Here is a 53,413-nt window from a genome sequence, read left to right as displayed (position 1 = left end):
GGGGGGCGATGGCGGTGGAGATGACGTGGGTGTCACCCGGCCGCCAGGCATCCATCCAGGCCCGCGCCTGGGGGGACAGCACGAACGGGTCGACGCTCTCCTGCCCCGGGTCGCGTGGCCCGCCCGGGGCGGTGAAGGAGGCCTCGTCCCAGAACCCGAGCTCGGCGCCCGGCTCGTGCTCCCGCCCGCTGGTGGTGACCGGCGGCTTCGGTGACCCCGTGGCCGCCGCCAGGGCGCGCAGGGTCTGGATGTCGGTGGTGACGGTGACGTGGGGCCGGATGCGGGCACCCTTGCCCTGCTCCCCAGCATCGAGAGACTGGCGCGCCAGCGACGTCAGCGCGGCGGCCCGCCGCTGGGCCGGGGTCCGTTCATCGCCTGTGGCCTTGCGGCCCATGTGCGCCCGCAGGGCGGTGTCCACGGTCTGCCCGGACAGCTCGTCCAGCCACCCGGCGAGGTGGTAGCCGTCCATCGTGCGCGAGAGCGTCAGCTGCTCCTTGGCCCCCTCCTCCCGCCAGCCCCGGTCGGCGGCCTCCGGGTCGGCCATGATCGCCCAGGTGTCCACGACCTTGGCGAAGGACCCCGCATCCATCCGCTGAGCCTGCTCCACGAGGAACGCCTCACCGAGCTCCTCGTCGGACAGCTGCGCCCGCTGCCGGTTGGTGGTGATCGCCCCACGGACCAGCACACCGACGTGCTCCTCGCTCAGGCGCCCCTCCTGCAGGGCCGTGCGCGTCAGCGGCAGCAGGTCCCGCAGCGCTCGCGCCTGGCGCACCTGCCGGGAAGCACCCTGCACGGTGCCATCGGTCTGGGTGCGTAACCAGGCGGCAAAGGTCCGCTGCCCGTCCAGCGCCCACAGCCCGTTCGCCTCGATCACGGCCAGGACCTGCGCCTGTGCTCCGGTCAGGACCCGCTCCAGCTGGACCAGCACGCCCAGGGCCTCGTGGAGGCGGTAGCCCTCGACCTCGTGCCAGCTCCTCCCCGCGAGCCCGCTCGCCGCAGCGAGCAAGGCCCTCAGCGTCTCGACCGGGTCGCGCCCGGGGGCGGACGCTGCGCCGTCGACCACCTCCACGGCCACGGTCCCCACCCCCTCGAGCCTCCGATGTGCTGCTGGTCACATCGTCTCAGCGACCACTGACATCCGACGCGGCCCCGACCACACCGGAGGTCGGCGGTCATTGCGACATGCGTTCCCGGACGGGACTGTGGCACGAGACGAACCGTCGCATGCTCAGGCTGCTCGACGACCTCGACCCGTACGGGCTGGAGCCGAGCCGGCAGGACAGCGCACCCCACGACGAGTACCACCTCGAGGCCGCACCCATCGCACGGCACCTGCTGACCACGCAGCGAGCGCGCCGGGGCCAGCACGTGGGCGCCGCCGTCCTAGATGAGCCCCTCCCGCAGCGCGTAAGCGACGGCATGGGAGCGGTTACGCAGCTGCAGCCGGCTCGTCACGTCGTGGAGCACGTTCTTCACGGTCCGCTCGGAGTAGGAGAGCTGCCGGGCGACCTCCCCGGTGTCGTAGCCGTCCGCGATGAGACGCAGCACCTCGATCTCGCGGGCAGCCAGCCCGGTGAAGGTGAGGCCACGGGGGCCGAGGACCTGGCGCTGCAGCTTGCCCACCTGGTCCATGAGGCGGCCCAGGAGGTCGGGCGGGACGGTCCCGTCCCCCGTCGCGGCGGCGCGGATGACGGCGACGAGCCTGTCCGACGTCGCCTCCGCGCGTCGCACCAGCCCCACGACACCTGCCTCGATCGCGGTGACGAGGTCGCTGTCCTCGAGCTGCCCCACGACGAGCACGGTGCGGGTGAAGCCCCTGCGCTGGACGGCACGGAGCATCCGCAAGGTGTCGCCGTCGAGACTGTCGCTGATGACGACGGCGACGAGCGCGTCGTCGTCCTCGTCGCGTCCCACGATCCGCACCTCCGGGCGCGGCCGTAACTGGCTCACCACGCCGGCCTCCGAGATCGGGTCCCGGGCACTGACCCAGACCGGCACTCGTTCCATCATCATGTCCTCCTTCGCCCCGACAGGGCCGCGCCACCCTGTGCCCGACACTGTCCCGCCGAGGACTCTTCGTGCACTCAACGGGGACTCAACGGGCAGAACCGCTGCCCCGCGAGCCGCCGATTCGCCCTCGGTGCGGACATCCCCCGGCCGTAACGTCTGGCCATGACCACGACTGCGCGCCTGGAGCGCCCGTCTGTCCGGCTGGCGGCCGGTGCCGTGGAGCAGGTGCCTCTCCAGATCCGCAACGACGGCGAGATCGTCGAGGGGTACCGGATCGAGGTGCTCGGCGTGCCGGGGGCGTGGACATCCGTCGACCCCGCGGAGATCACCGGCTTGTTCCCCGGCGCGGAGACGACGGCGACGATCTCCTTCGCCCCGCCGCGCTCCGCGTCCGTCCCGGCGGGTCAGTTGAGCTTCGGCGTGCGGGTGGTGCCGACCGAGCACCCCGAGCAGGCGGTCGTCCCCGAGGGCATGGTCGAGGTCCTGCCCTTCCTCGAGACCACCGCAGAGCTGGTCCCCCGCACCTCCCGTGGCAGGCGGGGCGCCACCCACCACGTGGCGGTGGACAACCGCGGCAACGTCCCGGTCACCGTCCGCCTGGCCGCCCCTGACCAGGACGCCCTCCGGGTCGACGCGCGACCCGCCGCGCTCACCGTCCCGCCCGGTGAGGCGGCCTTCGCCGACCTGCGCGTGACCCCGCGCAGCCGCATCTGGCGAGGAGCCTCGGTCACGCACCCCTTCACGCTCACGGTCCACACCGAGGAGACGACGCCGGTCACGCTGGAGGGCACCCACCTCCAGGAGGCACTCCTCCCGCCGTGGTTCCTCAAGGCCCTGCTCGCGCTCGTGGCCCTGCTGCTCCTTCTCGCCGCGCTGTGGTTCCTCGTGCTGCGCCCCACGATCGTGTCGACGGCGCAGCGGGCCGTCGAGGAGGACGTCGCCCAGGCGAACGAGGCCGCGCGTGAGGCCGCGGTCGCGGCGCAGCAGGCCGGTGAGGAGGCGGGGCAGGCGTCCAACGCCGCGCGTGCGGCACAGGCCGCGTCCACCGAGGCCAGCTCCGCCGCAGTCGAGGCGAACGACCTCGTCGGATCGCCCACGCTCGACGACCTCGTCGTCCCGGTCGCCGACCGGTTCCAGGTGGACACGGCGCCGGGGGCGACCCAGTCCCCAGAACCGTTCGTCGTCCCCGCCGAGGGCACGGTCCGGCTCACCGACTTCGTGGTGAGCAACCCGCAGGGTGACTTCGGGCGGGTCGAGCTCACGCTGGACGGGCGCACGCTCCTCGACCTCGCGCTGGAGAACTTCCGCAGCGTCGACTACCACTTCCAGGAGCCCATCGTCGCCGGGGAGGGCGCCGAGCTGGCGATGACCGTGCGGTGCGACGAGGTCGGGGTGCCACCGGCGCAGGACCCGCCACCCACCACCTGCGACACGTCGGTCCTCTACGGCGGCACCCTCCTCCAGCCCGCGGAGGACTGAGCGGTGCCCGTGGGCCCGGCGCTGCGGGCGGGCGACTCGGCGCTCTGCCCGCTGTTCGACGGTCCCAAGCCGCACGTGGGCGGCCCCGTGACGCCGGCAGCGGCGGTACCGACGGTGCTCATCGGGGGGATGCCCGCGGCCGTCGCCAACTCCATGCCCGGCGGCATCGTCTGCGTCTCCCCCGCCCCCAACGGGATCGCGATGGGCAGCATGACCGTCCTCATCGGCAGCTTCCCCGCCGCGCGTCTCGGCGACATGTCCCTCCACGGCACGCCGATCGCCCCCGGCCCCGGGTGCCCCACCGTCATCATCGGCGGCTGAGCCCCCCGGCGCCGCGCCCCAGCCCCCCAGCCCCTCAGCCCCCCACCCCCAAAGCCCCCCAGCCCTCGTCCCAACTGGTCGGTCGTCCGACGCCGACGCCGCCCGGACCGTCGTCCACACGACCCATTGCGAGGTTGTGGGACGGGGCGGGCGGGGTGGTCAGGGAAGGGGGGCGGGTTCCTGGGCGGCGACGGCGGCGGCGACGGCGGCGGCCACGCGGCGGTCCTCGGCCTGCCGGCGGCGCCGCGCGCGGAGCCGGCTGAGCACGACGGCCGCGACGACGACGGCCAGGCCGGCGAGCACCGACCACGGCACTGTCCACAGCGCGAAGGCCTCCCGTGCGAGCGGCCGCTCGTCCTCCTCACCGACCGGTGCGCCGTCGACGGCCACCGTGCCGGTCGTCCGGAGCAGCGGCCACACGCCCTCGAGCTCGACGGTGCGCTCGAAGCTGCTGCCGGGCAGCATCTCCTCGACGTCGACGCTCACCGCGCTGCGCCCGCCCAGCCCGAGCAGACCGGCGAAGCCCACCGTCTGGGTGCCGGTGAGGCGGACGTTGCCCGTGTTCTCCAGGGTGAAGGTGACGGTGGCGTTCCCGGGCTGCCACGGCAGCCACGACCCGCGGTGGTCGACCTCGACGTCGCTCACCGTCAGCGAAGGGCTGAGGTCGCCGCCCACGCGCAGGAGGAGGCGCGAGCCGAGACGGCGGTCCACCTGCACGCCCTCACCGGTGTCGGCGGGGCCGAGGGAGGTGACGATGCCCCCGGCGTAGTCCCCGGGCGTCGCGTTCGGCGGGACGGTGAGCCGGAAGTCGATGGACACGGCCTCACCGGCACCGACCGTCACCTCGTCGGCGGCCAGGGTCACCCACTGGCCCACGTGCTCGGACTGCTCCCCGGCGGGCAGGAGGTCGAGCTGCGCGACCTCGTTGAGGAAGCCGTCGGCGGCGTAGACGGCGAAGGTCAGGGCCCGGTCGGAGTAGTTGGTCACGACGATCGCGTCGTCCAGGGTCTGCCCCGGCACGAGCTCGTACTGGTAGTTCGGGCGGCTCTGGCCGTTGGCGTTGTCGGCCGTCTGGACGCTCCACGTCACCTCGTCGGGCTCCGTGGCGGCGGTGGCCGGCAGCGTCCACCCCACGAGGGTGGCGCCGGCGAGGGCGAGCACCGCCAGCAGGGCGGCTGCGGCGCGGCGGGCGGGAGTGTCCATGGTGGTGTCCTTCGGTGGGTGGTGCCGCCCGCCCCGCGGGCGGTCGGGACGGGCGGCACCGGTCTGGGTCAGCTGAGCGCGGTCAGCGTCAGCGTCGCGTTGTACGTGCCCGACTCGACGGACACCGGGAGCTTGAGCTCGAGGTCGGCGCCCAGCAGGGCCGACCCGCGCTCGTGCCCGGCGTCCGCACTGCCGAGCGTGCGGGAGACGGACAGGCCCTCTCCCTCGTCGAAGCCGGAGGCGACGTGCGGGCCGGCGACGGCGCCGCCCTCGTTCTCCAGCACCTGCGGCGTCCAGCCGAGGTACTTGCCCGACACCGTCTCGTCACCCGCGCGGAAGTCGGAGACCTGGCCCGAGACCGACCACTGCGGGGCGTCGATCCGGGTGTCGGTCACGCGCACGGGGTTGAGCGTGCCGTCGGCCGCGAAGTGGTCGCCGTTCTCCACCGCGACCCCGAGGTCGACGAGGTTGCTCGTCGAGTCGATCGTCCAGATGAACTCGCCGGCGTCCGGCTCGGGCACGACCACGACCACGGCCTGGTCGCCGTCCGCGGGACCGGCGGCGGGCGCCTCACCGGTGTAGTCGCCGTCGACGGAGCCCGCGGTGTTGCCGGGACCGAAGCTGGCGGCCGGGTCGTTGCCGTCGAGGACGACGGCGCCGAGCACGGTGGTGCCCGCGACCCGGAGGTTGGCGGTGTTGCCGGACAGGGTGAGGTCCCCGCCCACCGTGTTGCCCCACCGGTCCGCACCGCCGTCGGCGGTCGCCCCGATGAGGACGTCACGGGAGCTCCCGCTCACGGTGACGCTGCCGGTGACGACGGCGCCGGCGAGGGACACCCCCCAGTCACTGCCGTCCACCGAGAGGTCGCCGCGCACGCTCGTGCGCAGGACGTCGACGTAGGTGGCGGCGAGCGTCGAGACGGAGCCGTCGACCGAGCTGTCGCTGATCTCGACGTCGATGCCGCCGGCCTCGACGTTCCCGCCGATCGCGAGATCGCGCAGGTAGAGGAACCCGCCGCGCAGGCCCTCGGAGTAGGACACGACGTCGCCGCCGACGGAGGTGCCGTCGAGGGAGATGCCGTAGGTGTCGATGCCGATGACGTCGCCGTCGACGGTGACCGAGGTGGCGTCGAGCCACCCGTCGGCGCCGACGGTGATGCTCCCGGCGACCGTCGCGCCGCCGAGGACGCAGGTGGCGCCGTCGGGAACGACGAGGTCACCGGTGATGGCGGCGTCGCCGAGGTCGTCGGTGCAGTCGGTGGTGGCCGCGCTCGCCGCGGGGGCGGCGATCGCGACGAGCGCCGCGGCCGCGAGCGCGGCGGTCGGCGTCTTCCAGTGCTTCAGGATCATGTCTGGTCTCTCCTCGGGTCAGCCGCGCAGCGCGGCGATGGCGTCGTAGCTGCGGGCAGCGTTGCCCAGCGAGTTGGCGGGGTTCGGAGGAACGGCCGCGGTGGCGGCGTTGTCCTGCTCCCACAGCCCGTACCGCTGGCCGCGGTCCCGGGTGGCGGAGAGGAACTCCTGGAAGTTGATGTCACCGGCGCCGAACTCGATGATGTCGTAGCCGTTGCCGCTGTTCGGGTTGATCTTCCCGTCCTTGAGGTGGAGCAGCGGGAAGCGGCGGGGGTCCTCGCGGACGTAGTCGATCGGCTCGAAGCCGGGGGCCTGGTGCTTGCCGACGAAGGCCCAGTAGACGTCGAGCTGGAGGAACACCCACTCCGGGTTGGTGTTCGCCAGGAAGTAGTCGTAGCGACGGGTGTCGGGCTTGTCGGTGAGGTAGTGGAACTCCCCGGCGTGGTTGTGCGAGTAGAGCTTGATGCCGCGGGCTCGGGCCTTCTCGCCCATGAGGTTCCAGTTCTCGGCGGCCTGCGCCCAGCCGGCCTCGGTGTGGTTGTTCGTCACCGCGCCGCCCTGGCCGAGGAACGGCGTGCCGAGGATCTCGGCGATGTCGAGCTCGGCGTCGATGTTGGCGGGGGTGAGGGTGCGGTGGCTGCCGACGGCCTGCAGGCCGTTGTCGTCGAGCAGCTGGCGGATCTCCTGCGGGGTGATCGCGCCGGCCCCGCCCTGGGTGTACCCGGCGAACTCGATCTGCGAGTAGCCGATGTCCGAGAGCTCCTCGAAGAGGCGGCGGAAGCCGATGCTGTTCGCGCCGCTGAGCTTGTCGCGGACGCTGTAGAGCTGGATGCCGATCCGGTTGACGGGGACGAGCCGGTTGCGGCCGCCGGAGGGCGCGGCACCGGGGATGGAGCCGACGGCGGCACCGGCGGTGGTGCCGATCGCGGCTCCGAGACCGACGGCGACGGACGACGCCGCGAGCGCCTTGAGCATGCTGCGGCGGCTCATCGGTCGGTTGGGGATCGTGGGGTGGGCGTGCTGGTGGTGATCCATGACTCTCCTTCGAGTGTGGGGGTGCGGGGCCGGCCGGCACGCGGCCGGCCCCGCACGGAGGGGGACTACTTGACGACGAGGCTCGTGATGACCGAGCTCGCCGTGGTGTTCGCGGTCGCCTTGTGCACGACGGTCAGCGAGTAGGTGCCGGCCGCGAGCTTGGGCAGGGTGACGACGGCGTCACCGTTCTCGTCGAGCGTGGCGCTGAGCATCGCCACGGTCGACACACCGCGCTTGACCTGGATGGTGACCTCACCGTCGCCGGCGAGGTCGGTCTCCGTCTCGGCGTGGACGTTGACCTTCGCCGCGACGGCTGGCTTGACCGACGCGACGCTGGCGGTGACGGTGGTCGCCGCCTTGGTGACGATCAGGCGCGCGGTGGTCTGCGACGTCTTGAAGGTCTCGTCGGCCTGGTAGGCCACCTGCAGGGTGTGGGTGCCCACCGCCAGGGTCGGGTCCAGCTCGACGGTCGCAGCACCCTCGCTCAGGGTGGCGCGCCCGACCTCACGGTCGCCGCTCGTGACGACGACCTCGCCGGACGGCGTGCCGCCCTCACCGGACACGGTGACGGTGACCTCGCCCGGGGCGCCGTAGACGGCCCGCAGCGAGGACAGCGACGCGCGCGTCACGGAGTCGACCGTGGGCTCGTTCGGAGCGTTCAGGTCGATGGTGAAGGACACGCTGCCGGTCTCGGAGACGTTGCCCGCGGTGTCGGTGGCCCGGTAGAGCACCGTGTACTCACCGTTGTTGCCAAAGTTCACGCCGTACTGCTGGTTGGCACTGAGGTTCGACCACGAGGTCCCGCCGTTGACGGAGTACTGCACCGACTGCAGCGCACCGTTGTCCTGCGGCTGCACCGAGAACCGGACCGGCACGTTGTAGACGCCGCCGACACCCGTCGGGGCCGCCGGGGCCAGCGTGTGCGCGACCGTCGGGGCCTGGACGTCGGCGACGCCGGCGCCCACCATCGTGAGGCTGTCGACGGCGAGCTCGTCGCCCGAGGTGACGAACAGCTGCCCGGTGCCCTGCGGGGCGCCGGTGAGCGCCACCGGGACGTCCTTCCAGCCCGATCCGCCGGGGATGCGGGCGACGGCGAAGGGCGCGGCGTCGGCCGCTCCCCACCGCAGCTGGACCTCGCCACCACCGGTGGCACGGACGACCACGCTGTCGATCCCGGAGAAGTTCACCGGGTCGTAGCGCAGGAAGTCACCGCCGCCGAGTCCGCGCACGGCGCTGCCGCCGCTGGCGTCCTCGTCGGCGTAGACGACGACACCCTGACGGCCGAGGGCGTGCTCGGCCTGCTGGAGCTTCGGGTTGAGCCGGACGGTGGCCTCGCCGGTCGCCGCCGGGACGCCGTTGGCGCCGGCGTCGCGGTAGGTGACGACGATCGCGCCGTAGAGCAGCGCGCCCGCCCCGTGCTCCGGGGAGTTGGGGTCGGTGCGGATGCCGGCCTGGCAGCCGGTGCCCGAGAGCTCGGGGTGGGCGTGCTCGTCGTGGCCCAGACCGTAGGTCCAGCTCACGCGCGAGCACACGGTCTCGTTGCCGTCCTCGGCGTCCTGGGTGGTCACCTGGAGCGGGACGACGTTGCCCCAGTCGAAGAACCCACCGTTGAGGGGGTGGTTGACCGTGATCTCCGGGGCCTGGTTGCCCACGGAGATCTGCCGGGAGGTGAGGCCGAACTTGCCCTGCGGGTCCGTCACCCGCAGACGGGGGAAGTACAGGCCGAGCTCGTCGTAGGTGTGGGTCGCCGCGACGCCGGTGGCGTCGAAGGTGCCGTCACCGTCGAAGTCCCACTCGTAGGTGAGCGCACCACCCTCGGGGTCCATCGACGCCGAGGCGTCGAACCGGACCTCGAGCGGGGCCGCGGACGAGGAGATCGGGGTGGCCGCGAAGGCCGGGCGCGGAGCCTTGTTGCCCTCGGCGTAGGAGATCCGGTGAAGCCCGGAGTCCGGGTTCGCGCGGAAGAAGCCGTCGCCGTAGTCGAGCACGTAGAGCGAGCCGTCGGGCCCGAACTCCATGTCCATCGGGTTGTCGATCGGCGGGACGGCGTCGAAGGTCATCAGCCGGTTGGGCATGAAGTCCTCGATGTGGGTGACCTCGAAGGCCTCCCAGTCCACCGTGAAGGCGGCGATGTAGTCCTGGGAGAACTCGCCGAAGAAGTTCTTCCTGTCCCAGTACTCGGGGAACTTCGCCGTGGAGGGGTTGTCCGCGTCGTAGTGGTAGACGGGGCCGCCCATCGGGCCCTGGCCGGACCCGGCGCCGAAGTTGACGAGCTCGTCCCACGGCTGGTCGCCGGGGTTGTCGCCGTAGTAGAGCGTCGCAGGGAAGGCGGGCGGCAGCTCGACGAGGCCGGTGTTCCACCGCGAGTTGTTGCGCAGGTTCTCCGGGTCGAAGAACTCACGCGGGCTCGCCGTGGCGTAGTCCCACTCGTTGTACGGGAAGTTGTCGCCGTGCACGTAGGGCCACCCGGCGTTGACCGGGGTGTCCAGCGAGACGACGTTCCACTCGACGTAGCCCATCGGGCCGCGGTCGGGGTTCGCCGCGGCGACCGCGCGGGACGCGTCCGGACCGTAGTCGCCCCACGAGAGAGAGTTGGTCCCGGGGTCGACCTCGATGCGGAAGGGGTTGCGCGCGCCCATGACGAAGATCTCGTCGCGGACCTTGTCGCGGACGTCGTCGTACTCCTCGCCGGTGAAGAGGTTCCCCTCGGGGATGGTGTACGTCGCGCCCGGTCCGGGCTCGACACCGGGCTCGATCTCGTCGAGCACGTTGATGCGCAGGATCTTGCCGCGCAGGTCGTTCGTGCTCCCGGCTCCGCGGCGGGCGTCGAAGCCAGGGTTCATCCCGGGCGCGTCGTTGTTCGGCGCGAAGCCGTTGGCGCCCGGCGTGCTTGCCGGGGTGTTGTCCCCGGTGCTGAGGTAGAGGTTGCCGTCACCGTCGAAGTCGATGTCGGCACCGACGTGGCAGCACTGTCCGCGCTGGGCCTCGAACTTGAGCAGCTCCTGCTCGGAGGCGAGGTCGAGGGTGTTGGTCTCCGCGTCCCACTGGAAGCGCGCGAGGAGGTTGTAGCCCAGCCACTGGTCCCAGTAGGTGACGTCCTGGCCGGCGGGCAGGGAGTTCGGGGCGTTGCCGCTGGGGGTCGTCGCCGGGTAGGGACGTCCGGTCGACGGTGAGACGCCGGAGAGCTCGACCGGCGCGTAGACGAGGTAGACCCAGTTGTTCTCCTCGAAGTCCGGGTCGATCGCGATGCCCTGGAGACCGTCCTCGGAGTTGGCGTAGACGGGGATCCTGTTGGTGATCCGGGTGACGCCGGTGTTCGGGTCGGTGAGGCGGACGTCGCCGTTGCGGGCGGTGTGGAGCACCCTGCCGTCGGGCAGGATCGCCATGTCGATGGGCTCCCCGACGTCCTTCGTCAGGGTGACCTTCTCGTAGTTCGACCAGTCGAGCGCCGCCTCGGCGCCCGGTTCGGCGTCGTGGTCGACGCCGTCGTGTGCCGTGGCCGGCACGCCCGCGGCGACGAGGCCGCTGACGGCGAGGAACCCGGTGACCGCTGCGGCGACGCCGCGGCGCAGTCGTGCCCGGGAGTTGTTAGGCTTCATCTGTGGTGCAACTCCTTCACAGGTGTTGTTCACGGGGACCGGGCCCTTACGTCCGTGCAAAGAGGTGGGGGCCCGGTCTGTCTTGTCTGGTGACCGGCGCGGCCGGTCGGGGTCGGACCTCCTTCTGGTTCGAGCACGCCGCGACGGTGCGGCAGTGGTGCTGGGTCTAGCGGACCGCGGGTGCGGTGTGACGGGGGGCTTCGGGAAGAAGCGCCCCCGGACGATGGGTGTCGGCGGGTGCCGACCGGTCTGCGTTGACCATGGCGCTGAACCTAGGGACAGTTAAGGTTCACTGTCAACCAAAAGTTCACCTGTCAAGACAAGTGCTTTGGTCAATCGAGTGGATGAACTGGTCGAAGGGACGGCCCGGCTCCTCCGGTAGTCGGACCGCGGGGCTCCTCGACCTGCACGACGGTCGGCCGCGGGCGACGATCGAGGCCCGCCCACCGCTGAAGGAGCACCATGGCCCCGAGCATCGCCGAGCACCTTGTCCGCCAGCTGGCCGCCGCCGGCGTGGCGCGCGTCTACGGCATCGTCGGGGACTCGCTCAACCCCGTGGTCGACGCCGTGCGCCGCACCGAGGGCATCGAGTGGGTCCACGTCCGCCACGAGGAGGCCGCGGCCTTCGCAGCGGCCGGCGAGGCGGAGGTGACCGGCCGGCTGGCCGTCTGCGCCGGGTCCGCCGGCCCGGGCAACCTTCACCTCATCAACGGGCTCTACGACGCCAACCGCTCGCGCCTGCCCGTGCTCGCCATCGCCTCGCACATCCAGAGCAGTGAGATCGGCACGCAGTTCTTCCAGGAGACCCACCCCGACCGCCTCTTCACGGAGGCCTCGGTCTTCTCCGAGCTCATCACCAGCCCCGCCCAGCTGCCCCGCGTCACGCGCACCGCGATCCAGCACGCCGTCGGCACCCCCGGGGTCGCCGTCCTCACGCTGCCCGGTGACGTCGCCGACGCCGAGGTCGACGCCGAGGGCCAGCACCTCGTCCCCGCCACCGGCGCGGCCACCGTCGTGCCGGCCGAGTCCGACGTCGTCGCCCTCGCCGAGGCGGTCAACGCGGCCCGGAAGGTCACCCTCTTCGTCGGGGCCGGGGCACGGAACGCACGGGCGGAGGTCCTCGCCCTGGCCGAGCAGGTGGGCGCTCCGGTCGGCCACTCGCTGCGCGGCAAGGAGGTCATCCAGTACGACAACCCCTACGACGTGGGGATGTCGGGCCTGCTGGGCTACGGCGCCTGCCAGGACGCGATGGAGGCCGCCGACCTCCTCGTCCTCGTCGGCACCGACTTCCCCTACACCGACTTCCTGCCGGCCGACGTGCGCACCGCCCAGATCGACGTCGACGTCACCCACCTCGGGCGGCGCACCCGCCTGGACGTGCCCGTCCACGGCGACGTCGGCGCCACCCTGCGCATGCTGCTGCCGCTGGTGCGGCGCAAGAAGTCGCGTGCCTTCCTCAAGGACATGCGCAAGCGCCACGAGAAGGTCATGACGAGGGTCGTCGGCGCGTACACGCGGAACGTCGAGAAGCACCGCCCGATCCACCCCGAGTACGCGGCGGTGCAGCTGGACGAGGCAGCCGGTCCGGACACCGTCTTCACGGTGGACACGGGGATGAACAACGTGTGGGCCGCGCGCTACCTCACCCCCAACGGCCGGCGGCGGGTCATCGGCTCCTTCATCCACGGGTCGATGGCCAACGCGCTGCCGCACGCGATCGGGGCCGCCTTCGCCGCCCCCGAGCGGCAGGTCGTCGCGCTGGCCGGGGACGGTGGGCTGTCGATGCTCATGGGTGAGCTCATCACGCTGCGGCAGTACGACCTGCCGGTGACCGTCGTCGTGCTCAACAACGCCTCCCTCGGGATGGTCAAGCTCGAGATGCTCGTCGAGGGCCTGCCCCACCACGCGACCGACTCCCCCGCCGTCGACTACAGCCGGGTGGCGCAGGCGCTGGACATCCCGGCGCTGCGGGTGGAGGACCCCCGCGAGCTGTCCGCCACCTTCCGCGACGCCTTCGCGCGCCGGGGGCCGGTGCTCGTCGAGGTCATGACCGACCCGAACGCGCTGTCGATCCCCCCGAGCATCTCCGCGGGCCAGGTGCGCGGTTTCGCGACATCGATGACGAAGCAGATCTTCGGCGGCGGCTCCGGGGAGGTCATGGCCATGGCGCGCTCCAACCTTCGCAACCTCCCGCGCCCGTAACTCGTTTGCGCGCCTGCGGGTAGCTGTGTCAACCCTTGACGTGCGCGCCCGCCCTCGTCACAGTGGGGGTGCCGGCGACGACGCCGGGACCTACGGGAGGGGTTGTGTCATGCGCAGGTTGATTGCTGTCGGTGCGACGGTCGGCGTCGCGCTCATCGGGACGGTGCTCCCCGCGAGCGGGGCGCCCGACGACCGGGTCGGCTGGGACCGGACGGCGGCTCCGCAGCGGGTGCTGCGGGACGGCAGCGCGGAGGAGGTGGGGCTCGTCGCCCGTGAGCTCGACGCGATCGAGCCTGCGCTCCGCGAGGGCCTCACGCGCGAGCCGACCCCCTTCTACCCCGGAGCGGTGGCGCTCGTCGCGGCCGAGGGCGTCGTCGTCGAGCGGACGGCGGTCGGGCACGCGGTGCGCTGGGCCGACCCCGACACCGAGCTGCCGCCCGAGCAGCAGGTCGAGATGCGGACCGACACGATGTTCGACCTCGCCTCGCTCTCCAAGCTCTTCACCGCCGTCTCCGTCCTGCAGCTCGTCGAGAGCGGCGAGATCGACCTCGACGAGCCGGCGGCCACCTACGTCCCCGCCTTCGCCGCGAACGGCAAGGGCGACATCACCGTCGAGCAGCTCCTCACGCACACCGGCGGGCTGCCCGCGTGGATCAACCTGTGGAGCGCACCGGACGAGGAGGCGGCGCTCCAGCGGGTCTGGGACGTCGCGCTGACGAGCGAGCCGGGCACCGCCTACACCTACAGCGACCTCGGCCTCATCACGCTCGGGGAGATCGTCGAGCGGATCTCGGGGCAGGGGCTGGACACCTACGTCGCCGAGCACATCACCGGGCCGCTCGGGATGGGCGACACGATGTACAACCCGCCCGCCGAGCTGCTCCCCCGCATCGCGGCCACCGAGTACCAGGCCGTGCCCGACCGCGGCCTCGTCCACGGCGTCGTGCACGACGAGGCCGCGTGGCGGCTGAACGGGGTCGCCGGGCACGCCGGGGTCTTCTCCACCGCCGACGACGTCGCGGTCTTCGGGCAGATGCTCCTCAACGGGGGCAGCTACGACGGGGCGCAGGTCCTCCAGCCGCGGACCGTCGAGACGATGATGCGCGACTACACCGGGCAGGTCTCCTCCGCACACCGCGGCCTCGGCCCCGAGCTGGAGGCGTGGTTCTACCACGACGTCCTCACGAGCGCGGAGTCCGCCGGGCACACCGGCTTCACCGGCACGTCCCTGGTCATCGACCCGCACACCGAGACCATCGCGATCCTCATGACCAACCGGGTCCACCCGAGCCGCGACTGGGGCAACATCAACCCCGTGCGCCGCGCCGTCGCGCGGGCCGCGGGACTGGCGCGCCCGATGAGCGGCTTCACCCGCGGCACGGCCTGGTACTCGGGCATCGGCGACCTCCTCGACCGCACCCTCACCGTGCCGGCCACGCTCGCCGGCGACGGTGAGCTCCTCGTCGACCTGTGGTTCCACACCGAGCCGACCGACGTCCTCCACGTCGAGGCGTCCGCCGACGACGGCGCCACGTGGCACCCCCTGGACGGCACGCTCACCGCCGGGGGCACCGTCCGCGACGCGGCCGGCGGCGTCTCCGGTGACGGCGAGGGCCGCTGGTGGCAGGGCCGCTACGACGTGGGCCTCACCGGCGACGTCGTCCTCCGGCTGCGCTACGTCACCGACGCCGTCTACTCCGGCCGCGGCGTCTACGTCGAGCACGTGCGGGTGCAGGACGACGGCGTCACGGTCGTCGACGACTGGGACCCCACAGACCGGGCCACGGTCGTCGCGGACGGCTGGACCCGCGTCACCGCCGACGGGTCCACCGCCCCCACCGACCCGCGGGACGCCCTCGCCGGCCTGGACGCCGCGCTCGAACGGCACGTCGCCTCCGGCGCGGTCGCCGGACCGGTCGCCCACCAGCTCGCCACCGCCCTGCGGCAGGCGCGGGACCGGCTCGACGGCGGCCGCGAGGACGCCGCCGCGCGATCCCTGGAGCGGGTGCTCAGGCATCTGGACAACCCCCGCCGACCCGACACCCTGCGGACGGACGCACGGTCCGAGCTGCGGGGACAGACCGTCCTCACCCTCGACCTCCTCGCGCCCGTCCCCGTAGCCATTGCGGGCGCCGTGTGACAGGGGCCACACTTAGCGGGTGCCGAGAGTGTGAGGTGACGTCGTGGACGCCGACATCGAGATCCTGCCCATGCTGTCGCGGGGAAAGCACCGCAGTCCGCGCAGGGGCGCCTGTTTCATGGAGCTGGCCTCCTACCTGGCCGGTGAGCGGTGGAGCGACAAGCCCGCCTGCACCCATCCGCTGCTCGCCCACCTGGCGCGCCTCGTCAACGACCTCACCGAGGACGCCGAACGGCCCCGGCTCGCGACGCTCATCCCGGCGGTCATCGGGCTGCGCAGCGAGGACCCGAGGTGGGACGACGAGCTGACGCTCCTCGCCGCCTCCCGGGCGCTGCCGGTGGTGAGCGAGCACCACCAGCGGGCGCTCGCGGTGGGCATCCTCAGCTGCGAGCGCCGGCGCGCCGAGCGGACGGGCGAGACGGGCCTGCACCCCGCGAGCCGCCGCGCCCTCGACGCGGTGCCGCTGGCGGAGCGGTGGGCCCGCGCCTTCGTCGAGCAGGTCGGCGGCGTGGGGGCGCACCACCCGGGCTCCGCCGTCGTCGAGATCGCGTCCGTGGGCCTGGCCACCGCGTGCGTCCCCGACCCCTCGGGGATGCTCCGCGAGCTCCTCGCCGACGCGATCACGCTGTGCGAGCACCTCGCCGGCCGCGAGCAGCGGCGCGAGGTGCTGGTGCCGCAGCAGTGGCGCGAGGTCGTCACCCCCGCGCCCGCACACTAGGCCGGCAGGCTCGGCGCCGCGGCCTCCAGCGCGCGCCGCTTGCGGTGCAGCGCCACGCGCAGGACGAGGGACAGGAGGAGCGCCACGGTGCCGGCGAGGACCGTCACCCGGTAGGCGCCGGTGTAGCCCGCGACGTCGGCGAGCCGCCCGGCGGTGCTCGAGCCGAGCGCGTAGCCCAGCGACGTGGCGGCGGCGAGGACCATCATCGCCGCGCCGAGCCGCGAGGGGTCCACGACCCGCTCGCACGCGGAGTACAGCGTGATCATGTAGGGCGCCACGGCCAGGCCGAGGACGGCGAGGACGGGGGCGAGCGCCCCCAGCGAGCCGACGACGAGCAGCGGCAGGGTGAGCACCGCCAGGCCCGCCGCGAAGACGGGCAGGCGGTCGGCGAGCCGGAAGCGCACGGGCAGGACGACGATCGCGAGCCCCGCGACGACGCTGCCGATGCCGAGGACGGCGTGGAGCAGCCCCGCGAGACCGGGCTCCCCCGCCTCCGTGGCCATCGCCGTCGTCCCGGCCTGGACGGAGCCGAAGATGGTCCCGACGATGAGCTGCCCGGCGCCGAGGCCGACGAGGAGCGGGCTCACCCGCGGGCCGGTGGACCCGCCCTCACCGCGGTGGCCGCGCACGAGCTCGACGGTGGGGTGGACGGCGAACCACGTGGCGAAGACGGCGAGGCCGCCGGCGGCGACGAGCAGGGCGCCGGCCGGGGACACGAGCGCCGCCATGGTGCCGACGAGGGCCGGGCCGAGGACGAAGCCGGCCTCGTCGGCCGCACCCTCGTAGGAGAAGGCGGTGGACAGCAGCGTGAAGCGCTCCCTGCCGCGGGTGCGGGTGAGCTCGCGCCAGCGCACCCGGGCCATCGTCCCGATCTGGGGCACGAACATGCCCGCGACGCCGCTGACGACGGCGAGGAGCTGCCAGGGCACGTCCTGCCCGGAGAGGACGACGAGGGCGACGAGCGCGAGCGAGCCGCCCGCCGACTGGACGAGGAGCACCGGCCGCTGGCCGATCCGGTCGGTGAGGGCGCCCGCGACGGGCGAGGCGACCGCGTTGACGATGGCGAAGGCACCGGCGGCGGCGCCACCGCCGCCGTAGCTGCCGCTCACCTCGGCGACGAGGAGGAGCGTGCCCATCTGCGCCATGGCGAGGGGCAGCCGCGCGACGAGCGCGACGACGACGTAGAGCGGACCGGTCAGCGAGAAGAGGCTGCGGTAGGAGGACAGGGCGGACAATCGGTCTCCACGGAGGGTCGGACTGCGCTCCTCCCACCCCGGAAGCGCTGCGAACCCTGTCAGGGCCTCAGTGTATCCGAGCGCGGGCCCGCTCCACCTGCGAGACAGGCCACTGCAGGCGGGCGGCGAGCTCCGCCGTCGTCGCGTCCGGACCCAGGGTCCGCTCGGCGCGGGCGACGAGGCGGCGACGCAGCACGGTCCGGCGCCGGCGGCGCTGCACCGCGGCGCCCACGAGCCCGTGGCGGGGAGCGGCGAGAAGCGCGAGGAGGAAGAGGACGCCGACGACGCTCGCGACCATCCCGGCGATCGACAGGTCCCACAGGACGGCCAGCCCGTACCCGCCGAGCACGGCGACGGCCCCGACCGAGAGCGCCGTCGCGAGCATGAGGCCGAGCCGGTCGGTGAGGAGGTAGGCGGTGGCGGCCGGGCCGGCGAGGAGGGCGACGACGAGGATGGCACCGACGGAGTCGAACGCGCCGACGACGGTGACCGACACCAGCGCCATGAGGACGTGGTGGACGAGAACCGGGGAGAGCCCGACGACGGCGGCGAGCGCAGGGTCGAAGGTCGTCACCTTGAGCTCCTTGTGGAGCAGGACGACGACGGTGACGGCGACGACCGCGACGGTCCCGGTGGTCCACCAGGAGCGGGGCCCGAGCTCCGTCCCACCCACGGTGAGGAGGTGGAGGGGCGCGAAGGCGATCTCACCGAAGAGCACGTGCTCGAGGTCGAGGTGGACGTCCCCGCCGTAGCGGGCCACGAGCAGCACGCCGAGCGCGAAGAGCCCGGTGAAGACGATGCCGACGGCGGCGTCACCGCGGACCTTCCCGCTGCGCTCGAGAACGTCGACGAGGACGACGGTGAGGAGGCCGAAGGCGGCGGCCCCGGCGACGGCGGCGAGAGGGCCGAGGGACCCGGTGAGGAAGAAGGCGAGGACGATGCCCGGCAGGGCGGCGTGGGAGATCGCGTCCCCGACCATGACGCTGCGGCGGAGCAGGAGGAAGCAGCCGAGCAGCGCGCACGGGGCGACGACGAGCAGGGCCGTGACGATGATGACGACGTCGACGCTCATGCCCGCTCCCCCACGGCTGCCCGCCGGGTGCCCAGCCGGGCGCGCACCCGGCGCGCGGGCAGGGACAGGACGAGCACCGCGGTCGCGACGAGGACGACGAGCGGGCCGGTGGGCAGGTCCGTCGCGGTCGCGCTCAGCGCCGCCCCCGTCACTCCGCTGAGGGCGCCGATGAGCGCGGCGAGGACGATCATGGCCGCGAGCCGGTCGGTCCACTGCCGCGCGGCCGCCGCGGGGGTGATGAGGAGCGCGGCGACGAGCACGACCCCCACCGTCTGGATCCCGACGACGATCGCGACGACGAGCAGCGTGGTGAGCAGCGCCTCGACCCGCCGCACGGGGTAGCCCACGGCCCGGGCGAAGGCGGGGTCGAAGGCGACGAGCTTGAGCTCCTTGTAGGAGAGGGCGACGACGGCGAGCGCCACCGCCGTCGCCACCGCCATGGCGCGCACGTCGGCGGTGACGAGGCTGGCGGCGTGCCCGAGGACGAAGCGGTCCAGGCCCGACTGCCCCGACGCGCCGGTCCCCGCGACGTAGGTGAGCAGGACCGTGCCGGCGCCGAAGAAGACCGACAGGACGAGGGCGAGCGCGGCGTCCTGCTTCACCCTGGTGCGCTGGACGACGACGAGGACGAGCCCGGCGGCGAGGGCCGCCGTCGCCGCGGCGCCGAGGAGCAGCCCGGATCCGGCGGTGGTGCCGGTGAGGAGGAAGCCGACGACGACGCCGGGCAGGGTCGCGTGCGCGAGCGCGTCGCTGAGCAGGCTCTGGCGGCGCAGCACCGCGAAGGTGCCGAGGGTGCCGCCGAGCAGCCCGAGGACGGCGACACCGAGCGCGACGGTCCGCAGCGTGTAGTCGCCCAGGAGCGCGGTGAGCTCACCCATCTCGGCCGGGCTCCAGCTCCCGGTGGGCCGCCCCGCCGTAGGTGCGGGCGATGTTCTCGGGGGTGAAGACCTCCGCCGTCGGGCCGGCGGCGACGAGCTCGCGGTTGAGGAGGACGACGGTGTCGAAGTAGTCGGCGACGGTCGAGAGGTCGTGGTGGACGACGACGACGGTGCGGCCTTCGTCGCGCAGCTCCCGCAGGAGGTCGACGACGACGCGCTCGGTGAGGTAGTCGACGCCGACAAAGGGCTCGTCGGCCAGGTAGAGGCGGGCGTCCTGGGCCAGCGCCCGCGCGAGGAAGACCCGCTGCTGCTGGCCACCGGACAGCTCCCCGATCTGGCGCCCGGCGAGGTCGAGCATCCCGACGCGCTCGAGGCAGCGCTCGGCGGTGCGGCGCTCGGCGGCACCGGGGCGGCGCAGCCAGCCCAGCCGCCCGTAGGTACCCATCTCGACGACGTCGCGCGCGTCGGTGGGGAAGTCCCAGTCCACGCTCCCCCGCTGGGGGACGTAACCGACCGCCCGGCGCACCCGCTCGAGGGGCCGCCCGAAGATCTCCACGGCCCCGGCGACGGGCCGCACGAGACCCATCGCGACCTTGAGCAGCGTCGTCTTGCCCGCACCGTTGGGGCCGACGACACCGACGAGGCGGCCCTCGGGCACGGTGAACGACACGTCCCACAGCACGGGCTCCTCGCGGTAGGCGGCGGTGAGCCCGCGGACGGACAGCGGCGCGGTCATGGTCCTCCCAGGGCGGCGGCGATGGTCTCGGCGTTGGCGAGGAGCACCCCGGCGTAGCTCCCGGTGGGCGTGCCGGGCGCGCCCAGGGCGTCGGAGTACAGACCCTGCTCGGGGACCCGCACCGGCCAGCCGCGGTCGGCGGCGGCCTCCTGCACGGCCTCGATGCTCGCCGGGGAGACACTCGACTCGGTGAAGAGGGCGGGCACCTGCCGCTCGACGAGAAGGTCGACGAGGCGTCGGACGTCGGCGACACCGGCCTCGTCCTCGGTCGAGAGGCCCTGGACGCCGCGGACCTCCAGCCCGTAGGCACGGCCGAGGTAGCCGAAGGCGTCGTGGGAGGTGACGAGCACGCGGCGCTGCGCGGGGACGGCGGCGAGCAGCTCGGCGGCCCGGGCGTGGGCGGCGAGCGCCTCCTCGACGTACTCGCGGCCACCGGTGGCGAAGTCCGCGGCGTGCTCGGGGGCGATCGCGCTGAGCTCGGCGACGACGGGGTCGACCACCCGGACCCACAGCTCGGGGTCGAACCACACGTGGGGGTCGTGCTGGCCGGGGTGGTCGGTGGAGGCGAGGAGCGCGTCGGTGGGCAGGGCGTCGGTCAGCGCGAGGACGCGGTCCAGCGCGCCGGCCTCGAGCACCTCCTCCATGCGCCCCTCGAGGAAGAGCCCGTGGTAGACGACGAGGTCGGCCGCGACGAGCGCGCGCACGTCACCCTGGCTCGCCCGGTACAGGTGGGGGTCGACGCCGGGCCCCATGAGGGCGGTGACCTCGACGTGCGCACCGCCGACGGCGCGAAGAAGGTCTGCCGCGTGGGTCGTCGTCACGGTGACGTCGACCCGCTCGTCGTGCGCGCCGCCGGCGGGTCCCGCGCACGCTGCGAGCAGCACGAGACCCGCCGTGACCAGCACGCGGTTTCGGGCACCCGAACTCATGGTGGAAGGATAGCCGAACTCCTTGCCGACACACGTGCCACGTTCGCGGGGCGTCAGGCCGGCGTGAGCACCTCCGCCTCGAGACGGGCGTAGCTCGTCTCCATCCCGTCGACCATGCCCGTGCCGAGCACGGCGTCGCGCGTCTCGGCGTCGGGGTAGGTGATGACGAGGGTGAGCAGCGTGCCGCCGGCGACGGGCGTGAGCGTGAGCTCGTTGACCGCTCCGGGGCCCTCGACACCGATCATCCGCTCGGTCGTCACCTCGTGGTGCGGCGGTGAGGACTCGAGGAGCTCGCCGGTGAAGCCGAAGCGGCCACCACCGCCCTCCTGCTCCCACTCGTTGCGGAAGGAGTCCCCGACGTTCGTCGCGACCTCGCACACCGGCATGCTCCAGCCGTCGGGCCCGAGCATCCAGCGGCGCAGCAGCGCAGGGTCGTGGTGGGCGTCCCACACCGTCCGGACCGGGCCGCGGATCACGCGGCTCACCCGGACCCGGGTGTCGTCGAGGACCTGCGCCGCGGCGGGCAGGTCCGCGGCGAAGGAGGCGAGGTCGGCGAGAACCGCGTCGACCTGGCCCATGGCGGCGGTCAGGCCCTCCTCCATGCCCATCGAGAGCAGCTGCTCGAGCTCACCCAGCGAGGGGAAGAACGTGCGCGTCGTCAGCCGCGACCCGGAGCCGGTCGGCTCGAAGGTGTAGACCATCCGCATGGACGGCAGCTCGGCGTCGGGGGCGCCGTCGGGCCGGGTGAAGCCGTCGCGGACCTCGAAGGAGTGCCCGGGATCGACGGCGAGGAACTCCCAGTAGCCGCCGGAGCGCTCGCCCTCCGGGCCGGTCATGTAGTACTCCGAGCGCCCGCCGACGCTGACGTCGTGGCGGGTGAAGGTCGCAGGCCAGCCGGGCGGGCCCCAGAACCTCTCGATCTGGCGGGGGTCGACGTAGGCGTCCCACAGCCGGCTGACCGGCACGGGGAAGTCGGCGACGACGGTCATCGTGAGCGCGTCGAGGTCCTTCTCGACGGTGGTGACGGGCATGGCGGTGCCTTCCTGGTGGTCACTCGTCCTCGGTGAGGAGCGCGTCGAGCCGGGCGACCCGTCCGCGCCAGAGCTGCTCGTACTGGTCGAGCAGGAGCTGGGCCCGGCGGATCGTCTCGGGGTTGCCACGGACGAGGCGTTCGCGGCCCTGCCTGTCCTTGGTCACCAGACCGGCTCCCTCCAGGACGGTGACGTGCTTCTGCACGGCCGCGAACGACATGTCGTAGTCGCCTGCCAGCTCCGTCACGGTCGCCTCCCCCACGAGGGTGCGCCGGACGATGTCGCGCCGGGTGGCGTCGGCGAGAGCCCGGAACACCCGGTCCGTCGCGGCGTCGTCCAGCACGTCATGTACAACCATGTGGTTGTACGTTAGTGACGTCGGGCACCCCCGTCAACCCGCGGGCTCAGGCGTAGCCCTGGGCGACCTGCACCGCCCGCGGGCCGTAGTGGCCACCGAAGATCACCGCGTGCATGACGAGCATCGTCAGCTGGTGCAGGCCCACCCGGTCGCGCCAGCCCGCGGCGAGCGGGGACACCTCCGCGTAGCCGGCGCGGATGTCGGCCAGGCGGTCGACGCCGAAGAGCGCGAGCGCCGCGAGGTCCGTCTCGGCGTGCCCGCCGTGGGCGGCAGGGTCGATGAGCACCCCCTCGACGTCGCCGTCCCGGCCGGTCCACACGACGTTGCCGCCCCACAGGTCACCGTGCAGACGTGCGGCACCGGGACCGACCAGGGCCGGCTGGTCGTGGTCGAGCTCCCCCGCCGCGAGCCGGTCGGCGACGCGCTCGAGGACGCGGGCGCCGTCGTCGTCGATCGAACCGTTCGCGAGCGCGCGCGGCACGTACGGACGCAGCTGGTACTCGGCGTAGAACTCGCCCCACCGGGCGAAGGGCGCCTCGGCGTCGTGGGCGTGCAGCGGCATGGGACCCGAGCTCCGCGGCACCTCCCCCTGCCACCCGGGCGGCGTGCACCCCAGCGACGGGGCTCCCGCGGCGTGGGTGCGGGCGAGGCCGCGCCCGAGGGCCGCGGCGGCCTGCGCCGTCGGCTCCGCGGAGGGCAGGTGGACGAGGTCCATCCACCCCTCCCCCTCCGCGAGGATCTCGACGACGGGTGCGCCGCCGTCGTCCACCGCCTCGGTCAGCCAGCGCAGCCCGGCCGCCTCGAAGCGCAGCGTCACCGGCTCGTCGGTCTTGTGGAAGGTGCTGCTCATCGCACCATCGTGGCAAGGGACGGGCCGCCCGGCGCGGCCGACCCCAGTTCGCTACAGTCGTCACCGTGAACGAGACGGGCGCGCGGGGCAACGCAGTGGTCATCGAGGACGACGCCGACATCAGGTTCCTCCTCGAGGCGACGCTGGGGCAGGCAGGCTTCACCGTGACGACGGCACCCACCGGTCAGGCGGGCGTCGACGCGGTCCGTGAGCTGCGGCCCCTCATCACCACCCTCGACATCTCCCTGCCCGACTTCGACGGCTTCGAGGTGGCGCGGCGCATCCGCGCGTTCTCCGACACCTACCTCCTCATGCTCACCGGCCGGGCCGACGAGATCGACACCCTGCTCGGACTCGAGGCGGGTGCGGACGACTACGTGACCAAGCCCTTCCGGCCGCGTGAGATCCGCGCCCGCATCGAGGCCCTGCTGCGTCGTCCGCGCGCGGTTCCCGCCGAGCCGGTACCGGCCGGGCCGGCCGCGCCGCCCGCGGCGGAGGCGCCGGACGACGCCCTGCTCGCCCACGGGGAGCTGCGCCTGGACCGCGACGCGCGGGTCGTCGAGCTGGGCGGGGCGCCGCTGGAGCTGACCCGCAGCGAGTTCGACATCCTCGCCGCCCTGCTGTCCAACCCCCGCCGGGTGCTGTCCAAGTCCCAGCTCGCCGGTGTGCTGTGGTCCGAGAGCTACGACACCGGCCTCGAGGCGACCGACGCGGACCGCCGCTCGGTGGAGGTCCACGTCGCCAACCTGCGGCGCAAGCTCGGCGAGGACGCCACCAGCCCGCGGTACGTCGAGACCGTTCGCGGGGTGGGCTACAGGCTGGCGCTCAGCGCCCGCTGAGGGCTGCCCGTGCCCCGCGCAGCGCGTGGCACGTGGGCCCGGCGAGGGCCTCGACCTCGGCCAGCGCCCGCTCGGCGCCCGCACCGTCCTCGGTCCGGCACCGCGTGGCGGCGTCGGCCAGGGCGTGCGCGCCGAGCATGGTGGCGGAGCACGCCAGGCTGAGCGACACGTCGCGCCGGTCGTCGTCGCCCGCCACCGCCTGCCGGAGCGCGCCGAGCCGGCCGCCCATCATGGCCACGAAACGCTCGACCATCCCCGCCGCGGTCTCCGCTCCCACCTGCCCAACGAGCTCGGCCAGCTGCGACCGGTCCACCAGTCCCCCCGTCACGGTGTCGCCGCGGTCACGAGCAGTACGCCGCACCGAGACCGACGCGCTCGACCCGGACGTTGGTGGTGGAGGACGTCGGGACGGTCGTGCCGTCGTTGAGGACCGCGACCACGCGCAGGGTGTAGCTGTCGAAGCTGACGAAGCTGAACTGGTAGGGGGTGATCGTCGTCGTCCGGGCGCGGGAGGAGATCGTCGCGACGTCGCGCCACGTGCCGCGGTCCTGGAGCTGCAGACTGAAGCGCGCGAGCCTGTTCGCGGCGTCCCCGCCGTCCCAGTCCCAGCCGAGGGTGACCCACTGGTTGAGCCAGCCGGGCGTGCAGCGCAGGGCCGAGACGGTCGGGGCGGCGGGCAGCGTGTGGCTGGCCGTCCACGTGTTCGCCGCGGTCCACGTGCCCGTCGGGGCGGCGACACCGTCGACGGTCGTGACGAAGGACAGGGCGCGGCCGCCGAGCTGGACGAGGACCTGGTCGGAGGGGACGAAGGTGAGGCACACGGTGTGGGCGCCGCTGAGACGCTCCCCGCCGGTGACCGGGAAGCTGGTGGCGGTGCCGCTCGGGCTGGCGGAGTACGCGACGGGGTCGGCGGCGACGCAGGCGCCGTTCCTCGCCAGCCGGTACTCGACGCGCGAGCCGGCGAGCTCCGCGCCGGTGAGGGCGCGGCCGGCGGAGAGGACGGTCACCGCGGCGGGACGCCAGGTGCCGCTCGTGTCACCGGACATGCCGAGAGTGGCCGTGGTCCCACTGCCGGTGACGTCGACCTGGACGCCACCGGTGCGCAGCTGCGGCACGGCCACGGTGGCCTCGTCGCTCCACGCGGCGAGCGTGGACTCGCTCGGACGCAGGAGGAGCACCCCGCCCAGCACGACGGCGAGGGCGAGGAGGCAGGCGGTGAGCCGCGTGGTCATGGCATCTCCTGGGTGAGGGTCCAGCGGATCGCGCCGGCGTCGAGGGTGGTGTGCTGGGCGACGGTCGCCGGGACGGTGAGGTCGACGACGGCGGTGACGGTGGCGCCGTCGGCGGCCGGCGTGACCTTCCAGCCACCCGTGCCGGCGGCGGGGAGCGTCGTCGTCACGCGCGGGGTGGACCGGGTCAGCCCCTGCAGGCCGGTGACCTGAAGGCCGAGGGTGCCGGTGAGGAGGTCCCCGGCGGCACCGACGGTCACCGTCGAGGTGAGACGCACGACGTCACCCGGCACGAGCGGGGTGCTCGCGGGCAGCGGCTGGGAGGTCCCGGGCCGCAGGACCACGGTGCTCGCGCTGACCGGGTCGACGGTGAGCTCACCGGCCGAGACGACCTGGGCGTCGCGGAGCTCGGCGTCGTTCCACCCGGCGAGGGTGGTGGCGCTGCCGGAGAGGAGGACCGCCGCCACGACTGCGGCGAGTGCGGCGCGGGTCAGGCGGTTCGGCACGATGGTCCTCCTCTCCGGTGGTGTGTGCTGGTGGCGGTCAGCCGGCGGGGACGGTGTCCTGCTGGAGGGTGACGTCCAGGCCGCCGAGGGCGACGTCCTGCCCCTGGCCGACGAGGCCCGCGGTGCGGGAGTCGAAGGCGACGGTGACGGCGACGTCGAGGGTCTGCTTCTCGTCCTCGGCGACGACCGCGGCCGAGGTCCCGGTGACGGTCTCGCCGTTGAGGGACATCGTCGCGTTCTCGCGCAGCTGGGCGAGGAGCTCGGCGTCGCCGGTGAGGCCCTCGAGGTTGTGGGCGACGGTCGCGCGGAGCAGGTCACCCTGCGCGTCGATCGTCATCGTCTCGCGGTAGGTGAGGGCGTCGCCCGGGACGACGAGGTAGGACCCGTCGGCGACGGCGGCGGTGACGTCCGCGCCGGCGACGTTCGTCCACGTGCCCTGGCCGGCGGCGAGGTCGAGGACACCGGCGGTGATCGCGGTGTCGGTCGCGGCGGCCTCGGAGTCGGACCACTCGGCGAAGGTGGCGCCGCCGACGCCGAGGACGACGACGCCCACGGCGGTGGCCGCGACGGCCTTCCACGTGGTGCCGGTGGAGCGGGAGGTGGTGGAGCGTGCCATGGTCGTGCCTTCCGGTTCAGGAGCCGGTCTGTCCGGCGCTGCACCAAATATCGGCCGCCGACCTCAGCGGTCCCCGCCCCTCACCTCAGTCCCACCTCAGGACTGCCTCAGGTTTCCTCAGTACCACCCCAGGGCCCGGTTGCCGCCCGCCGCGAGCGCCTCGCTCGCCCGCCGGGTGGCCAGGGCCCGCAGCGCGTCGAGGTCGTAGCCGGTCTCGGCGTCGCTGGCGACCCCGAGGCTGACGCGCAGCCGCAGGCGGCCACCGCCGTCGAGCGCGAGCGGGGTGCGCAGGACCCGTCGGCGCAGGTTCTCCGCCCACACGTGCCCCTCGGCGCCGGTGAAGCCGCGCAGGAGGACCTCGAAGGTGTCGCCCGTGTCCTCCACCCGTCCCGCGAGGGACGCCGACGGTGGCGCGAGAAAGCGCGCGCTGTTGACGACGGAGGCGAGCGCCGCCTCGGCGGCGGCCGGCTGGAAGGCGGTGGCGAGGTCGTCGCGCCCCTCGACGGTGACGACGACGACGGCCAGCGGGTCCCCCGCACGGTGCGCGTCGCGCACGGCCTCGAGCGCCGCGGGCACGAAGCTCACCGGTGTCCGCAGCCCGGTACGGGCGTCGAAGGGATGCTGGCGGGCCTCCTGGCCGTGGACGTCGTCGATGCGCAGGACCACCATGCAGTACCCGGCCGTGGTGATGAGGACGAGGAGCACGATGAGCGTCGTCGACGTCCCCATGGGCCCGGCGAACGTCGGGGAGCCGGGGCCCGCCACGAGGTAGACCACCAGACGGAGGAGGTAGTAGCACCCGACGAGCAGCAGGACGCCGGCCAGGACACGCCCGAGGCGGTGTCTCCCCACGCTGCCGCGCAGGGCCGCGGCCCCGCCGAGCAGGGCCCCCGCGGCCGTCCCGAGCAGCACCGCCCAGCCGCCGCCCCACTCACCGGCGGCGGGCCCGGCGACGAGCGTCGTGAGGGCGGCGACGGCGGCCGCACCGAGCGTGACGCCCAGGAGCGGGCGGCGTCCGTCGTCCGCGCGCACACCGTTCCACATCGCCATGGTCGTGATGACGGAGGAGGCGTTCCCCAGCGCGACGAACCACCACAGCGACTCGTTCGCCGAGGCGGCGAGGTAGAACACCGCCGTCGTGACGGCGTTGGTGAGCGCGAGGGTCCACAGGAGGTCGACCGGCGTGCGGCCCCGGCTGGCGACCTCGAGGACGAAGACGGTCGCGATGAGGGTGATGACCGTGAGCGAGACGAGGTAGAGCGTGGAGGCGTCGAGGGTCATCCACGCCCCCCGGCCGGGAGGAGGACCTCGACGCGGGTGCCGTGGCCCGCGTCGGAGGCGAGCGTGATCGTGCCGCCGAGCGCCTCGACGATCTGGCGGCTGATGTGCAGGCCCAGCCCGGTGCCCTGGACCGAGGTGTGCCGCACCTCGGGCGCGCGGTAGAACCGGGTGAAGAGCTGCTCCTGGTGGGCGGTGGGGATGCCCGGGCCGTCGTCGGTGACGACGAGGCGAACCCTGCGGTCGGCGTCCTCGATCTCGACGCGGACGTGGCCGTCCCGGTGGGAGTACTTCACCGCGTTCGAGACGACGTTGTCGATGACCTGGGTGAGCCGGCCCACGTCCCCCCGCACGACGCCCGAGCCGGTCGCGGCGACGACGATCTCGATGTCACGGTCCGCCGCGCGAGGTGCCTGGGACTCCACGACGTCCTCGACGACGGCACGCAGGTCCACGTCCTCCCGCGACCCGACGTCCGCGGCGGTGCGGGCAGCGCCGAGGAGGTTGTCGATGAGGATGCGCAGGCGCCCGGCGTTGCGCTCGGCCACCTCGAGGTACCCGGCGAGGTGGGGCGGCAGGTCGGGGTCCTCGATGACGAGGTCGAGGTAGCCGGTGACCGAGGTGAGCGGGGTGCGCAGCTCGTGGGACACCGACGAGACGAAGTCGTCACGCTGCGACAGGGCGAGCAGCTCGTCGGTGATGTCGTGGACGGCGACGACGGTGCCCTCGCTCACGCCGTCGTCGTTCGGCAGCGGGGCGCTGGTGATCCGGAAGGCGGCACGCTCGGCCGGGCCGTGCTCCCACCACACGACGCGCCGGGAGACCTGCTCGCCGCCGCCGACGGCGACGAGACGCGCCGGGTCCACGGGGGTGACGCCGTCGACCGCGAGGAGCCGCGGGGCCGCGTCGACGAGCTGTGAGCCGACCGTCAGCCCGCCGCGGGTCGCCTCCCGCAGCGCCCGGTTGGCGACGACGACGGTGCCCTGCGGGTCGAGCACGGCGACGCCCGCGTCGATGGTGTTGAGCACACCCTCGAGGCGCGCCCGGTCCTGTGCGGTGTCCTCGAGGAGCTCCTCGACGAGAGCGCTCTGGCCCGCGAGGAGCTCCCGGCGGGCGGCGGAGCGCCGCTCCGACAGGTGCAGGGACGTGGCGACGGCGATGACGACGGAGGGCACGATGAAGATCCGGGCCGCGTTCTCCGGCGTGATCGACAACGCACCGGCCTCGACGGCCCGGACGATGTCGACGCCCATGGACGAGGCCACCCCGGCGGCCACGGCGACGATGGTCGCCCGCTTCCCCATCGCCGCCAGCCAGACGACGGGCAGGATGATGAGCACCGACGCCCGGGCCCCCACGGTGAGGACGCACACGACGGCGGCCATGTCGAGCAGCGGGACGACCATCTCCACCCGGCGGGGCAGCGACTGCCAGGGCACGGCGGCCGCGAGCACCGTGGCCGTGACGTTGACCGCGGCGCCGACGAGGACGGCGTCCGGCAGGCCGGTCCCGAACTCCTCCCAGGTGGCCAGGGCGATCGTCATGACGCCGAACACGACGAAGAAGGGGAGCTGGCGTCCGAGGACGGCGAACCGTCGCTGCACGTTCTCGGCAGGCAGAGAGGCTGGCTGGCGGGGCACGTGCCGAAGCCTATGGTGCCCGGCGCGGGGCAGCGCGGGCGGCGCGCGGCCGGCTCAGCCCACCAGCTCGGCGACCCACTGCGGCACGAGCTGCGCCGCCGGTCCGGTGCGGACCTCGTCGAAGTAGCGCGACACCGCGCTCGGCCCGAGGTTGAGCTCGAGGGTGCGTGCCCCGCTGCTCGCGGCGAGGGCGACGTAGCCTGCGGCCGGGTACACCGCCCCCGACGTCCCGACGGCGACGAAGAGCGCGCACCCGGTGACGGCACGGTCGATGAGACCGAGCTCGTAGGGCACCTCCCCGAACCAGACGACGTCGGGGCGCAGCGTCGCGCGGCCGCACGCCGGGCAGGGCGGGGCGTCGAGGAGATCGGCGTCCCAGACGGGCCGGGCGCCGCAGACCTCGCACCGCGCCCGGCGCAGCTCGCCGTGCATGTGGACCACGCGGTGGGAACCGGCACGCTCGTGGAGGTCGTCGACGTTCTGGGTGACCACGAGCAGGTCCTCCCCGAGCGCGTCCTCGAGGGCGGCGAGCGCCTGGTGGGCCGGGTTCGGCTCGACGAGCGCGAGGCCGCGGCGGCGGGCGTCGTAGAAGCGGTGGACGAGCTCGGGGTCCCGGGCGAAGCCCTCGGGGGTGGCGACGTCCTCGACGTCGTGCCCCTCCCACAGCCCGTCGGAGTCGCGGAAGGTCGCCACCCCCGACTCCGCGGAGATGCCGGCACCGGTGAGGACGACGACGCGCACGGGGTCAGTATCGCCGTCCGTCAGGGACGCGACCTCACCGTCACGGCGTCGCGGTCACGGCCCGGTTGTGCTCGAGCGCCACCCCGAGCCATGACGCCAGCCCGTCCCCGGCGACGGCGGCGGGCCGGACCTCGATCCAGCCCGGGCCCATGTCGCGGCCCGGTCCCATGACCGCCTGCGTCGCGCCCGGCCGGGCGAGGAGCTCCTCGTGGCGGTCGGCGGCGACGCGGACGAGCAGGCCACCGTCCCTGAGCGCACTGGCGAGCAGCTTCTCCCGTACGAGGAAGGACCGCGTCCCGAACATCCCCTGCTCCCGCACCGGGTCCTCGCCGGCCAGCAGCGCGCGCACCCGGTCGGCGAGCTCGGTCTGTGCGGTCATCGCGGGCTCCCTCGTCCCGGCGGGCTCGGTCGAGTCAGAGTCTGCCAAGCACGGCCCCGTCGCGGAACGGTTCGGGCTGCGGGAACGCCAGAGGCGCGACACCCGGGGAGTGTCGCGCCTCTGCCCTGCTGTGGAGCTAGGGGGATTCGAACCCCCGACCTCTTCCATGCCATGGAAGCGCGCTACCAACTGCGCCATAGCCCCTTGCTGCGTCACCGAGTCTAGACGACGGCGGACCTCGCTGACCAATCGCTGAGCCGTGGCGCGCACCACACCGTCAAGCGGTGAGGTTGTGCGCCGTGAGCCGCCAGCCGGGCCGCCGGCCCGGGTTGGGGGCGACCAGCGCCCAGGCGCAGTTGTCCAGGCCGCTGAGACCGAACCAGGCCCCGGCGTCGAGGTCGAGCAGGTGGGTGAGACCGAGGGTGATCGCAGCACCGTGGGCGACGGCGACGAGCACGCCGCCGTCCTCCACCTCACCGGCAGCCTCGAGCAGGGCGGCAGCGACACGCCGCCCGACCTCGACGCGCGTGTCGGCCCCGATCCCCTCCGGCTCCTCCCCCTGCCGCCAGGCGCGGTAGGCCGACGGCCAGCCGGCGTGGATCTCGGCCTGGGTCAGCCCCTCCCAGAGGCCGAACGAGCGCTCCCGCAGCCGGGGCTCCGGCTCCACGGGCAGACCGGTGCGCTCACCGAGGGCCGCCGCCGTCCCTAGCGCGCGCTGCAGGTCGGAGCTGATGATGCGGCTGGGGCCGAGCTCGGCGACCCCGGCGGCGGCCGCCTCCGCCTGGGCGGTCCCGGTGGCGTTGAGGGCGATGTCGGACTGGCCCTGCAGCCGCCCGGAGGCGTTGAAGTCGGTCTGCCCGTGCCGCCACAGGACGATGGTGCCGGCGGTCATGCCGTGACGCCGGCGTCGTCCTCCTCGGCCGGCCCGTGCAGGTCGGCGGGCAGCTCGATGACGGGGCAGTCCTTCCAGAGCCGCTCGAGGGCGTAGAACTCACGGTCCTCGGTCTGCTGGACGTGGACGATGATGTCGCCGTAGTCGAGGAGCACCCAGTGCGCCTCGGTGACCCCCTCCTTGCGCATCGCCTTGGCGCCCTCCCCGTGGAGCGCCTCCTCGACGGCGTCGACGATGGCACGGACCTGACGGTCGGTGGCCCCGGACGCGACGACGAAGGCGTCGGTGAGCACGAGCCGTTCGCTCACGTCGAGCGCGACGATCTCCTCGGCCTTCTTCTCTGCGGCCGCGCGGGCGGCGACGACGGCAAGGTGGCGGGCTCTCTCGTCAGCTGGCACTGGACTCCTCGGGGTGTGTCGTGGTGATGGGGGTGGTGGGCAGGGCGCCGGTGGAGCCGGCGAAGGCGTCGGTGGCGAGCAGCCAGATGAGCGCGCCGATGATGGCGGCGACGAGCACGAGCACGGCGACCTTGATGACGGTCACCGCGGGGTTGTGCTCGTCGGGCGCCGGCTCCGCGGCCTCGGACGCCGGGTCCCCGGCCCGCAGCGAGCGACGCGAGGGCGCGGGACCCGCCGCAGCGTCCGGGCTGGCACCGGAGACGGCGTCGATGGCCACCCACCGGGGGCGAAGGGGAGCATCGTCGTCCTCGATGTCCTCCGCGCTCTCGCCGGTGGACGGCTCCGGCAGCGCCGCACGGGCGGCGCGCGCCGGGCCGTCGAGGTCGAGGGAGAAGGTCGCGCGCTCGGACCACACCGCCGGCTCCTCGGCCTCGGGCTCGGCCGGTGCGGCGCTGGTCCGGGAGCCCGGGGCGTCGGGACGGACCACGGGCTGGATGCCCGTCAGCTGGCCGGTGGCGTCCAGCGCCCGGATGCCCTGGGCGGTGCTCGGCGTGCGCACGACCGGTCGCCGGCCGGTCGCCGTGCGCTCCTGGGGCCGCTCGGCGGCGGCGGGCCCCGGCTCGCGCTCCCGCAGCGACCGGCGGCTGGGGACGCGCGGCGGACCGGGTCGTGTCTCGTCCGACGACGGCGCGGACGCCGCCGTCGGTGCGCTCGCCGTCGGGACGCTCGCCGGCGCGGAGGGTGCGCTCGGCGCGGGCTCGGGCTCCGGCGTCGGGGCTGCGGAGGTCGACGGCGCGGACGCGGCCGACGGCGCCGACCCGGGTGTCGTCATCGGCGGCGGGACGGGACGTTCGTGGTGCTGGCCCAGCGGCAGCTCGCCGGTGGCGATGGCCTCCAGGCGTGCGGCCTCCTCGGCCTGCTGCCAGCGCAGCTCGCGGCGGGTCAGCGGCCGCGTGGCACCGGCCTGCTCGGCGGCGCGGGCGGCGGCGCGCTCCGCCTCCCGGCGGCGACGGCGCTCCCCCGCGGGACGGTCCGTCCCCTCACTCATCCGCTCGTCCTCCTTCGCGGCTCGGCGGCGTCACCCCGGTGCCGGACGGGACCGGCGACCGGTAGAGGCCGTGCTTGTGGATGTACTGGACCACGCCGTCGGGCACGAGGTACCAGACCGGCATGCCCTCGCGGACGCGGCGGCGGCAGTCGGTGGAGGAGATCGCCATCGCGGGGACCTCCATGAGGGAGACGCCGCTGCTCGGCAGGCCGGTGACGTCCAGCTGGTGGCCCGGGCGGTTCACCCCCACGAAGTGGGCCAACGACCACAGCTCGTCGACGTCCTTCCACGACAGGATCTCCGGCAGCACGTCCGCCCCGGTGATGAAGTAGAGCTCGGCGTCGGGGTAGGCGGCCTTGAGGTCGCGCAGCGTGTCGATCGTGAAGGTGAGTCCGGGCCGGTCGATGTCCACCCGTGAGACGGTAAACCGCGGGTTGGACGCGGTGGCGACCACCGTCATGAGGTAGCGGTGCTCGGCGGGGGTGACCTCGCGGTCCTGCTTGAACACCGGCTCACCGGTGGGCACGAACAGGACCTCGTCGAGCGAGAACACGTCGGCGACCTCGCTCGCGGCCACCAGGTGCCCGTGGTGGATCGGGTCGAAGGTGCCTCCCATGACGCCGATCCGCCGCGCCTGGTGCTCGGTCATGCTCAGCGGCGGCGCGTGTGCACGTTGCGGTAGGCCAGCGTCACCAGCAGCAGCAGCATGAGGATCGCGAAGGCGACGATGCCGTACATGATCGCCGGCATCGGCAGGTGGGCGGCGTGCTCCTCGGTCTGCTGGGCGAGGTTCACGAGCGAGCTCGTCATGGTGGTGGGCTTCCTTCCGTCGAGACGTGCGGTCCAGTCTCCCACGGCCGGGGAGGGCGGACCGTAGCGACCTTACTCGCGCACGTGGCCGTCGCCGACCACGACCCACTGGGTGGTGGTGAGCTCCCCCAGGCCCATCGGCCCGCGGGCGTGCAGCTTCTGGGTGGAGATGCCGATCTCCGCCCCCAGGCCGAACTGCCCTCCGTCGGTGAACCGGGTCGAGGCGTTGACGATGACCGCGGCGGAGTCGACCTCGCGGGTGAAACGCTCCGAGGCCCGCAGGCTGGTCGTACAGATCGCCTCGGTGTGGCCGCTGGACCAGCGCCCGATGTGCTCGATGGCGGCGTCGAGGTCGTCGACGACGCGCACCGCGAGGTCGAGGCTGAGGTACTCGGTGGCCCAGTCCTCGTCGGTCGCGGGGACGACGTCGACGCCGTGCGGCGCGAGCGCGGCGGCGGCGCCGTCGGCATGGATACGCACCCCCGCCCCACCGAGCGCCGCGAGCGCCACCGGGAGGAACTCGGCGGCGGCGGCACGGTGCACGAGGAGCGTCTCGGCGGCGTTGCACACGCCGGTGCGCTGCGTCTTGGAGTTGAGGACGATCTGCACCGCCTGCGCGACATCGACCTGGGCGTCGACGTAGACGTGACAGTTGCCCACGCCGGTCTCGATGACCGGCACGAGGGACTCCCGCACGACCGTCTGGATGAGGTCGGCCCCGCCGCGCGGGACGAGGACGTCGACGAGGCCGCGGGCACGCATGAGCTCGACGGCGCCGGCGCGGCCGTGCGCGTCGATCGACTGGACGAGGTCCGCGGGCAGGCCCTGCGTCTCGAGCGCCGCCCCGAGCACCTCGACGACGACGGCGTTGGAGGAGGCCGCGGCCGACCCGCCGCGCAGGATGACGGCGTTGCCGGACTTCAGGGCGAGTCCGGCGGCGTCGACGGTGACGTTGGGCCGGGCCTCGTAGATCATCCCGACCACGCCCATGGGCACGCGGACCTGCCGCAGGGTCAGGCCGTTGGGCAGCGTGGAGCCGCGCACCACCTCACCGACCGGGTCGGGGAGGGCGGCCAGCTCGCGCAGGGCCTCGGCGATGGCGGCGACGCGCTCGTCGGTGAGGGCGAGCCGGTCGAGGAGGGACTCCTTCATCCCGTTCGCCCTGCCGCGGTCGAGGTCCTCGGCGTTCGCCGTGACGATCCGGGCCGAGGACGCGACGAGGGCGTCGGCCATGGCGTGCAGGGCGGCGTCCTTGGTGGCGCGGGTGGCGGTGGCCAGCACCCGGGAGGCGGTCTTGGCCGCCCGTGCGGTCGCCTCGACGGCGGCGCGGGCGTCGACGGCCACCGGCGCGGTGGGGCCGGGGTCGGCGACGAGGTGGGCGGGCTCGAGCACAGGCGTGTCCGTCATGCCCCCAGGGTAGGCGCGCCGCCGCGCCGCCGGAAGGCGCGTCTCGCGCCGGCCGGCTCGGTGCGACGGCCGCTGCTCCAGCTCCTCCCACCGTCCGGGACGGCCGCCGCCCGGGTCACCCCGCTGCTCGCGGGCTGCACCGTCGTCGCCGTCGTCACGACGCTCGTCACGGCCGGCGGGCGGGGCCTGCCAGGGGTGGCGTCCCGACAGCGGCTCGAGGACAACCGGCACGCCGCCCCCTCCCCCGCGTATGGAAGAGTCGACGCCGTGAACGCCGTCATCCTGCTCGCCGCCGGGGTCGTGCTGCTCAACCTCTACGCCCTCGCGCTCGTGGTGGCGCGGGCGCCGGCTTTCGGGACGCGGCTCTACCGCCCCATGGTGCTGAACATCGGGCTCTCGGTCGCGCCGGCGGTCGTGCTGGCTGTGACGACGGCCCTGCTGCTCCTCGCGGTCGTGCTGGAGAGTCCCCTCCTCGTGTGGCCGGTGATCGCGGGCGGCGGTGTGACCTGGCTGCTCGTGCTGCCCAACTCCGCCTACCTCATCACCGAGCTCAACTTCTCCCACCGCAGGCAGGAGGAGGCTGTACCGCTCTGGTACGACATCGTCCTCGTGCTCACCCTGGCGGTCTCCGGGGTGATGAACACGCTCCTCAACGTGCTTCTCGTGCAGACGATGTACCTGGTCGTCGGCTACCCCAACGACGCCGAGCCCTTCACCCGCGTCGACTCCTGGGTGCTGTCCGCGGTCGTGCTGCTGCTCGTGACCCTCGGCATGTACCTGGGCCGCTACCTGCGCTTCAACAGCTGGGACGTCGCCCACCCGAGGTCCTTCGTCCGCAAGCTCGTCGGTCACTTCGGCCAGCGTGCCAAGCGACGTGAGGCGCTCGGCTTCTGCGTCACCCACACGGTGCTGCTCGCGCTCCTGTACCTGCTCGTCGTCGGGCCGGCGGTCGCGACGCTGTGACGTGAGCCGCGGCCTGGGGGCAGACCCGGACGGCCACGTACGCTGGAGGGGTGAGACCCACCAGTCCTCTGTCCGCGCCGGTCGCGCCCGGCGCCACCGCCGCCCCGCGCCGCGAGCAGCTCGTCGACCGGTTGACGTGGGGCCTGGCGGTCGCCAACCTCGTCGCCCAGATCGGCATCATCGTCACGGGCGGCGCCGTCCGGCTCACCGGTTCGGGCCTGGGCTGCTCGGACTGGCCGATGTGCGAGCCCGGCGCCTTCACGCCCGAGTTCCACGCGGAGATGACGTTCCACCCGGTCATCGAGTTCGGCAACCGCACGCTCACCGGCGTGCTCGGCGTCATCGCCCTCGCGCTGGTGTGGGCGGTCTACCGGCGACAGCCCACCGCCTCCCGGCCCGCGGCGCTCAAGCGGCTCTCGCTGCTGCCGCTCGTCGGGATCGCGGTCCAGGCCGTCGTCGGCGGCATCACGGTGCTCGTGGAGCTCCACCCCGCCGTCGTCGGCTCGCACATGCTCATCTCCCTGCTGCTCGTCACCGTCTCGACCTACCTGCTGGTCCGGCTCGGGTCACCCGACGCCCCGCCTCGCCCGGTCTCCTCGGCCGCGGCGCGGACGGTCGGGCGGCTGGTCGTCGGCGTCGGTGTCGTCCTCCTCGTCCTCGGCGTCGTCACCACGGGCGCCGGCCCCCACTCGGGTGACGCGGAGCTGCCCTACCGCTGGGCGCTGGACCCCGCGTTCATCTCCCGCCTGCACGCGCTGGCGGTCTGGGCGTTCGTCGTGCTCGTCGTCGTCGGGATGGTGCTCGCCCGCCGGGACCGCAACGCCGCCGCACAGCGGGCGTGGGCGGTGCTCCTCGGCGTCACGCTCGCGCAGGGCGTCGTCGGCTACGTCCAGTACCTCACCGGGCTGCCCGAGCTGCTCGTCGGTGTCCACATGCTCGGCTCGGCGCTGACGGTCGTCGCGATCGTCTACGCCGTCAGCGCACTCTCCACGCGCCACTCCGGGGCAGCTCCCGAGGGTCAGCTCGCGCGCGCTCTCGGCGGTACGTGAGCTGTCGGCGGTCAGCGCGCTCCCGGGGCGGGGATCGGGTCGGGTCAGCGGAACCAGGGGGCGTCGGCGGGGCGCAGCGTGGCCCAGCCGGCGGCGCGGGCGCTGGCGGCGGCGAGGATGCCGACGACGGCGCTCGGGTTGTGCAGCCTGCCCTCGTGGACGGCGGCGAGCGCCTCGTCGAGCGGCACCCACCGGGTGGTCATGTCCCGCTCCTCGTCGGCGCGCTCGTGCCGTTCGGCCTGGGGCACCTCGGTGACGTCGCGCGCCAGGTAGATGCGCAGCGACTCGTTGGAGCCGCCGGGTGAGGTGAAGTAGTCGACGAGGACGTCCCAGCGCCCGGCCTTCAGGTCGGTCTCCTCGGCGAGCTCGCGCTGGGCGGCGACGAGGTAGTCCTCGCCCGTGACGTCGAGCAGGCCCGCCGGGATCTCCCACAGCACGGCGCGCAGCGGGTGGCGGTACTGGTCGACGAGTGCGAGCTCCTCACCCTGCGGCCCCTCACGCAGGGCGACGACGGCGACCGCGCCGGGGTGGTCGAGGAACTCGCGGACCACCGGGTCGGTGTCGTCGGCGCCCAGGCGCACGTCCTCGCCGACAAGGTCGAAGACCTTGCCCTCGTGGAGCATCCGGCGCTCGACGACCTCACGGCCCTCGTCGCGGCGGTCGGTGATGCTCACGCGCCGGCCTTGCGGGAGGCCGGGGACCTCTCGGCGGCGCCGGGCGCGGGGGTCTCGTCGACGAGGTCGGTCGTGCGCGGCACGCCGTCCTCGTCGACGCCCGTCCCGCTGGGAGCGGCCGGCACGCCGTCGCCCTCGACCTCGAGCAGGCGGGTGGCCCGCTGCCGCTCGAGCGCCGCGCCGACGAGCCCGTGGAACAGCGGGTGGGCCCTGGTGGGCCGCGACTTGAACTCCGGGTGGGCCTGGGTCGCGACGTAGTACGGGTGCTTCTCGCGGTCGAGCTCGACGAACTCGACGAGCGAGGAGTCCGGGGAGCGGCCGGAGATCTGGAGGCCGGCCTCCGCCAGGGCGTCGCGGTAGTTGTTGTTGACCTCGTAGCGGTGGCGGTGACGCTCGGTCACCCGGGTGGCACCGTACGCCTCGGCGACGACGGACCCCTCGGAGAGGACCGCCTCGTAGCTGCCCAGGCGCATGGTGCCGCCCATGTCTCCCCCGCCGCCCTCGACGAAGTCGACCTGCTCGGCCATGGTCGCGACGAGCGGGTCGGGCGTGGCCGGGTCGAACTCGGTCGAGGAGGCGTGCTCGAGGCCGAGCACGTTGCGGGCGTACTCGATGACCATGCACTGCAGGCCCAGGCAGATGCCGAGCGTGGGCACCTGGTTCTCCCGCGCCCAGCGCAGCGCACCGAGCTTGCCCTCGATGCCGCGTACGCCGAAGCCGCCGGGCACGAGGATCGCGTCGACGTCCTGGAGGGCGCGGCGGGCGCCCTCGGGGGTGTCGCAGTCGTCGGCGGGCACCCAGCGGATGACCACCTGGGCGTGGTGGTGGAAACCTCCGGCGCGCAGCGCCTCGGTGACCGAGAGGTAGGCGTCGGGCAGGTCGACGTACTTGCCCACGAGGGCGACCTCGACCCTGTGCCGCGGCTTGCGCACCCGCTGCAGCAGGTCGTCCCAGTCGCTCCAGTCGACGTCACGGAACGGGACGTTGAGGCGGCGCACGACGTAGGCGTCCAGCCCTTCGCGGTGCAGCACGGCGGGGATCTCGTAGATGGAGGACGCGTCGCGGCACTCGACGACGGCCTCGCGGTCGACGTCGCACATGAGCGCGATCTTGCCCTTGACACCCTCGGGCAGCTCCCGGTCGGTGCGGCAGACGATGGCGTCGGGCTGGATGCCGATGCTGCGCAGCTCGCTCACCGAGTGCTGCGTGGGCTTGGTCTTCAGCTCGCCGCTCGCGCTCAGGTAGGGGATGAGCGAGACGTGGACGAAGAAGACGTTGTCGCGGCCGAGGTCGTGGCGGACCTGACGGGCCGCCTCGAGGAACGGCAGGGACTCGATGTCCCCGACCGTGCCACCGATCTCGGTGATGATGACGTCGGGCGCCACGGCGCCGTCGACGGGCTGGGCCTGGGCGCGCATCCGCGCCTTGATCTCGTCGGTGATGTGCGGGATGACCTGGACGGTGTCGCCGAGGTACTCCCCGCGGCGCTCCTTGGCGAGGACGGTCGAGTAGACCTGACCCGTGGTGGTGTTGGCCGCGCGGGAGAGGTTGACGTCGAGGAAGCGCTCGTAGTGACCGATGTCGAGGTCGGTCTCCGCCCCGTCCTCGGTGACGAAGACCTCACCGTGCTGGAACGGGTTCATCGTGCCGGGATCGACGTTGATGTAGGGGTCCAGCTTCTGCATCGTCACGCGCAGACCGCGCGCGCGGAGCAGCTGGCCCAGGCTTGAGGCCGTCAGCCCCTTGCCGAGGGAGGACGCCACACCGCCGGTGACGAAGATGTGCCGAGGGACTGTGTCGCCGCTAGCGCGGTGAAGGTTGGCCACGGAGTTCCACCTTAGCAGTCGGTCGGTCAGGTCCGGTCCGTACCGCGAGTGCGCTGCGGCACCACGGCTCGAGCGTAGACGTCTCGCAGCTGGGCGGCGACGTCCTCGGGGGTGGGCAGCCGAGTCGCCCGCTCGCGTGCGGCGGCCCCGAGCCGGGCGCGTTCGGCGTCGTCGGACAGCAGCCGGGAGACGGCGGCGGCGAGGGCCTGGGCCCGCGGCGGGACGAGGACGGCGGCGTCGGCCGTCACCTCGCGCGTGCCGCCCACGTCGGTCGCGACGACGGCGGCCCCGGCCTGGAGTGCCTCCTGCACCGCGAGCGGCTGCCCCTCCCAGGTGCTCGTCGACACGACGACGTCCGCGACGGCGTGGAGCGCGGGGACGTCGTCGCGGCGGCCAGCGACGGCGACGGGCAGGGACTGCGCCCGTGCGCGCTCGGCGAGATCGCCGGCGAGCGGCCCGTCCCCGACGACGACCCACCGGAAGGCGGGCGTGCCGTCGCGCACGAGGGCCGCGGCGGTGTCGGTGAGGAGGCCCAGGCCCTTCTGCGGCGCGAGGCGCCCGACCGTGAGGAGGAGCCGCTCGTCCGCCGTCAGGCCCAGGGAGGCCCGCAGCCGCTGCCGGCCGGCGTCGTCCAGCGGGCCGGCGTCGGTGCGGGCCGGCGCGGGGACGAGCGCCCGCTGCGCGGAGGCGCCGAGGCGGGTGGCGCGGGTGACGAGGTCACCGCTCACCCCGAGGACGACGTCGGCGCCGCGCGCGACGACGCGCTCGAGCACGGCCGCCACCGCCTGCACCCTGGCCCCGCCGACGGGCAGGTTGTGGAGGGTGACGACGACGGCCGGCCGGGCGCGCATGGCCCGCGTGGCGAGCACGGCGGCGGCCCCGGCTCGCAGCCCGTGGGCGTGGACGAGGTCCGTACCGGCGAGCACGTCCCGCAGGCGCCGCAGGGCCGCGACGTCGCTGGGCCGGGGGCGGTCGGCGATGTCGACGACGGCGGTCGGCACGGGCGAGTCGGCGACGACGTCGGCCGGGCCGGCGAGGAGCACCTGCTCCCCCGCGTCCGCGAGCAGTCCGGCGACCTGTCGGGCGTGCCGGGCGACGCCGCCCGCGCTCGTCGAGGTCAGCTGGACGATCCGCATGGCCCTCACCATGTCACGCCCTCACGACCATCGCGCGGGACGCAGCGCGCTGCGGTCGGCGAGCACCACGGCCACGGCACCGAGCGCCGCGGCGCACAGCCCACCGGCGGCGGCGGCGAGGAGGCCGGAGGGCAGCTGAGGACCGACGGCGCCGAGGACGGCGTCGGTGACGAGCCGGCCGACCAGCCCCCCGGCGACCGCGCCGGCCGTCCCCACCCCGACGGTCTGGACGATCCCTCCGAGCGGCGCGCCGGCGCCCAGCGCGCGGCGCAGCGCCCACAGGAGCAGGAGGCCCGCGACGGTCATCCCGATCGAGGTCGCCAGGGCCAGGGCGAAGAGCGTGGCCGGCCCGTTCCCGCCGTCGGGCGCCGTCACCTGGACGAGCACGGCGGCGGCGACGCTGACGACGAGCCAGCCCGCCGCCGTCGCCGTCACCGCGGCGCGGCCGCGGTCGAGGGTGTACAGGCAGCGGGACACGTGAAAGACGAGCGCGTAGCCGACGACGGCGGGGGCGAGCCACGTGACCGCCGCCGTCATCCCCTCCATCCTTCCGCTGAGCGAGAAGACGGTGGTGACCCCGGGAGCGGCGGCCGCGAGGATCCCCGCCCCGACGAGGGACGCCGCGAGGACCGCGCGGGTGGAGCCGACGGCCATGGCGGCGAAGGCGGACCGGTCGTGGCCGCCCGCGAGCTCGGCGAGCCGCGGGAAGACGGCGGTGGCGACGGGGACGGCGAGGACGGCGTAGGGCAGGAAGTACACCGCGCGGGAGTACTCCCAGATCGTCACCGTGCCCTCCACGCCACCGGCGCGCGCGAGGACGATGAACACGACGACGCTCACCTGCTGGGCGAGGAGTGCGCCGATGCCCGCGGCAGCGAGGTGGACGGCGCGGCGGCCGACCCCGGGCGGGAAGCGCACGGCGGGACGCAGGCGCACCCCGCTGCGCACCACGGGGACGAGCAGCGGCAGGCTCATCGCCGCGACGCCCAGGGTGGTCCCCCAGGCGAGCCAGTCGAGCGCGGACTGCGTCAGGCGCTGCGGGTCGTCGGCCATCCCGCCGGAGAGCACCCCGAAGGCGAGGTACGCGCCGATGACGACGACGCTCGACAGGAGCGGGGCGAGGGCCGGCAGGAGGAAGCGCCGCTGCGCCTGGAGGACACCGGTGAGGACGACCCCGACGCCGTACAGCGGGACCTGCAGCGCGAAGATCCGCAGGAAGTAGGTGGCCAGCTGCCGCTGGGTCTCGACGTCCGAGCCGACCGAGTCGGGCAGCAGGCCGACGATCGGGCCGGCGAGGAGCGCGACGACGAGCCCGAGCGGCACGAGGACGGCCAGCGTCCACGTGAGCAGCGCCGAGGCGATGCGGTCGACCTCCCCGCGCAGCGAGCGGGCGAGCGGCGCGGCGAGCAGCGGGACGACGGCGCCGGCGAGGGCCCCGCCGGCCGCGACCTCGAACAGGACGTTGGGCAGGGTGTTGGCGGTGGAGTAGGCGTTGGCAGTGGCCGAGTCGCCGAGCGTGGCGGACTGGACGAACCACCGGACGAAGCCGACGGCGCGCGAGAGCACCGTGACGGCCGCCATCATGCCTGCGGCGCCGGCGACCCCGGCGAGGACGCGGCGGCGGCCGGTGACCGGCTCGGTCACCTCCGGGCCACCCGGCTCACCGCCGGCCCCACTGGTCCAGGGCGTGCAGGGCCGGGGTCTGGTCGATGACGCGGGAGAAGCTCACGCGTTCGCTCAGCAGGGTGAGCCCGACGACCGCGGCGAGCGTGCCGCCGCGCAGGACCCGCGAGGGGTGGGCCGCCAGCGCGGTGCCGAGCGTGGCGCCCAGGGCGTTGGCGCCCGTGTCACCGAGCATGGTGCGCTCGGACAGGTCGTCGCGCAGGCCGGCGGCGGCGGACCCGAGGGCGGCGGCCGCGACCGGCGCGCCCGGCCCGCCGGCGAGCGTGGCGGCGGCGGCCAGGCCGCAGGTGACCTTGAGCGCGCGCCCCGGGCGCAGGTCGAAGAGGTTGAGGAGGTTCGCGGTGCCGGCGATGAGCGCGGCGCTCGTGCCGCGGTGGGCGAGCCGCGCGACGCGCCCGGTGCCACGCGCGGGCAGGACCAGCGCGGCGAGGAGCGCGCCGCCACCGATTCCCGCGACCTTCAGCGCGCCGGTGGTCACCTGCCCCTCGCGCAGGGCGGCGAGGTGGCCGCGCAGGCCCTTGACGTGGCGGTCGCCCTCCCGCTCGGTGAGGTCGTCGACCGCGCCGAGCGCACCCGCGGCGACCGCGGCGACCGCGGCGGCAGCGCCGGTGCGGCCGGCCCCGAGCAGCGCGAGGCTCGTGCCGCCGGCCTGGGCCAGGCCGCCGAGGAGGCTCACCTGCCGGCCGGCGTAGTTGGTGCGCTGCCAGCGCTCGGCCCCGCCGGGCGGGGCGCTCTCGACCGTCGCGGTCACCGCGCCGGTGGCCGCGACGCCGAGCAGCCCGGCGCGCAGGCGCTCCATCAGGCGCCGTCCTCGGCCTCGGCCGCCTCGTCCTGCTCGGGGCTGGGCACGGCCGGCGGGGGCAGGTAGACGGCGGGCGGGACGAGCGCGGTGGCCTCCGCCCCCACGCCGTAGTGGCCGACCTCACCGGAGATGTCGACGGCGAGGGCCATCGGCACGCTGAGGCGCCCGGTCAGCTCGGCGACGGAGTCGGTCGTCGTCACGGTCTCGGCGGCCGCGCCGTCGGCCCGCACGGCGCTGACGAGGTCGAGATCGGTGGCGGCCGAACCGGCGACGACGGTGCCCTCACCGGTCGCGGCGATCCCGCGGGTCAGGGCGACCTCCTCGGCCAGCCGCTGCTCACGGCTCTCGACGTCGGCGGGCTCGGGGCTCTCGCCCGGGCCGGTGGCCTCGCTGCGCGGGGCGACGACGACGGTCGCGTTGGCGGCCAGGGTCGGCTGCTCGGTGAGCTCCACGAGCGGGTCGTCGGCCGAGACGAACAGCTCGAGGAGCGTCTCGGCGTCGGTGGCGGGTGTGCCGTCGACATCGCCGCGGGTGAGCGCCTGGCCGAGGGCGGTGCCGAGGATGACTCCGGCGTCGGCGCCGTCCTCGGGTGCGGGGTCGAGGTAGCCGAGGATCTGGCCGGAGAAGCTGGAGCGGAACGTCGCGGTGGCCGGGTCGGTCCACGCCTCGGTCACCTGGACCTGGCCGGTGACGGTGGCACCGGCCTGCTCCAGGTGCAGGCGCACGTCGGCGACGTCGTCCTCGTTGGCGGCGGGCAGGACGACGACGGCGACGCTGCGGCCCTCCAGGCGCGAGCCGAGGGTGGCGGGGGCGACCTCCTCGAGGAACCGGTCGCGGTTCTCGCGCTCGACCTCGCTGACCTCGAGCTCGGTGCGCAGCCGGTCACGGTCCTCGCGCAGCTCCTCGACCTGGCCGGTGAGCTGGTCACCGAGGGGCTGGTTGAGGGGCCCGGCACCGAGGAGGATGCCCAGGGCCAGCGCCAGGAAGACGGCGATGAGAGAGACGAGGTGGTAGCGGAAGTCGATCATCGTGCTCCTACGACGTGGGCGCGGCCGGGGCGATGCCCAGCAGGTCCTTGATGGCGGCGAACAGGCCGTCGAGCCGCGCCATGACGATCTGGTACAGCGCCTGGCCGAGCTCGGTGGAGAACAGCGCCACCCCGATCGCCAGGAGCCCGGCGAGCGCGAGCAGGACGATCTGCAGCGTCGAGATCCGGGTGCGGTAGAGCTGGGAGACGCCCTTGGCGTCGACGAGCTTGGAGCCCACGCGCAGGCGCGTGAGGAAGGTCGAGGCCATGCCGGCGCGGCCCTTGTCGAGGAACTCCACGAGGGTGGCGTGGGTGCCGACGGCGACGATGAGCTCGGCGCCCTTGTCGTCGGCGAGGAGCATGGCGACGTCCTCGCTCGTGCCGGTGGCCGGGAAGACGACGTGGTCCACGCCCAGCTGCTCGACGCGGGCCATGCCGGGGGCGCGGCCGTCGCGGTAGGCGTGGACGACGATCTCGGCGCCGCTGCGGAGGGTGGCGTCGGAGACGGAGTCCATGTCCCCGACGATCATGTCGGGCGTGAGGCCGGACTCGATGATCGCGTCGGCGCCGCCGTCGACGCCGATGAGGACGGGGCGGTACTCGCGGACGTAGGACCGCAGCATCGCCAGGTCCTCTTTGTAGTGGTAGCCGCGCACGACGATGAGGACGTGGCGGCCCTCGATGGGGGTGCTCACCTCGGGCACGCCGACACCGTCGAGGAGGAGGTCACGCTCCCGGTTGAGGAAGTCCATCGTGTTGCCGGCGAAGGCCTCGAGCTGGACGGACAGCCCCTCGCGGGCCTCGACCATGGCCGCGGCGACGCTCTCCTCGGTCTGCTCGGTGCCCTCGGCCACGAGGACGGTGCCCGAGTACACGGCGTTGCCGTCCACGCGCACGGGCCGTCCCTCGCGCAGCGACATCACCGAGCCACCGAGGTCGTCGACCAGCGGGATGCCCTCGGCGACGATGATCTCGGGGCCGAGGTTCGGGTAGCGACCGGAGGTGGACTTGGCGGCGTTGAGGACCGCCGCGGGGCGGCAGGCGACGAGCGCCTCGGCCGAGACGCGGTCGAGGTCGAGGTGGTCGATGACGGCGACGTCACCGGGCTGCAGGCGCTTGGTGAGGTTCTTCGTGCGCGCGTCCACGCGCACGGGTCCGGTCACACCGGGCCCGGTGTCGGGGGGCGTGCGGCGACGGAAGAGGGGTCTCACGCGTGTCATCGTGCCACGACGGCACGGTCGAGAAGCTCTGCGGCGTGGCGGCGAGCCACGTCGGAGTCCTCCTGTCCCGACAGCATGCGCGCCAGCTCCTGCTCCCGCTCGGGGCCGGTGATCTCGCGCACGTCGGTGATCGTCGTCTGCCCGGTGGACTTCCGCACGAGCAGGTGGGTGTCGGCGAAGGCCGCGACCTGCGGCAGGTGGGTGACGACGACGACCTGCGCGACCCGGGCGAGCCCGGCGAGCCGGCGCCCGACCTCGATGGCGGCCCGGCCCCCCACACCGGCGTCGACCTCGTCGAAGACGAAGGTGGGGCGCACGGCCGCGTCCGTCGCGGGCGCGGCGACGGCGACCTCGAGGGCGAGCATGACGCGCGAGAGCTCACCGCCGGAGGCGCCCTCCCCGAGCGGCCGGGGCGGTGAGTCCGGCCGGGGCTGCAGGAGGAGGCTCACGCTCTCGGCGCCCCAAGGGCCGGGCTCGGGCAGGGGCTCGAGCGCCACCTCGAGGTGGGCGCCGGGCATCGCGAGGCCGGCGAGCTCGGCGTCGACCGCCTCGGACAGCCGGGCGGCCGCGCCCGTGCGGGCGGCGGTGAGCCGCTCGGCGAGCTCGCCGAGGGCACCGGTGAGGGCGGTGAGCTCCTCGCGGAGGGCCGCGCCGCCGTCCTGCGGGCCGTCGATCTCGGCGAGCCGGGCCGCCGCGGCGCGCGACCACTCCCCCAGCTCGTCGGAGTTCTCCAGGCCCAGGCGCAGGGCGGCGTCCCGCAGGGCCGCGCGGCGCTCGTGGACGGTCTGCAGCCGGTCCGGGTCGGCCTCGAGGGAGGAGAGGAACCCCGAGAGCTCGGTGCCCACGTCGGAGAGGAGGTAGGAGACCTCGGCGAGGCGGGTGGAGAGGGCCCCGAGCTCGGGGTCGCTGACGTCGAGGGCGCGGCGGGCGTCGTCGACGAGGACGGTGGCGTCCTGCTCGGCGCCCTCCCCCGCCCCGAGGAGGGCGGTGTGCGCGCGTCCAGCGGCCTGCCGCAGCTCCTCGACGTTGCCGAGCCGCTCCGCCTCCGCGCGCAGGGCGTCGTCCTCGCCGGGCTGCGGGTCCAGCGTCTCGAGGAGCTCGAGGTTGGCGCGCAGGCGCACCGCCTCCCCGGCGCGCTCGTCCGCGCGGGCCTGCCACTCCTCCAGGCGCGCCTGGACCTCGGTGAGCCGCTGCCACGTGGCGCGGTACTCCCCGAGGAGTGCGGAGGCACCGGCGAACGCGTCGAGCAGCGCGCGCTGCCGGGCGGGTGAGCGCAGGCGCAGCTGGTCGGACTGGCCGTGGACGGTGACGAGGTCGGCGGCGAGCTCCCCGAGGAAGGCCTGGGGGACGCTGCGCCCCCCGGCGAAGGACCGGGAGCGGCCCTGGGCGGGCACGGCTCTCGCGAGGAGGAGGGCGTCGTCGTCGAGGGAGCCGCCGGCGTCGGTGACGCGCGCGGCGACGTCGTCCCCGACGACGAACGTGCCCTCGACGACGGCGCGGTCGGCGCCGCTGCGGACCATGCCCGTGTCGACCCGCCCGCCGAGGAGGAGGTCGAGGCCGGTGAGGACCATCGTCTTGCCGGCCCCGGTCTCACCGGTGATGACGGTGAACCCCGGACCCAGGCCCAGCGTCGCGGAGGCGATGACACCGAGGTTCTCGATGCGGATCTCCTCGATCACGGGTCCTTCCTCCCCCCGCGCCACCCGGAGACCGGCAGCGCGAACTTCGCGACCAGCCGGCCCGAGAAGGGCGTCGGTTCGATGCGGGCCAGCCGCACGGGCTCGCTGCCGCGCCGGACGTCGATGTGCGAGCCGACGGGCGCGGGCAGCTGGCGCCGCCCGTCGCACCACACGTCACCGCCGGAGAGGTTGCGGTCCAGGACCTCGACGGCGAGCACCGAGGACGGCCCGGCGACGAGCGGCCGGGCGAAGAGCGCGTGCGCGGCGATCGGGACGACGAGGAGCGCCTCGACATCGGGCCACACGACGGGCCCACCGCCGGAGAACGCGTAGGCCGTGGAGCCGGTGGGGGTGGCGATGACGATGCCGTCGCAGCCGAAGGAGGACAGGCCACGGCCGTCGACACCGAGGGCGAGCTCGATGACCCCGGACCGGTCGACCTTCTCGATCGTCGCCTCGTTGATGGCCCACCCGGTGTGGACCTCGCCCGCCGGGGTCTGCACCTCGACGTCGATGGTCATCCGCTCCTCGACGGTGTAGTCACGGTCGGCGATCCGCTGGACCACCTCCCCCAGGCTGTCGGGGTCCGCCTCGGCGAGGAAGCCGACGTGCCCGAGGTTGACGCCGATGAGCGGGATGTCGCGCCCGCGGACGAGCTCGGCCGCACGCAGCAGCGTGCCGTCACCACCGAGGACGAGGACGAGCTCGGGGTCGTGGGCCGGGTCGTCGTCGAGCTCGAGGATCGGCTCGATGCCGAGCTCGCGCAGCCGCGCCTCCGCCTGCTGTGCCGCCGTGACCGCCTGCTCGCGCCACTCGTGGGTGACGAGGAGGACACGGCGGCTCACGTCGCCACCGTGGGGCGCTGGTCGATGGCGGCGGCGATCACGGCGTCGAGCTCCTCGGGTGGGTGGACGCGGCTCGGGTCACGGCGCAAGCCTATGAAGTACTCGACGTTCCCGCTGGGACCGGGCAGCGGGCTGGGCACGACGGCGAACGTCCCCAGGCCCAGCGCCGCGGCGGCGTCGGCCACGGTGCGCACGGACTCCGCGTGCAGGGCGGGGTCGCGCACGACACCGCCCTTGCCCAGGCGCTCCTTGCCCACCTCGAACTGCGGCTTGACCATGAGGAGGAAGTCCGCGTCCGGTGCGGCGGCGGCGGCGAGGGCGGGCAGGACGAGGGTGAGAGAGATGAAGGACAGGTCCCCGACCACGAGACCGGGAGCCGGGGCGACGGCGGCGGGGTCGAGGGTGCGGACGTTGGTGCGGTCCAGGACCGTGACGCGCGGGTCCTGCTGGAGGGACCAGACGAGCTGGCCGTAGCCGACGTCGACGGCGACGACGTGCTCGGCACCACGGCGCAGGAGCACGTCGGTGAACCCGCCGGTGGAGGCACCGGCGTCGAGGGCGCGGCGACCGGCGACCGTGGGGGCATCGGGACCGAGCGCGTCGAGGGCGCCGGCGAGCTTGTGCGCGCCGCGGGAGGCGTAGTCGTCGGTGGGCGGCGCGACGACGCGCAGCGCCTGCGCCGGGTCGACCTGCCGGGCGGGCTTGGTGACGGCGGCGCCGTCGAGCAGCACGTGACCCTCGGCGATGAGCTCGGCGGCGTGCTGCCGCGAGCGGGCCAGCCCGCGGCGGACGAGCTCGGCATCGACCCTGACGAGGCGCGCCACGTCAGGACTCGGCCGCGGACAGCTGGGCTGCCAGGGCACGGTGGACGGCGTCGAGGACGGTGACGTGCTCGGTGAGGGGACGCTCCGCGAGGGTGTCGAGCTCGGCGAGCTCGGGGACCGGCTGCGGGACCGAGGGGCCGGGTCGCGGCGGCGCCGGCCGCGGGGCTGGCACTGGCGTCACGTCCGGCATGGGTCTCCTTCTCACGTCAGTCCTGCGGGGTCCGCTCCCCCGCCAATGTACCGCCGCGCCGGCCCCGACCGACCGCACCGACACCCATCCGCCGCCGACAGCCGACCTACCACCGACAGCCGACTTGTCACCGACAGCCGACTTACCGACGTCGGCGGCCGCCCTCAGGTGAGGTTGACGAGCGCGACGTAGGCGAGGGTGCCCGCACCCACGCTCAGCAGCGTGCGCCGCCCGCCGGTGAGGTGGACGGCGACGGTGACGGCGGCGGCCAGGGCGGCGTGGAGAAGATGGCCGCCGGTGGCCGAGGAGCGGAAGGTGGCGGCCGCGAGGACAGCGAGGATGCCGGCGGGCATCCATGCCGCCATCGTCATGACGAGGCGTGAGTCTCGCAGGGGCTCGAGGACCGCGAAGGGCACCGCGCGCAGCGCCAGCGTGATGACGAAGACCGTCGCGAGGACGGCGACGACGTAGCCCGGGTCAGGCACGCGCCCCTCCCCTCGTCAGGACGTACCGGCCGAGGAGCAGGCCGACGAGCAGCACCAGACCGACGAGGAGCACCGAGTCGGGCGCGACGACGACGGCGCAGGTGAAGGCGAGCGCGGCCAGCAGGAGCGAGGGGACCTCCCGGCGGCTGCGGGCCGCGTCGAGCGTGAGGGTGATGAACAGGGCGCACAGGGCGAACTCCAGGCCCTGGACCGGACCCGGCAGGAGGGAGGCGACCGCGACACCGGTGAGGCCGCCGCCCACCCAGTAGGCCTGGAAGGACACCTGCATCGACAGCAGCCGCCACGCCGTCCAGCCGTGCGGGCGTACGGCGGTCATCGCGTAGGCCTCGTCGATGAGCGCGTAGACGGAGTACGCGCGCGCCACGGGGTGGCGCACGACGCGCAGCGGGAAGGAGAAGGCGTAGAAGACGTGCCGGAAGTTGACGACGAGGGTGGTGAGGGCGATCGCCACGATCGAGGCACCGGCGCTGATCATGCCGACGAGGAGGAGCTCGAGGGACCCGGCGAAGACCGCGACGGACAGCGCCGGCGCGAGCCACCACGGGAGTTCGGCCTGGACGACGAGGAGGCCGAAGGCCACGCCCAGCGGGTACAGGCCCAGCCCGGCCGCCAGGGAGGCCCGGACGCCCGCGCCGATCTCGGCGCGGCGTCCGGTCCCCTCGTGGGTGGTGGGTCGGTGCACAGGTACGGAGGTCAGCCGACCACCAGAACGGGGACGACCTCCGGCGCGAGCGGGACGCCGCGGTCGGCCGCGTCCCAGGCGGCCACGCACAGCGCCCGCCAGCCGTCGAGGCTCACGCGTACCCGGCCGCCGCCCAGTCGCTGCGGGTTCGACGGTCCGAGCGGGCCGGTGGGGTCATCGACGAGCTCGAGAGCGCCGTCGTGCACGCGCGCGATGGCGGCGCCGCAGCCCCACCAGCCCTCCTCCACCTCGAGCGGTGCCGGGTGTTGCGCGAACAGCCCCCGCAGGTCGACGGCGAGGAGCGAGGGTCGCTGGTGCGCCGGCGCGAGGACGGCGTCGCGCGCCGTCGTCACACCGGTGAGGACGAGCAGCCCCGGCATGCCGGCGGCGCGCGCGCCCTCGAGGTCGGTGTCGAGCCGGTCGCCGACGGCGATCGGGGACGAGGCGCCGAGGCGGTCCGCGGCCTGGTGGTAGATCGCCGGGAGCGGCTTGCCCGAGGCGAGGGGCTCGATGCCGGTGGCCTCGACGACGGCCCGGACGAGCGCGCCGTTGCCGGGCGCCACGCCACGCTCCTTGGGGATGGAGCCGTCGAGGTTCGTCGCGACGTGCCGGGCCCCGGCACCGACGGCGTAGGCGGCCTCGGCGAGGTCACGCCACCCGAGGTCCGGGGCGAAGCCCTGAACCACGGCGGCCGGGGCGTCCGTCGCGCTCGTGACGAGCACGAAGCCCGCCGTGCTCAGCGCGGTCCGCAGACCCTTGCCTCCCACCGGCAGCACCCGTGCGCCGGGCTCGAGCTCCTCCTGGAGGAGCAGGGCCACCGACTGGGCCGAGGTGACGATCTCGTCCGGCTCGCACGGGATGCCGAAACCGGCGATCTGCGCGGCGATGTCCTCCGGCTCACGGGAGGAGTTGTTCGTGACGTACAGCGGACGCAGGCCGCGCGCGGCGGCCGCCTGGATGGCGGCTGGCGCGTGGGCAACGGGCTCGTCACCCAGGTAGACGACGCCGTCGAGGTCGTAGAGGGCGACGTCGTAGCTGTCGGCGGGGACGCCGGACCCGGTGAGGGTTGCCGTCACCAACGCTCCTCCTCGGTGTCGGCGAACAGGTCGAGCTGGACCTGTGCCGGCTCGTCCGCCGTGGCCCCCTCGGGGGTGGCCTCCGGCGCCGTATCGACGGGCGCGGGCTCGGGCTCCGGCTCGCGCTCCGGCTCGGACTCGGGCTGAGCCTGCAGCTCCGGCTCCGGCTCGGGCTCGGGCTCGGGCTCGGGCTCTGCGCCCTCCACTGCGGTCACGTCCTCGGACACCGGCGCAGCGCCCGTCGCCGCGTCGTCCTCCTCGTCGTCCTCCTCGAGGAGGTCGACGACGACGAGGTCCTCGTCCTGGGGCTGGAACTCGCCAGCGGCCTCGCGGACAGCGGCTGCCTCCTCGTGGCGACCGAGCGTCTCGAGACGGTCGGCGCGCACGAGCTGCAGACGTCGCTTGGGCTCCGCGTCCTTGACAGCGGCAAGAAGGCGCTCCACGACGAGCAGCGCGGCCTCGTGCTCGCCGAGGTCGGCGCGTGCGCCGCTCTCGACGAGGGTGAGCTCGACCGCCTCGGCGACAGGCAGAGTTCTGCCCTTGGCCTCGGCGACGACGCTGAGCGCCCGCTCCGGGCGGCCCAGGCCGCGCTCGCAGTCGGCCTCGATCGCCGGGTGGGCGTCGATGCCGCTCAGGCGCCGCACGGTCCGGACCTCGCGCAGGGCCTCGGCGTACCGGCCCGTGGCATAGGCGGTGAGTGCGAGTGCCTCCCGCACGACGTCGACACGCCCGGCGCTGCGCACGGCCGTCCGGGCGTGCTCGTAGGCGCGCTCCGGGTCGATGTCGACGAGACGCCCCGCCATCACGAGGTGGGAGGCGACGTGGTCGGAGTTGGACTTCGTCAGCGTCCGCAGCCGGGCGCGTGCCGCGCGGTCGAGCATGTCGGGGGTGACGTCGTCATCGATGATCGGCTCCGGCTCGCGCTCCACCCGGCGGGGGTCGAGCTCACCGGGACGGCTGGGCCGTCCGCTGCGCGCGTGGGTCGGTCCGTCGCCGTTGTCCCGGCCGAAGCGCCGCGGGGCGCGGGGGTCGTCGCGACGCGATTCACGGCCACCACGACGATCGTCGGAGCCGCCGCGGGCGCCGAAGTCACGGCCACCGGAGCTGCCACGTCGGTCGTCGGAGCGACCCGCGGGACGCCCCTCACGGTCGTCGGAGCGTGCCGGCCGGGCGCTCCACCCGCCACGGGGACGACGGTCGTCGCTCCGGGACGCCGAGTCGCCACGACGGTCATCACCATCGCGCCGCGGACCGAAGTCACGCGACCCGCGGTTGTCGCTGTCGCGACGCGGACCGAAGTCACGACCACCACGGCTGTCACCGCCACCACGGGGCGCGTAGTCACGCGAACCACGGCTGTCACCGTCACGACGCGGACCGAAGTCACGACCACCACGGCTGTCACCGCCACCACGGGGCGCGTAGTCACGCGAACCACGGCTGTCACCGCCACCCCTCGGACCGAAGTCACGACCACCACGGCTGTCACCGCCACCACGGGGCGCGTAGTCACGCGAACCACGGCTGTCACCGCCACCCCTCGGACCGAAGTCACGACCACCACGGTCACCACCGTCCCGCCGCGGGCCGTAGTCGCGCGAGCCACGACCGTCACCATCACGACGGGGGCCGCGCTCGGTACTGGGACGCGAGCTCCACTCCCCTCGTGGCCGACGCTCGTCCCCGCGGCCGTCGCGCTGGTCCCGCGGACCGCCACGACGGTCGTCCGACTCGCGCCGCGGGCCGCCGTCACGGCCGTAGGGCGCGCGCGCGGGGCGCGATCCAGACTCGCCGCGAGCCTGCCCGCCGCGGTTGTCGGAACCGTACCGCGCGCGGTTGTCGCCTTCGCGACGCGGAGCATCACCGTCCCGGCGGGGCGGGTACGAGCGGCCGCGCTCGCCACCGCCAGCCGGGCGGCCACCACGCGCGCCGCGATCGTCGCCGTCACGGCGAGGACCGCCGCCGCGCGGGCCGTCGTCCTTACGGTAGGGCCGCTTCGCGCCCTCGTCGCGGCGCTGGCCTCCCTGGCCTGCACCACGGGAGCCGGCTCCGCCGCGATTGGGCCGCCCGGAGCGATCCTCGCCACGTGATGAGTTGTTCCTGTGGTCGTCCATCGATCTCTCTCTTCGTCTGGGCTGCACCCGGGTAGAAACACGTAAGGGCCGCAACGCATCGTTGCGGCCCTTACGGAATGGGTGTTCGGCGGTGTCCTACTCTCCCACGTAGTCTCCCACGCAGTACCATCGGCGCTGAGGGGCTTAGCTTCCGGGTTCGGAATGGGACCGGGCGTTTCCCCCTCGCTA

The 53,413-nt window shown here is 74.1% G+C and carries 51 protein-coding genes, 1 tRNA gene and 1 rRNA gene; 8 read left to right on the top strand and 45 right to left on the bottom strand.

Annotated elements, in window-relative coordinates; translation table 11 throughout:
* A partial coding sequence (locus GD632_RS15455) for a DUF222 domain-containing protein (protein WP_193311517.1) occupies positions 1-1,075 on the bottom strand: 1,075 nt, incomplete at its 3' end.
* 308 nt (positions 1,076-1,383) lie between these two features.
* Entirely contained in the window at positions 1,384-2,007 is a 624-nt protein-coding gene (locus GD632_RS15450; protein WP_152193111.1) for a response regulator transcription factor, read from the bottom strand.
* Positions 2,008-2,172: 165 nt separating this feature from the next.
* Between GD632_RS15450 and GD632_RS15445 the strand changes: the two genes are divergently transcribed.
* Both GD632_RS15445 and GD632_RS15440 read left to right on the top strand, forming a co-directional pair.
* Positions 2,173-3,489, top strand: a complete 1,317-nt coding sequence (locus GD632_RS15445; protein WP_152193104.1) for a COG1470 family protein — start codon at positions 2,173-2,175, stop codon at positions 3,487-3,489.
* 3 nt (positions 3,490-3,492) lie between these two features.
* A complete protein-coding gene (locus GD632_RS15440) occupies positions 3,493-3,810 on the top strand; it encodes a PAAR domain-containing protein (protein WP_152193103.1) in 318 nt (105 codons plus the stop codon).
* A gap of 159 nt (positions 3,811-3,969) precedes the next feature.
* Here the strand turns inward: GD632_RS15440 and GD632_RS15435 are convergent, their stop codons facing one another.
* The 4 genes from GD632_RS15435 to GD632_RS15420 all read right to left on the bottom strand — a co-directional run bounded on the left by GD632_RS15435 (position 3,970) and on the right by GD632_RS15420 (position 10,996).
* On the bottom strand, positions 3,970-5,013 hold the full coding sequence (locus tag GD632_RS15435; protein ID WP_152193102.1) for a WxL protein peptidoglycan domain-containing protein: 1,044 nt from the start codon (positions 5,011-5,013) through the stop codon (positions 3,970-3,972).
* Between the two features lie 68 nt (positions 5,014-5,081).
* The gene (locus GD632_RS16110; RefSeq protein WP_193311516.1) at positions 5,082-6,362 is read right to left on the bottom strand and encodes an autotransporter outer membrane beta-barrel domain-containing protein; all 1,281 of its coding nucleotides are present in this window, start codon (positions 6,360-6,362) and stop codon (positions 5,082-5,084) included.
* An 18-nt stretch (positions 6,363-6,380) separates the two neighbouring features.
* Complete coding sequence (locus tag GD632_RS15425; RefSeq protein ID WP_152193101.1) at positions 6,381-7,397, bottom strand: sugar phosphate isomerase/epimerase family protein; 1,017 nt, start codon at positions 7,395-7,397, stop codon at positions 6,381-6,383.
* Positions 7,398-7,462: 65 nt separating this feature from the next.
* On the bottom strand, positions 7,463-10,996 hold the full coding sequence (locus GD632_RS15420; RefSeq protein WP_193311515.1) for a PQQ-dependent sugar dehydrogenase: 3,534 nt from the start codon (positions 10,994-10,996) through the stop codon (positions 7,463-7,465).
* A gap of 462 nt (positions 10,997-11,458) precedes the next feature.
* Between GD632_RS15420 and GD632_RS15415 the strand changes: the two genes are divergently transcribed.
* From GD632_RS15415 to GD632_RS15405, 3 genes are all read left to right on the top strand, one after another.
* Positions 11,459-13,198: a pyruvate dehydrogenase gene (locus GD632_RS15415; RefSeq protein WP_152193100.1), complete on the top strand. Its 1,740-nt coding sequence runs from the start codon at positions 11,459-11,461 to the stop codon at positions 13,196-13,198.
* A 109-nt stretch (positions 13,199-13,307) separates the two neighbouring features.
* Positions 13,308-15,338 (top strand): serine hydrolase, encoded by a 2,031-nt coding sequence (locus GD632_RS15410; RefSeq protein WP_152193099.1) that lies wholly within the window; start codon positions 13,308-13,310, stop codon positions 15,336-15,338.
* A gap of 43 nt (positions 15,339-15,381) precedes the next feature.
* Entirely contained in the window at positions 15,382-16,056 is a 675-nt protein-coding gene (locus GD632_RS15405) for a hypothetical protein (protein ID WP_226924922.1), read from the top strand.
* On the opposite strand, the gene GD632_RS15400 is transcribed toward GD632_RS15405, so the two are convergent.
* From GD632_RS15400 to GD632_RS15365, 8 genes are all read right to left on the bottom strand, one after another.
* The gene (locus GD632_RS15400) at positions 16,053-17,291 is read right to left on the bottom strand and encodes an MFS transporter (protein WP_152193098.1); all 1,239 of its coding nucleotides are present in this window, start codon (positions 17,289-17,291) and stop codon (positions 16,053-16,055) included. The genes GD632_RS15405 and GD632_RS15400 overlap by 4 nt on opposite strands.
* A 67-nt stretch (positions 17,292-17,358) precedes the next feature.
* On the bottom strand, positions 17,359-18,363 hold the full coding sequence (locus GD632_RS15395; protein WP_152193097.1) for a metal ABC transporter permease: 1,005 nt from the start codon (positions 18,361-18,363) through the stop codon (positions 17,359-17,361).
* Positions 18,360-19,241 (bottom strand): metal ABC transporter permease, encoded by an 882-nt coding sequence (locus tag GD632_RS15390; protein WP_152193096.1) that lies wholly within the window; start codon positions 19,239-19,241, stop codon positions 18,360-18,362. Before GD632_RS15390 ends, GD632_RS15395 begins: the two co-directional genes overlap by 4 nt.
* On the bottom strand, positions 19,234-19,977 hold the full coding sequence (locus GD632_RS15385; RefSeq protein WP_152193095.1) for a metal ABC transporter ATP-binding protein: 744 nt from the start codon (positions 19,975-19,977) through the stop codon (positions 19,234-19,236). Before GD632_RS15385 ends, GD632_RS15390 begins: the two co-directional genes overlap by 8 nt.
* Complete coding sequence (locus GD632_RS15380; RefSeq protein WP_152193094.1) at positions 19,974-20,906, bottom strand: metal ABC transporter solute-binding protein, Zn/Mn family; 933 nt, start codon at positions 20,904-20,906, stop codon at positions 19,974-19,976. The genes GD632_RS15385 and GD632_RS15380 overlap by 4 nt, the downstream gene beginning before the upstream one ends.
* Positions 20,907-20,959: 53 nt before the next feature.
* On the bottom strand, positions 20,960-21,937 hold the full coding sequence (locus GD632_RS15375; RefSeq protein ID WP_152193093.1) for an SRPBCC family protein: 978 nt from the start codon (positions 21,935-21,937) through the stop codon (positions 20,960-20,962).
* A 19-nt stretch (positions 21,938-21,956) separates the two neighbouring features.
* Positions 21,957-22,295 (bottom strand): ArsR/SmtB family transcription factor, encoded by a 339-nt coding sequence (locus GD632_RS15370; RefSeq protein WP_152193092.1) that lies wholly within the window; start codon positions 22,293-22,295, stop codon positions 21,957-21,959.
* A 46-nt stretch (positions 22,296-22,341) separates the two neighbouring features.
* Positions 22,342-23,145 carry a fructosamine kinase family protein gene (locus GD632_RS15365; protein WP_152193091.1) on the bottom strand — a complete coding sequence of 268 codons (804 nt, stop codon included), beginning with the start codon at positions 23,143-23,145 and terminating at the stop codon, positions 22,342-22,344.
* Positions 23,146-23,210: 65 nt separating this feature from the next.
* Here GD632_RS15365 and GD632_RS15360 point away from each other — a divergent pair, with 65 nt between their 5' ends.
* Positions 23,211-23,984, top strand: a complete 774-nt coding sequence (locus tag GD632_RS15360; protein WP_152193090.1) for a response regulator transcription factor — start codon at positions 23,211-23,213, stop codon at positions 23,982-23,984.
* On the opposite strand, the gene GD632_RS15355 is transcribed toward GD632_RS15360, so the two are convergent.
* The 15 genes from GD632_RS15355 to GD632_RS15290 all read right to left on the bottom strand — a co-directional run bounded on the left by GD632_RS15355 (position 23,971) and on the right by GD632_RS15290 (position 34,928).
* Complete coding sequence (locus GD632_RS15355; RefSeq protein ID WP_152193089.1) at positions 23,971-24,297, bottom strand: hypothetical protein; 327 nt, start codon at positions 24,295-24,297, stop codon at positions 23,971-23,973. The genes GD632_RS15360 and GD632_RS15355 overlap by 14 nt on opposite strands.
* A 28-nt stretch (positions 24,298-24,325) precedes the next feature.
* Positions 24,326-25,216, bottom strand: a complete 891-nt coding sequence (locus tag GD632_RS15350) for a hypothetical protein (protein WP_152193088.1) — start codon at positions 25,214-25,216, stop codon at positions 24,326-24,328.
* Entirely contained in the window at positions 25,213-25,719 is a 507-nt protein-coding gene (locus GD632_RS16105) for an alternate-type signal peptide domain-containing protein (protein WP_193311514.1), read from the bottom strand. Before GD632_RS16105 ends, GD632_RS15350 begins: the two co-directional genes overlap by 4 nt.
* A gap of 37 nt (positions 25,720-25,756) precedes the next feature.
* Complete coding sequence (locus GD632_RS15340) at positions 25,757-26,335, bottom strand: alternate-type signal peptide domain-containing protein (RefSeq protein ID WP_152193086.1); 579 nt, start codon at positions 26,333-26,335, stop codon at positions 25,757-25,759.
* A gap of 117 nt (positions 26,336-26,452) precedes the next feature.
* Positions 26,453-27,616: a GGDEF domain-containing protein gene (locus GD632_RS15335; RefSeq protein ID WP_152193085.1), complete on the bottom strand. Its 1,164-nt coding sequence runs from the start codon at positions 27,614-27,616 to the stop codon at positions 26,453-26,455.
* Complete coding sequence (locus GD632_RS15330) at positions 27,613-29,253, bottom strand: sensor histidine kinase (protein ID WP_152193084.1); 1,641 nt, start codon at positions 29,251-29,253, stop codon at positions 27,613-27,615. The genes GD632_RS15335 and GD632_RS15330 overlap by 4 nt, the downstream gene beginning before the upstream one ends.
* Before the next feature lie 54 nt (positions 29,254-29,307).
* Positions 29,308-29,994: an NAD-dependent deacylase gene (locus tag GD632_RS15325; RefSeq protein WP_152193083.1), complete on the bottom strand. Its 687-nt coding sequence runs from the start codon at positions 29,992-29,994 to the stop codon at positions 29,308-29,310.
* Between the two features lie 40 nt (positions 29,995-30,034).
* On the bottom strand, positions 30,035-30,373 hold the full coding sequence (locus GD632_RS15320) for a TfoX/Sxy family protein (protein WP_193311513.1): 339 nt from the start codon (positions 30,371-30,373) through the stop codon (positions 30,035-30,037).
* 131 nt (positions 30,374-30,504) lie between these two features.
* Positions 30,505-30,577, bottom strand: a tRNA-Ala gene (locus GD632_RS15315).
* Positions 30,578-30,650: 73 nt separating this feature from the next.
* Positions 30,651-31,265, bottom strand: a complete 615-nt coding sequence (locus GD632_RS15310; protein ID WP_152193081.1) for a histidine phosphatase family protein — start codon at positions 31,263-31,265, stop codon at positions 30,651-30,653.
* Positions 31,262-31,663, bottom strand: coding sequence for a ribosome silencing factor (gene rsfS, locus GD632_RS15305; protein ID WP_152193080.1), 402 nt, complete (start codon positions 31,661-31,663; stop codon positions 31,262-31,264). The genes GD632_RS15310 and rsfS overlap by 4 nt, the downstream gene beginning before the upstream one ends.
* Complete coding sequence (locus GD632_RS16100; RefSeq protein WP_193311512.1) at positions 31,653-32,711, bottom strand: hypothetical protein; 1,059 nt, start codon at positions 32,709-32,711, stop codon at positions 31,653-31,655. Before GD632_RS16100 ends, rsfS begins: the two co-directional genes overlap by 11 nt.
* A complete protein-coding gene (gene nadD, locus GD632_RS15295; protein WP_152193079.1) occupies positions 32,704-33,360 on the bottom strand; it encodes a nicotinate-nucleotide adenylyltransferase in 657 nt (218 codons plus the stop codon). The genes GD632_RS16100 and nadD overlap by 8 nt, the downstream gene beginning before the upstream one ends.
* A 2-nt stretch (positions 33,361-33,362) precedes the next feature.
* Entirely contained in the window at positions 33,363-33,521 is a 159-nt protein-coding gene (locus tag GD632_RS16095; protein WP_193311511.1) for a hypothetical protein, read from the bottom strand.
* Positions 33,522-33,593: 72 nt separating this feature from the next.
* A complete protein-coding gene (locus GD632_RS15290) occupies positions 33,594-34,928 on the bottom strand; it encodes a glutamate-5-semialdehyde dehydrogenase (RefSeq protein WP_152193078.1) in 1,335 nt (444 codons plus the stop codon).
* 60 nt (positions 34,929-34,988) lie between these two features.
* On the opposite strand from GD632_RS15290, the gene GD632_RS15285 reads away from it, so the two are divergent.
* Complete coding sequence (locus tag GD632_RS15285) at positions 34,989-35,891, top strand: DUF1361 domain-containing protein (protein ID WP_152193077.1); 903 nt, start codon at positions 34,989-34,991, stop codon at positions 35,889-35,891.
* Positions 35,892-35,941: 50 nt separating this feature from the next.
* Positions 35,942-36,940 carry a COX15/CtaA family protein gene (locus GD632_RS15280; RefSeq protein WP_226924921.1) on the top strand — a complete coding sequence of 333 codons (999 nt, stop codon included), beginning with the start codon at positions 35,942-35,944 and terminating at the stop codon, positions 36,938-36,940.
* Between the two features lie 44 nt (positions 36,941-36,984).
* Here the strand turns inward: GD632_RS15280 and GD632_RS15275 are convergent, their stop codons facing one another.
* From GD632_RS15275 to rrf, 16 genes are all read right to left on the bottom strand, one after another.
* Entirely contained in the window at positions 36,985-37,563 is a 579-nt protein-coding gene (locus tag GD632_RS15275; protein WP_152193108.1) for an NUDIX domain-containing protein, read from the bottom strand.
* Positions 37,564-37,610: 47 nt separating this feature from the next.
* Positions 37,611-39,440, bottom strand: a complete 1,830-nt coding sequence (locus GD632_RS15270) for a CTP synthase (RefSeq protein ID WP_152193076.1) — start codon at positions 39,438-39,440, stop codon at positions 37,611-37,613.
* 26 nt (positions 39,441-39,466) lie between these two features.
* Positions 39,467-40,576 (bottom strand): glycosyltransferase family 4 protein, encoded by a 1,110-nt coding sequence (locus tag GD632_RS15265; protein ID WP_226924920.1) that lies wholly within the window; start codon positions 40,574-40,576, stop codon positions 39,467-39,469.
* 21 nt (positions 40,577-40,597) lie between these two features.
* On the bottom strand, positions 40,598-42,220 hold the full coding sequence (gene murJ, locus GD632_RS15260) for a murein biosynthesis integral membrane protein MurJ (protein WP_226924919.1): 1,623 nt from the start codon (positions 42,218-42,220) through the stop codon (positions 40,598-40,600).
* Between the two features lie 16 nt (positions 42,221-42,236).
* On the bottom strand, positions 42,237-43,058 hold the full coding sequence (locus GD632_RS15255; protein ID WP_152193074.1) for a hypothetical protein: 822 nt from the start codon (positions 43,056-43,058) through the stop codon (positions 42,237-42,239).
* Positions 43,058-44,089, bottom strand: coding sequence for a copper transporter (locus tag GD632_RS15250; RefSeq protein WP_152193073.1), 1,032 nt, complete (start codon positions 44,087-44,089; stop codon positions 43,058-43,060). The genes GD632_RS15255 and GD632_RS15250 overlap by 1 nt, the downstream gene beginning before the upstream one ends.
* Positions 44,090-44,096: 7 nt before the next feature.
* Positions 44,097-45,308, bottom strand: a complete 1,212-nt coding sequence (gene steA / locus GD632_RS15245) for a putative cytokinetic ring protein SteA (RefSeq protein ID WP_152193072.1) — start codon at positions 45,306-45,308, stop codon at positions 44,097-44,099.
* Positions 45,305-46,987 (bottom strand): DNA repair protein RecN, encoded by a 1,683-nt coding sequence (recN, locus tag GD632_RS15240; protein WP_152193071.1) that lies wholly within the window; start codon positions 46,985-46,987, stop codon positions 45,305-45,307. Before recN ends, steA begins: the two co-directional genes overlap by 4 nt.
* On the bottom strand, positions 46,984-47,832 hold the full coding sequence (locus GD632_RS15235; protein WP_152193070.1) for an NAD kinase: 849 nt from the start codon (positions 47,830-47,832) through the stop codon (positions 46,984-46,986). The genes recN and GD632_RS15235 overlap by 4 nt, the downstream gene beginning before the upstream one ends.
* Positions 47,829-48,656 (bottom strand): TlyA family RNA methyltransferase, encoded by an 828-nt coding sequence (locus GD632_RS15230; protein WP_152193069.1) that lies wholly within the window; start codon positions 48,654-48,656, stop codon positions 47,829-47,831. Before GD632_RS15230 ends, GD632_RS15235 begins: the two co-directional genes overlap by 4 nt.
* 1 nt (position 48,657) lies before the next feature.
* Entirely contained in the window at positions 48,658-48,837 is a 180-nt protein-coding gene (locus GD632_RS15225) for a hypothetical protein (RefSeq protein WP_152193068.1), read from the bottom strand.
* Between the two features lie 173 nt (positions 48,838-49,010).
* The gene (locus tag GD632_RS15220) at positions 49,011-49,331 is read right to left on the bottom strand and encodes an AzlD domain-containing protein (RefSeq protein WP_152193067.1); all 321 of its coding nucleotides are present in this window, start codon (positions 49,329-49,331) and stop codon (positions 49,011-49,013) included.
* Positions 49,324-50,034: an AzlC family ABC transporter permease gene (locus tag GD632_RS15215; RefSeq protein WP_226924917.1), complete on the bottom strand. Its 711-nt coding sequence runs from the start codon at positions 50,032-50,034 to the stop codon at positions 49,324-49,326. Before GD632_RS15215 ends, GD632_RS15220 begins: the two co-directional genes overlap by 8 nt.
* 11 nt (positions 50,035-50,045) lie before the next feature.
* Positions 50,046-51,110 carry an HAD-IIA family hydrolase gene (locus tag GD632_RS15210; protein ID WP_152193066.1) on the bottom strand — a complete coding sequence of 355 codons (1,065 nt, stop codon included), beginning with the start codon at positions 51,108-51,110 and terminating at the stop codon, positions 50,046-50,048.
* Complete coding sequence (locus tag GD632_RS16090) at positions 51,107-52,039, bottom strand: hypothetical protein (RefSeq protein WP_193311510.1); 933 nt, start codon at positions 52,037-52,039, stop codon at positions 51,107-51,109. The genes GD632_RS15210 and GD632_RS16090 overlap by 4 nt, the downstream gene beginning before the upstream one ends.
* A 1,268-nt stretch (positions 52,040-53,307) precedes the next feature.
* Positions 53,308-53,413: ribosomal RNA gene (gene rrf, locus GD632_RS15200) — 5S ribosomal RNA — on the bottom strand; the annotation flags it as partial.

It is taken from the genome of Georgenia satyanarayanai (assembly GCF_009193135.1).
Taxonomy (GTDB): Bacteria; Actinomycetota; Actinomycetes; order Actinomycetales; family Actinomycetaceae; genus Oceanitalea; species Oceanitalea satyanarayanai.
This window is presented reverse-complemented; position numbering and strand designations above follow the sequence as displayed.

Coding starts and splice junctions, on each gene's coding strand:
- GD632_RS15450 (WP_152193111.1), bottom strand. CDS start 2,007: ATGGAACGAGTGCCGGTCTGGGTCAGTGCCCGGGACCCGATCTCGGAG.
- GD632_RS15445 (WP_152193104.1), top strand. CDS start 2,173: ATGACCACGACTGCGCGCCTGGAGCGCCCGTCTGTCCGGCTGGCGGCC.
- GD632_RS15435 (WP_152193102.1), bottom strand. CDS start 5,013: ATGGACACTCCCGCCCGCCGCGCCGCAGCCGCCCTGCTGGCGGTGCTC.
- GD632_RS16110 (WP_193311516.1), bottom strand. CDS start 6,362: ATGATCCTGAAGCACTGGAAGACGCCGACCGCCGCGCTCGCGGCCGCG.
- GD632_RS15425 (WP_152193101.1), bottom strand. CDS start 7,397: ATGGATCACCACCAGCACGCCCACCCCACGATCCCCAACCGACCGATG.
- GD632_RS15420 (WP_193311515.1), bottom strand. CDS start 10,996: ATGAAGCCTAACAACTCCCGGGCACGACTGCGCCGCGGCGTCGCCGCA.
- GD632_RS15415 (WP_152193100.1), top strand. CDS start 11,459: ATGGCCCCGAGCATCGCCGAGCACCTTGTCCGCCAGCTGGCCGCCGCC.
- GD632_RS15410 (WP_152193099.1), top strand. CDS start 13,308: ATGCGCAGGTTGATTGCTGTCGGTGCGACGGTCGGCGTCGCGCTCATC.
- GD632_RS15395 (WP_152193097.1), bottom strand. CDS start 18,363: ATGAGCGTCGACGTCGTCATCATCGTCACGGCCCTGCTCGTCGTCGCC.
- GD632_RS15390 (WP_152193096.1), bottom strand. CDS start 19,241: ATGGGTGAGCTCACCGCGCTCCTGGGCGACTACACGCTGCGGACCGTC.
- GD632_RS15385 (WP_152193095.1), bottom strand. CDS start 19,977: ATGACCGCGCCGCTGTCCGTCCGCGGGCTCACCGCCGCCTACCGCGAG.
- GD632_RS15380 (WP_152193094.1), bottom strand. CDS start 20,906: ATGAGTTCGGGTGCCCGAAACCGCGTGCTGGTCACGGCGGGTCTCGTG.
- GD632_RS15375 (WP_152193093.1), bottom strand. CDS start 21,937: ATGCCCGTCACCACCGTCGAGAAGGACCTCGACGCGCTCACGATGACC.
- GD632_RS15370 (WP_152193092.1), bottom strand. CDS start 22,295: ATGGTTGTACATGACGTGCTGGACGACGCCGCGACGGACCGGGTGTTC.
- GD632_RS15365 (WP_152193091.1), bottom strand. CDS start 23,145: ATGAGCAGCACCTTCCACAAGACCGACGAGCCGGTGACGCTGCGCTTC.
- GD632_RS15350 (WP_152193088.1), bottom strand. CDS start 25,216: ATGACCACGCGGCTCACCGCCTGCCTCCTCGCCCTCGCCGTCGTGCTG.
- GD632_RS15340 (WP_152193086.1), bottom strand. CDS start 26,335: ATGGCACGCTCCACCACCTCCCGCTCCACCGGCACCACGTGGAAGGCC.
- GD632_RS15335 (WP_152193085.1), bottom strand. CDS start 27,616: ATGACCCTCGACGCCTCCACGCTCTACCTCGTCTCGCTCACGGTCATC.
- GD632_RS15320 (WP_193311513.1), bottom strand. CDS start 30,373: ATGACCGCACAGACCGAGCTCGCCGACCGGGTGCGCGCGCTGCTGGCC.
- GD632_RS15310 (WP_152193081.1), bottom strand. CDS start 31,265: ATGACCGCCGGCACCATCGTCCTGTGGCGGCACGGGCAGACCGACTTC.
- GD632_RS16100 (WP_193311512.1), bottom strand. CDS start 32,711: ATGAGTGAGGGGACGGACCGTCCCGCGGGGGAGCGCCGTCGCCGCCGG.
- nadD (WP_152193079.1), bottom strand. CDS start 33,360: ATGACCGAGCACCAGGCGCGGCGGATCGGCGTCATGGGAGGCACCTTC.
- GD632_RS16095 (WP_193311511.1), bottom strand. CDS start 33,521: ATGACGAGCTCGCTCGTGAACCTCGCCCAGCAGACCGAGGAGCACGCC.
- GD632_RS15290 (WP_152193078.1), bottom strand. CDS start 34,928: ATGACGGACACGCCTGTGCTCGAGCCCGCCCACCTCGTCGCCGACCCC.
- GD632_RS15275 (WP_152193108.1), bottom strand. CDS start 37,563: ATGCTCCACGAGGGCAAGGTCTTCGACCTTGTCGGCGAGGACGTGCGC.
- GD632_RS15265 (WP_226924920.1), bottom strand. CDS start 40,576: ATGCGGATCGTCCAGCTGACCTCGACGAGCGCGGGCGGCGTCGCCCGG.
- GD632_RS15255 (WP_152193074.1), bottom strand. CDS start 43,058: ATGGAGCGCCTGCGCGCCGGGCTGCTCGGCGTCGCGGCCACCGGCGCG.
- GD632_RS15250 (WP_152193073.1), bottom strand. CDS start 44,089: ATGATCGACTTCCGCTACCACCTCGTCTCTCTCATCGCCGTCTTCCTG.
- steA (WP_152193072.1), bottom strand. CDS start 45,308: ATGACACGCGTGAGACCCCTCTTCCGTCGCCGCACGCCCCCCGACACC.